The organism is Mesorhizobium sp. M1169 (genome assembly GCF_040318345.1).
Classification (GTDB): Bacteria; Pseudomonadota; Alphaproteobacteria; order Rhizobiales; family Rhizobiaceae; genus Mesorhizobium.
On sequence record NZ_JAMYME010000018.1, the window covers coordinates 57,134 to 109,617 of the forward strand.

Sequence of the window (52,484 nt, forward strand, 5' to 3'; positions counted from 1 at the left end):
GTCCGTCGATATCCTAACGTGACCACACCGTCATTCATACGGATGGCGCGGATTCCTGGCTCGTCGGCTAGACATCCCAGGAAGAGATGGGCGTTCGCTTCAGCAAATGGACATGACGTCACTGCCAGTAGGCTTCCCTCAGTCTGGATTGAAAGATGATCTTGGAGCTATTTGGGCCGTCCGGTGCTGGTAAGACGACGTTAGCGTCCGAGCTGGTGCACGTTTTGCGAGATCAGGGCTACTCTGTTGTTTTGCAGACCGGTGACCGCCGACATCCGGTTAGAAGGGCCGCCTTCAAACTGGTCTCCGGCTTGCATTCAAAGTGGATCGGACAGCGTTCTCTCGGTGCAGAAGTGCTTAAGATTCTTCCACCCAAGAATGAGCTGTGGGCGGCTCGCCTGAACTGGCATCTTGAAGCTCTTCTTCAAGCATGGCGCGCGGCAATAGCGTCCAAAGACACGATCTCAATTTTTGACCAAGGTATGGTGCAATTCGTATGTTCACTGGTTTTGTTCAGCGGCATAACGGATCGTGAAAGGGTGTCGCGCGCGCTCGAGCTTCTGCCCAAACCAGATCTGCTTGTCCGATTGCAGGCGCCAAGGGAAATTCTAGAGGTCCGTCTGAAGGAACGCCGGCGTAACCTCGGTATCATTCAGAAGTTCCTCGAAGTCGATCTGCAGAGCAGTCTTGATCATATCGATCACGTCAATCTTATTGAGGAACAACTTGGATCGTTCCCGGTACCGACGACTTGCGTTGAAAGTTTAGATTCGAACGGACTCACAGCCGCCACAGAAATGATAGCGCGTGGAGTAATCGACAAGTTCGGCGAAACGCGGGCGAAATTTAAAAGAGTTGAAGCTTAGAAAGATGCGGTTTTGAAAGCGTCGACAAGTCGACAAGAAGATATCCAATAATATGGAAAATCGAATTATTGAAAAGGAACCGCGCGAGTTGACATGACATGCGTTTTTCTCGCTACCAGACTGCCTTGGCGTTGACGTTAGCTGCTGTCAGCGCGATATCCATAGTTATCCACGGGGCGGTGAGTGGAGAGGACGTCGCATCGACAAAGTTCGTCGCGCCGGTAGCCATGGACCTGCCGGATTACCTGCACGCGACGAAGGATGCGGCTTTTGGCACAGCTTTCACGCGAATAACCAAACCCGGAATCCTCGGCGCCGGCGTCGCATGCGGGAGCAAATATTGCAGCCACCGCTATTCGAGCGCCCAGGCCTGGAATTCGGATCAGAGCCTTCTTGTCATCAGCAACGGCTGCGGTGGTTTGTGCTTCCTGGATGGGCGAACCTATGTTCCGCTTTTTCGCCGTGATCGATCGACCGAATGCGAATGGCATCCTCACGATCCCGATCTGATGATCTGCGTTGGAGGTCGGAAAATCTCGACCTGGGCGCCACGCACCAATCACGAGGAGGTCCTGTTTGTTTCGACCGAGAACAGCGATCTCCAGTTCGGACCATACAAGGGCAATCCAAGCCGCGACGGCAACCGTATTGCCGTACGTTCGGTTCGCCGGGACGGCAAGATGGTCGTCTTTGCCTACGATCTCAAACAGCGGCGGAAATTTCCGGAAATCAATCTCGCACAGCTTGTCGGGACCAACAACACCTGCACAATCTCGCCGCTGGGCGTCAACATCTTGTGCATTCAGGAGCTTAAAGACGACATTGAACAGACGTTCATCTTTTCTGTTGACGGCGTTCTGCGCCAGAAATGGACTGAGCATCATAGACCTGGCCATGGTGACATGACAGTCGATGCCGATGGCAGCGAAATCTATGTGGGGATCAGTAAGTCCGATCCGGACATATTTCAGGTGATCAAGCGAAGGCTGTCAGATGGGAAAGTCACCTCGCTGATGAGATATGGCGAAGCACAGCATGCATCGCTCAGGTCGCTGGACAGGCCCGGTTGGGTGTTCCTTACCTATTCGGGCAATCCGGACGAAGTATCAAAATATCCGGCTTGGGCGCCGTATGCGCGGGAAGTCATCGCGTTGCGCATCGACGGCAGCGGAGAGGTCCGGCGCATTGTGCAGACGAAGAACGTTCCATTCGACTACTGGAGTGAGACCCACGCGTCGCCGTCCCCGGACGGTTCACAGGTGATCTGGTCAAGCAATTGGGGAGTACCCGGCGGCCCGGTTTACGATTTCGTCGCCCGTATTGACTGGCCGGAAGGATCAGACACTGGCTCGAGAGCATTAGCCGCGAGCGGTCTTCAATAACGAAACCTCCGGTCGCCTATGGCGATATCGCCGATCGTGCTTGCTCCATTCACGCTTTTAACGCCTCATGTTCAACTTCGCGCCATAGGGCTCCGTCGATGTCGATTCATTCAAACGGACGACGACAGTGGCCAAGCCTGCACCTAGCGTGATTGTGCAGTTTGCAAGGCTTATGACACTTGCCGGAATCCTACGAATTACAGCGATGACGTCGGGTGACGGCTTGTATCGCCAAGGGCGCTCGCGCCGGAGCTCACTGTTGATGTCACGGCCGAGAAAGGAATAGCAGATGGATACGGATAAGCGAGCCGAAGAGAATGCCTCTTTCAACCCTGAGTTGTTAGAATGGTTGGTATGCCCAATGACCAAGGGCTCACTTGCCTGGGATTCGGATCGCGATGAACTCGTTTCGAAGAGCGCAGGACTTGCCTATCCGGTTCGCGACGGCATTCCAATCCTGCTAGCCTCGGAGGCACGGACGATCACCTCCCGCGTGGTCAAACTTCGCGCATCCAGACAATGATGGGAGCCGCGCTAAAGTAGGCTTTCTGACGACAGCCAGCAATGACAGGAAAGTGTGCTGCGGAGCGCGAGCCGGTTGTCTGCGGATCACTCTGCGCTCGGCACCCCGGCAGTGCCGACCTCTTTGACGCAACGCGCGGCGACCTGAACCGGCTGGGTACGGCGGCCCGCTGCCAGGACAGGGTTTGTGTCATTTAAACAGACGAGGACAGTGGCAAGACCTGCCCCTACCGTGACCTTGGGCGAGATGGTTAGCGAAACCAACACCATGAAAGCAAATTCAAGGGCCGGCCACTTCGCGCGATCGGGCTACAGCGAACGGTCAGGAGACGCAGGATGAATCCGCATCTGGTGTGTGTCGGAGGCGAGGATCATGCCCTGCGAATTCCGTTCTTGATGTCGCTGCGAGAGAAGGGATTCCGTGTTACTGCGGTGTCGAGCGGCGGTGAAGCCGCATTCCTGCGGCATGGCATTCCGCATCGCAGCTACGGTTTCGACCGATTTTCCAGCAGCAGCGGAGAATGGGCCGCCATCAGAACCATTCGAAAGCTGATGGCGGAACTCCGGCCGGACATTATCCAAAGCTTCGACACCAAGCCCAACCTGGTGACGCCACTTGCAGTGCGCGGAAGCGTTCCAGTCGTGCGCACTATTAACGGTCTGGGCTGGACGTTCTCGTCCCTGGAACCGCGCGCCCTTGCCCTGCGCCCAATCTTTTGCGGACTGCAATGGCTTTCGTCGTTATGGACGGCGGCTACGGTGTTCCAGAATCGGGACGATCAGGCATTCTTTGAACGCTACCGACTGATCGGACGCGGCAGCGGACGAGTGATCCGCAGTTCTGGAATCGACGTCGATGCGTTCGCCATGGCAAGGCATCTTGCCCCGTCGGCGATGAAAATGCGCGAAGAGCTTGGGCTCCAATCCGCCGAGATCGTAATTTTTGTCGGCCGGCTAACGCGCCAGAAAGGCATCCCGACACTCCTCAAGGCAGTCCCTCGCATCTTGTCGGAAAGGCCCAATGCCCGTTTCGTGCTTGTCGGCCCATTGGAATCCGAGGGCCCATTTGCAGTGGACAAGGCTGAGATCGATCGACATGTGCCGCATGTCATCGCCTTGGGTCCACGACGCGACGTACCTGCCCTTCTTGGCATGGCCGATCTGTTCGCCTTTCCAACACAATACCGAGAAGGGATTCCGCGCGTCCTGCTGGAGGCAGGGCTCGCGGGATTGCCTATCGTCGCCTCGATGATGCCTGGTTGCAGTGAGGTGGTCGAGGACGGATGGAACGGCCATCTCGTCCCCCCGCACGATGCGAACGGCCTTGCCTCTCGAATTATGGAGGTCCTGTCCGACCGCCGGAAAGGACGGACCATGGGCGCTCGCTCTGTAGAGCTCGTCCGGACGCAGTTCTCGCTGCCCTGGGTGGTCGAGCAATATTGCGATCTCTACGACAATGTCCTTAGTGCCAAATCCCAGGGCAGCTTCGCTCGACCGGCATCGCCGGTGTTGCTTGAAGAGCCTGCTGCAAACCGCGGATCAGGTGGAGCGGGCCGATGATCCGGGACGCGATCCTGGCCTGCGGCGTAGCCATGTCGTATGCGGCGCAGCTCTCAGTTCCGGGCTTGCCCTACGGCTATGGCGAATCGTTTCTCGCGCTTTGGATCATGCTGTCGATCGGGCGGGTGCTCGCCGGCGGTCACTTGGTAGTCAGGCCCGCCCTGATCCGTGTTGCGGGCTTTTGGCTGATCATCACGCTCGCTCTGGGTATTGGCACCATCGTTGGCTACCTAACCACGGTACTGTATCTGTCGGTGGTGATGCACGATGTGGTAGCCTACCTGCTGCTGATCTGCGTCACCTGCCTGGCCGCCGCGGAGCCCGACGCGGATCGCCGTCTGCGCAGTGCTGCCTGGTGGGTGGTCGCGATTGCGAATGCATGCTTTATTGTTCAGCTGGCACTTGGATGGGGTTGGATCCACCAATCCGGCGTCGATCCCTGGTACTGGGATCGCTTCCGTGGCTGGTCCGAGAACCCCAACCAGCTCGCGCTCTATTGCGCACTCCTTGGTCCGCTCGCCTTGCATCTTGCGACTACTACAAGCAAGTCGTGGGCGAGGTTGGCCGGGCTCAGCAGCCTTATCCTGACCATCTATGTCGGAAGGCTGACGAAAAGTGATACCTATCTTTATACGACGGTCCTGGTCGGCCTGATATTTCTTGGGCTGCGGGTTCGGACATGGCTCGCAGCCGGTGATGGCAAGGTCAGCCTGTCCCGGCAAGTTACCCTCCTGCTGATGATTGGCTTCCTTCCGTTGGCCATGTCGATGACGCCTTACATCGTCACGGAGGTGGGCAGCGTCGAACAGTTCGCCTTGAGTCTTACCAAGGACAAGGGCGGCGATGCGACCGCCGAAACCGCTGCACTTCGAATCCATCTCTGGGGAGACGCATTGGGCAAGGGCCTAACGTCAGGATCCCTGGGCCTTGGTCCTGGCCCGCATCTGGAGCGCCCGCCCATTTCCTACAGCCAATTTCTGCCCCGGCCCTTCGAGGCTCACAACACGATTCTCGATCTGTATACTCAAGGTGGTTTGGTTGCGGTCCTAGCCCTGGCCTGGATTGTCGGCGCGGCGGCCTTATGCGCATGGCGTGCGAAGCTCGATGCCCTGTTCGTGCTGGTGGTGTCGATCGTTATCTTCGGAATGCCACATCTGATCATCCGCCATCCAATCGTGTGGTTTGCGCTTACTATTTGCCTTGTTGCCGGAACGCCGCGAACGATTTCGGCAACCTCTAGCGACCTGAGGTGATGGCATGTGTGGGATTACCGGAATTCTCCTTGCACCCGATGCCGCCAATATCAAGCCGCTCAGGGCGATTGGCCAGATGACGACGGCCCTTCGTCATCGTGGGCCTGATGGCGAAGGCTTCTGGATCAATCGCGAAGCCGGCATTGCCTTCGGCCACAGGCGTTTGGCTATAGTCGACCTATCGGAAGCAGGACGCCAGCCGATGCATTCGGCAAGTGGCCGATATGCCATTACCTTCAACGGCGAGATCTACAATTTCCGCGATCTGCGCCGCGAGCTTGAAGACGCTGGCCATCGGTTCCGTGGCGCCAGCGATACCGAAGTGATGCTGTGCGCAATCGAGAGCTGGGGTCTCGACACCGCACTCACCCGCCTCGCTGGCATGTTCGCATTTGGATTGTGGGATCTAAAGACCAGGACCCTCCATCTCGCCCGCGACCGAATGGGCAAGAAGCCGCTCTATGTTGCTGCAACGCGCGATGCGCTCGTTTTTGCCTCCGAGTTGAAGGCAATCCATCGTTTTCCAGGTTTCTGTCAGGAGCTCGATCTCGACGCGGCCGCGACAATGCTTTCGAAGGGATGGGTACCGGGTAACTGTTGCATCTGGCGAGGCGTGTTCAAGCTACCTCCGGGCTCGGTCCTGTCTGTGACGGCGGCGGATTTTGCCGAGGCGCGCAGCGCCGCATCACTTTCGCAACGCGCCCGACACTGGTGGTCGCTGCCTGAAGTCGCCGCGAACGGTCGACAGAATCTAATCGCCGGTACCGACGAAGAACTGACCGATGGACTCGACGACCTGCTTCGACTTGCCGTCCGGGAACGCATGATAGCCGATGTGCCGCTGGGTGCCTTTCTGTCTGGTGGCCTCGACAGCTCCACGGTTGTGGCGCTGATGCAGGCCCAATCGCCAAAACCGGTGCGCACATTCACGATCGCTTTCGGAGAAGGCGGGTTTGATGAGGCTCCCCACGCGGCGGAGGTCGCGCGGCACCTGGGCACCGATCATACTGAACTCCACCTTTCAGCAGCCGCTGCGCGTGAAGTCATTCCGGAACTGCCGCGGATCTGGGATGAGCCGTTCGCCGATGAATCGCAGATACCGACTTTGCTCGTGGCGCGGCTCGCTCGCCAGCACGTTACGGTGGCCCTATCAGGCGACGGTGGCGATGAATGCTTCGCCGGTTACGCCCGTCATTTCATGGCTGCGCGGTTGAAACGACAGCATGCGCTGCCGTCGCCGCTGCGTCACGCGCTTGCTGCAGGGGTCGGATTGCTGGCCCGTGCAGCGCGTCACGATTTCGTCGGCAAGCTGCCGCTTTCGGCGAGTGGACGGCACGCGCTGCGGAGCGACCGGCTGCATCGCCTCGCTCGGCTGCTCGCTGCGCCAGATGAGGACGAATTGCATCGACGGCTGACCGGAGCATCGACCGGGAGCCTCGCACTCCACACGCCGCCCACATCAATTCAAGGGTCCCCCCGGCTTGATGGCCTGCTGTCCCGTCTCTTGTACGACGACATGGCCGGTTACCTGCCCGACGATATATTGGTGAAGTTGGACCGCGCCAGCATGGCCAATAGCCTCGAAGGCCGGTGCCCGCTTCTCGACCATCGGGTTGTCGAATTCGCCTGGCGGCTGCCGGCACATGCGAAGGTCCGCAATGGCAAAGGCAAGTGGCTTCTTCGTCAGCTGCTTAGCCGCTATGTTCCGCAACGGCTGATCGACCGGCCGAAGCAGGGTTTCGATGTTCCCATAGCAGTCTGGCTGAGCGGCCCGTTGCGCATCTGGGCCAGCGATCTAGTCGCCGATATACGCCTCTCCGGAGATGGGATCTTCGACTTTGCGAAGGTCGAAACCTGCTGGCGCGACCATCTTGACGGAAGACAGGATCATTCTCGCGATTTGTGGCCCGCGTTGATGTTCCAGGCTTGGCGCAACGAGGCCGGGCGGTCCGCCGGGCCGGCAACGGGCATGTCCACAGCGCTCGAACTGACAGGAGTATGAGATGGAAGGTTCCATAGTCAGCCGAATTCACCTTCCGCACGCCACTGAAATGCACGTGCCGACGCGCGAGATCAATCCGCGCATGAGGCCATTCCTGCGCGAACAGGTCGACGCGCAGACCCCCTTCCATCAACTCCTCATTACCATCGCGAGGAGAAAATGGTTCCTGCTTGCAATGGTGATTTTGGGCGGAGTGTTGGCTGGGCTTGCGGGTTTTCTGCGTCCTGTCCTGTTCGAGGCGACCGCACAGGTGATTGTCGATGCTCCTGGCAGGAACGCGGCTCCCGGAGGTGCGGATTCTGCTCAGGAGATGCTGGATGCGAGCATTGATGACCACTTAACCATGCTCTCTTCGCAAGGGCATCTGCGTCGCCTGGTCGCAGCCCTACGCGAGACAAAGATCGGCAACATTGCTGAGCAAGGTGATGTCGGAAATTCCCGCGCCGCCCCGGTAGGCGGCAACCTGCAGAACATACGCACCTTCGCAGCTGGTCTGCTAGAAAGGATTTGGCCGCAGGGCGGGCCGGAGGCGGCCGATGCAGCCGAACTCAAGGCATTGCGTAAGGGCATGAGGGTTGGACAGGAACTGAGATCAAGGGTGATCACCGTCGGCTTCACCGACGACGATCCGGCGCGAGCCGCCCTGGTGGCCAATACGTTCGTCCAAGTATACATCAACGATCTCGCACAGAAGCGCAGGGCGTCAGACCGGCTGGAACTCGCCTCGATCGTCGCCAGCCTGCCGGTCGTACAAAGCGACCTGGCGAAAGCGACCGACCGCCTGGAAAAGTATCGACTGAGCCATGGCGCGGTCGATCAAGGTGCGGCGGATAACGCTGCCAAGGAGACAGCCGAACTTAGTCAGCAGATATCCTTGTCGAAAGCGGATCTCTCAGCGACGGAATCTCGCCTTCAGCACATCGAGGCTTTGCGAGAGGAAGGAGCATCGGTGGCGGCGCTCGCCGAAGCGATCGGGTCTCCGGTATTGGCCGACATGGCGGCCCGCCAAGCCAACGACAATGCGGATGCGGGCCTTAGCACTGCGATCAACGGCGAGATCGAACAAGGCACTGCTCGCATTGCGGCGGAGGGGAACATCTACCGTGCCCAGATCGCTGCTCTGGAGGGCCGTAAGAATGTGCTCGATGCGGTGGTGGCCGACACAGCCGGCCGGCTTTCCGGCTTGCGTGCGCTCGAGCCGCAGGTCAGCATCCTGACGCAGCGATACAACCAGCTTCTCACCCAACAACAGGATCTGGTGCAGCGCATCGCAACTCCCTTGCCCGGGGTCTCGATCCTTTCAGCGGCATGGCCGCCAACGAATCCAAAAACCCTGCCGCCCATCTTTCTTATTCCGCCCGGCATGATCGTGTTTGGCCTCATTGGCGGGGTCTTCGTCTTGGTCCGCAGCCGTCTCAATCAGACCTTGCGCGGCGGGGCCGAAGCTGAAGCCGCGCTCGGGGTTCCGTGCCTGGGGCTGATACCGGAAGCGCCCACGATACACGCGAAACGACTACAGCAGCTGGTTCTCGGCCAGCAAAACTGCAGCTACAGCCGAGCCGTCACTTCTCTTCTTGTCACCGTGGCTCTCAACAAAGCGAGAGGCCGTGCGTCGCACGTCATCCTCGTCACGTCCAGCGTCCGGCATGATGGCAAGACCGAGCTCGCATGGAGCCTCGCCTTGGCAGCTACCCGACTTGGGGGACGAGTGCTTTTTCTCGATCTTGACGGCACGGGCCCCCGCCTCACGAACGAGTTTCTGAACGAATCCGGTGCGTTCAAGCCACATAAATCCTTTGGAGACTATATGAGCGACCGTTGTCCGCTGCACGACGCGGTCACGGGAATGCCTGAAATTGGAATCGACTTCATGGCACTCGCACCATCAGAGGATCTGCTGCCGCAACTGTCCATGATCGACGGGTCCCTGGTCACAGATGAGCTGCGCTCGATGTACAGCATCGTCATCATAAATGGACCGCTGGGACTTGGAGGACCTGAGGCCAGGCTACTGACGGGCTGGGCTGACGCGGTTCTTTTCGCTGTTCGCTGGGCCAGGACGCGTCGCAGCATCGCGCGTGCTGTTCTGCAGTTGCTGACAGAGGACGAGACGGCTCAGGTCCCCGTAGGCAGCGTTCTCACGCAGGTCAATCTTAGGAAACACGCCGGCTACCGGTTTGGGGACAGCGCGGATCTCTTGCTCGAGAGAACATCATGAATGTCACATGCGGGATTCCGCGTAACGACCGCCACGGCATTCGACCTGTCGAGCGGAAGATAATATCGACGATCTCGCAGTCCGGAGCAGGGTCCGCGGCCAAAGGCGATCAAGGCGATGAAATGCGCGACGCCGGCGCAAAAGACATCGACGATTTCAGCGATCCGAAGCTCGCCCGCTTCCCTGCGGCCTCCGTTGCTCCAACGAATATGGTTTTGCCGCACAAGGAGGACACGGGCCGGGGTCTCGGCTATGCCAGCATCTTCGCTCTTTTGGTCTATATCGGGGGTGCGGGCTTGACCAGCTTGGCGCAGTTATTGATTGCGCGCATCGTTGGCTCCACCAGCTATGGCATCTACTCCTATGTTCTGGCCTGGACCTCGGTGCTTGCCTATCTTGCAACGCTTGGTTTCCATGTATCCTTGTTGCGTTTCGTCTCCGCCTACAGTGCCAAAGGGCGGCTTGACCTGGTACACGGCGTAATCAGGTTTGCTCTGCAGAGGTCGCTGGCGGCGGCGACACTATTCGGCATCGTTGGCGCCGCCTTGATCTTTTTCTTTTCAGATCCTTCTCACAAGGAGCTTCAAATCAGCCAGCTGCTAGGCATGGCAGCAGTGCCTTTGGTCACCGCCTACGCTTTGGGCGCAACACTTGTTCGTGCTTTCGGCGGCGGTGTCTCGGCCCTCCTGCCGGAACGCATAGTGCGCGACGGCCTCTTGTTGACGTTGCTGGGAATGGCGGGCTTATCCGGATCATGGACCCCCAATGCACCCTTGGTGATGCAGGCGGTGCTGGCAAGTTCAGCCATCACGGTCGGCCTGGTGTTCGTCATGGCGACAAAATTTCAGCCGCCTGGCTTGCGGCAGGTTCAGCCAGGCGACGAGTCGCGGGAATGGTGGTCCGCGGTTCCGCCAATGATGCTCATGGCTGGGCTCGATGTTTTCATCAGCCGGGCCGGAGTCATGGTGCTGGGCTGGACGCATCACATTCGCGAAGCAGGCATTTTCGCATTGGGATTGAACGTCGCCTTGCTTGTGAGCCTTTCCCTGGTTGCCGTCTCTACGATGTTTGCGCCGACAGCGGCTGCCCTTCATGCCCGAGGCGATCGGCTGGCTCTGCAGCAGCTGTTTTCACGGGCCGCCCTACTTTCCTCTGGTGGGGCTCTAACGATGGCCATCCCGATGCTTGCGATTATTGAACCTCTGTTGAGCTGGTTCGGCGGGGATTTCAGTACCGCGGCACCAGTCGCGCGGATACTCATTCTCGGATATGTCTTTGTCGCGCTGTGCGGACCCCAGATGCTCCTCTTGATGATGACCGGAAACGAATGGGCGGCAGCCGCAACCATGATCGTCGGCGCTGCGGCCAGTATCATAGGCTGTGCCACAGGAATTGCGCTCTACGGCGCGCCGGGCGCCGCAGTGGGCCTCGCGCTTGCGTTGGCGATTTGGAATGTGGCGATGTCGATCTACATCAGCAAACGGCTGAAAATTATCCCTGGGCTGATCTTTGCGCTAACATCGTTCAGAACGCACGCAGTCGAAGGCCAGCGGCGACATTGGTTCCTGCGCTGATTTGAGACCGTCGCGCCCCGACACGCGACGGCATCAGCGTTCAGGAATTTCGAGTCCAGGGTTGTGTCGGATAGAGACTGGCGAGAGCGGCTTTGTGGCCGACGCGTTACGCGCCGAGTGGCAGATCATCGCCCGACAGGGCCCGCGGCCTACACGGTGGCCTCATTCACCAACGTCTGTTGCCGTATGCTGGCCGCGGCATCCGTTCCATGAAAGTCCCGGTACCATTCGACAAAGCGTCGCACTCCGTCCTCTAGCGGTGTTGCCGGGGCGAAGCCGACGGCCTGGCGAAGATCGCTGACGTCGGCACGCGTCTCCAGAACGTCGCCAGGCGGCAACGGCACATCCACGCGAACTGCCCGGCTGCCAAGAGCGGTCTCGATGATCGAAATCAGCCGGTTGATCTCCTCGGGCCGGTCGTTGCCGATATTGTAGACGCGATACGGCGCGGAACTTGTGGCAGGGTCGGCGGTGCAAGGGTCCCAATTCGGATCCGGCTGCGGCGGTGTAGCAAGTGCTCGAACCACGCCCTCAGCGATATCGTCGATATAGGTGAAATCTCGCCACACGCGGCCGGCATTGGCTACTTCAATTGGTTTGCTCTCGACGATCGCGCGCGTGAACAAGTAGACGGCCATGTCGGGCCTGCCCCAAGGGCCATAAACGGTGAAGAAGCGCAGTCCGGTCACGGGCAAGCCGAACAAATGGCTGTATGAATGCGCCATGAATTCATTCGAACGCTTGGTGGCGGCGTAGAAGCTGACGGGATGATCGGCGCCGTGGTTTTCGGAAAACGGTATGGTTCGATTCAAGCCGTAGACGGAGCTCGAAGAGGCGTAGACGAGATGACTGACGCCATGATGCCGGCAGCCCTCAAGGACGTTGAGAAACGCCACTATATTCGATTGCACATAGGCGTGCGGGTCAACAAGTGAATGACGCACGCCGGCCTGAGCCGCGAGATGGACAAGATGTGAGGGGCAAACGTTTGAAAACAGCAACTGAACGCGCGCGGCATCCGCCAGATCCATTCGTACCGGCGTGAATTTCGCCTCGCTACAGAGGCGTGCAAACCGCGCTTCCTTGAGCCGCAGATCGTAATAGGGCGTGAAATTGTCGACGCCCACGACTTTGACACCAAGACGCAAAAGCCGTGAGGCCACGTGAAAACCAATGAAGCCCGCGGCGCCGGTGACGACGATCGGTCCTGTCCGTGCAAGTTTCTTCACCGCGCGGTCCGAACGGGATCGAGCGATTTCCATCTTCTCCGCTGCGGCAAGGACAGAATCGCTGCATAGATCGTTGTCCACTTGTCGCCTTTCGAATCCGTTCGACAGTACCGAATAGCCGGTCCGGGATTGCGGCTTTCGATATTTACGCTGGCGCATCGAACCTAGTGGAGTGCGCAATGCGGTGCACGACCTGCCAAGTCATGACACGCCAACTTGCGTAGTTTGAATCCCGGGCGGATGCCGACGTCCGGCGATTGGATCTAAGTGGCCGGCCTTACGGCAGGACCGAAATACGCCCAAGAAGAGCCACCAGTTCCGCCTGGCGTTTTGTTTCGGTCTTGGCGAACAGCGAGGCAAGCTGGGAACGGATCGTGGTGCGGCTGAGACGCCAGCTGCGAGCGATCTCCAAAGGTGCGTCGCCCTGGGCCAAGCGCAAGGCGAGGTGCGTTTCTGCGCTCGTCAAGCCAAACATTCTTTGCAGCGTCCGAGGATTTGGCCCCGACCTGTTGTCGCGATCCAGCAGCGCCACAATGCTCGTTCCGTCGGGAGCGATAACGCCGTTCTCGTTCAGTATCACCGGTCGGTCGCCCCTGCTGCGGATCACCACCCAAGACAACGAGCCCGGCAGGAATTGGCCCGGAACATTCGCGATCAGCCGCCTTAGGGCGGCCGTAAGTCCGCTCGCCGTGTCGGCCGCTTCGCCCTGGCGCTCAAGCGTGGTTTGGGCGGCTGCGTTCCACTCGACTACTTTTCTTTCGCGATTCAGCACGAGATAGCCACAGCCAATGCGATCAAGCACGCCGGTTATGGATTCCAGACTGCGGCCTTTTGGTTCGCCGAACCTTGCGTCCAATGGATCCGATGCGCGATCGGGAAGGTGACCAGAAGAGGGCCGCGTATTCCGCGCTTCAAAATCATACTTGGTCCTCGTAACAATGTACCGATTGCTCGAAGCATCGACCTGTCTATCGATCAGATTCATTTTCTACCCCTAACCCAAAGTTTCACACGCCCGAAATAAATATTCGGGATTCATGTAGTCTTCTATGTGTAGCTGGATTCTAGTCTTCTATGCGCTGACGGATAATACGTTCATCACCACCTTGAAAACTTAATATGATCCGACAGTTCTAAGGCAGCTCTTAGGCCCCGCTGCGTCCGATAAAATGCGCGCTATGATAGCGGTATGGCAATCCGGCAGTGGTACTAAGCTGTACGTTTTTTGCTCTAGTCTCGACGGGCTAGTCAGAAGGTTGTAGTCTGTGTCCATGAGCTCGCAGTCGCGCAGGTCGAATTCGAACCCGTCGGGCAGATTGCTAACTCATATTGCCTCTGCATCGGTGTTAGCTGCCACACTAATATTTGAAATAAAATCGTCAGCCTATATTGGGCAAGGCGCCAGTTTTCTGGAATTTATTCCGGCTATTATTATTATCGCCTATCTCGAAGACCGTGTACCGGCGCTCGCTGCGACCATTCTGATGGTGGCTGTCGGGCTGTGGGCACGAGGACACGATCAGATTTCAAGTGGAGATTGGGCACGCGCAATCCTGCTTCTGGTTTCGGGTGGCGTGATTGCCATGACCTTCCATCGTCTGCGGCAGGACTTGCGTGAGTTGCTGGAAGTCGCGGAGGCCAGGCTCGCTGCCGTCGAGGCGACCGAAAGCCGCTATCGTTGGGCCTTCGAACGTGCTGCCATGGGATTCGCGAACACCAACAAGAAAGGTGAGTTGCTGCAGTCCAACAGACGCCTTTGTGAGATGACCGGGTACAAGGAGGAGGAGCTTGCCCAATTGCAGCTCGATACGCTCGCCCATCCGAACGACCGGGATACCTTGGCGCAATTGCTGGCGAGGTTGGGCAATGACATTTCTTCGTTCGTTTCGGAGGTGCGTCTGTCACGAAAGGACGGTACGGCATTCTGGGCCAGGCTAACGCTTTCTTCGTCCGTGCCCGAGGGTGGCCTCTCGGAGAGCATCTTCGTGGTGGTCGACGATATTTCGGAACGACGCGCTGTTCACGAAGCGCTTCGGGCCCAGAAGGAATGGCTGGACCTCGCTCTGTCTGCTGGACGCTTGGCCACGTGGCGCATAGACCTTAAAGACGGGATAGTCACGGGCTCGGACACGTTCTGGGACATTCTCGGCCTGGCCCAGGCCAATAGCCGCAGTTTGGAGGAGCTATCAGCTGTCGTTCATCCGGCGGACTGGCCAAAGCTGGCGGCATCGAGAAAGGCCGCGCCCTCGGTCACGAATTACGATGTTGAGATACGCGTCCGCCGACCGGACGGACATATCCGCTGGGTTGCGCTGCGCGGAAGGGAGGAAAGACATGATGATGGTGGACAGCGGCTTGGAGTGGCTGCCGACCTGAGCGAGAGACGACAAACCACGCTGCTGCGCGCCGCGGCAAAGAAGCGGGAGCGCATCATGCTCGAACAGCGTCACAGATTCGGCAACGTTTTCGCGGTGATCACGGCGCTCGTGAAAATGGTCGATGTTCCCGGAAACAACGTCGCCAAATACAAGGAAATGCTGATCGACCGGATACGCGCGCTCGAGGCAACCCATCTGCTTCTTTCACGCAACGGCAGCGTATCGGGGGCGATAAACGATCTCGTTGCGCAAGAATTGCACCCATATATTGGAACACGTGCGATATCGGTCAGCGGTCCTTCCGTGGCGATGTCGGGAGGCGCCGCCGAGAGTTTTGCAATGATCGTTCACGAGCTTGCCACCAATTCCACGAAATACGGAGCGCTTGCCGATCCAAAAGGCCGGATCGACGTAAGCTGGACGTTCGCACCTGAAGAAACAGGCAGCGATATCGTGTTCGAGTGGGTGGAATCGGGGCGGCGTAGGACCTCAAGCGTAGTCCGTCATGGCTTCGGTTCCATGATAATCGGAGTGGATGGAGCGCCGCTTGTCGGTCACTCTCCCAGGCTGGAAATATCGGACCAAGGGTTGCGGTATTCGCTGCGGCTGTCACGCAAGGAAGTCGGATTTTAGTGCAGTGCTCCAATCGGAAAGCAGATATCTAAAGGCGGGTCGCGCTGAGCGGCCTTTGAGATGCGCAGGGTTCCTTCCAAGAATGTCGTCGGCCCAAAGCTGCGCCGCGGCTTTGGGATATGCAGTAAAATGCATGAGGAGTCTTGGGACGCCGTTTGCACGTCCAAAAGGACGCGCGGCGCTCTAGCTGGCATGTCTCGAAAGCCAAGTCTTCAGCATAACGGCAGCCTCGGTCCGATTGCGTACCCCCAATTCACGCAGAACCGCAGCAGCGTGGATTTTCGTGGTCGCCTCTGCGATTTCCAGATCGCGCGCAATTTCCTTGTTTGAATAGCCTTCCGCCATCAGCTTGAGGACTTCCTTTTGCCTCGAAGTCAGCCTGCCAAGGTTGACGCCAGCGGTACGCCTCTGTGGGCCTTTGTCGTCGGAATGGGTATGCGCGTGGGTTGTTTGCGTCGCTCCCGGGCGTGACAGAAGTGCAGGAACATAGATGCGGCCGGAGAGGATTTCATTGACGGCCAAAACAACCTCTTCGTCCGTCTGCGATTTTACGATGTAGCCGTGAAGCCCGATCGACAGAGCCGTGAGTATTTCCGAGCGTGAATCGTTTCCGGAAACGATCGCAAATCGCGTGTCCGGATAGGCAGACAGGATCCCGCCGAGCACTTCTTGATTGAACAGGCCCGGCATATTCAGATCCAGGATCGCAAGATCCACGAACGACTGCTCTGCCAGCAAACTGAGCACCGCGTCGAAACAGGACGCTTCAAATATCTCCACACCTGGAATGCCTGCGGTCAGTGCCAATCGCAAGCCGCGACGATACAAGCCGTGATCGTCGGCGATGACGATTCGATACATTGAACTACCCCAACGCCTATCTGAATGGATTGAACGGTAATGGCCTGAAAGTCGTGGCCATCCACTCGTCGATTCATCCAGCCGACGCTGCGGCACCCCCAACACCGCAAACGCCAGATTTCTAATATAATCTTAAATGACGGGAAACGCTCCTCTTTTTTTGCCCCTTGTGAGCGAAACCCGCCGAACGTCGTCGAACATACGTTCTGACCTTTTGGACAGCTGACAGACCGGCCGGTCGTTCAGCAGTGCTATAGGTCTAAAGATATAGAACAGCAAAACGGCTGAATTGTTACCATTCGAATGCACGACGACATCCACCCTGACGGCCACATACCATCCAGATGCAATGTCCGGATCAGGGGACAGTGGAGAAATCTCACCGGTCTTCTACGGGAAATCTCACCGGTTCTTCTGAGGGGACAAGAACGCGTTTCCCGGGTGCTAACCAGGGCAGGATAGCCGGCCCGTGACGATAGCGTTCAGGCCGAATGAACAAGGGAGGACCAGGATGAAAGCGGTTATTCAATGTGGAGGAATGGGAACACGCCTCCGCCCCTTCACTTCGGTCTTGCCGAAGCCGCTCATGCCGATCGGCGCACGGCCGGTTCTCGAGATGCTTCTGAAATGGTTGCGACGCAACGGCATTCAGGAAGTTTATATTACAACCGGGTATCTCGGCCACTTGATCCGCACCGTGTGTGGAGATGGCTCGCAGTGGAACCTGAAAATTCGATATACGCAGGAGATGGAGCCGCTTGGCACCATCGGGCCACTGTCTTTGATCAGGGATGAACTGACGGAGCCATTCATCGTTCTCAATGGCGATGTCCTCACGGATCTAAGCCTCAGTCGATTTGTAGCAGCGCACCGTAAGCACACCGATCCAGTGACGATCGCAACAGCCTGTCGCCTGATCAAGATGGATTTCGGCGTCATCGACGAAGTCGACAATACCGTGCAGGTCTTTCGCGAGAAGCCGACGCTTTCGCATCTGGTCAGCATGGGAATTTACTGCATGAACCCGGATGTTCTGCAGTTTATCCCATCCGGCATACCCTTTGGGTTCGACGACCTGATGCTGCAGATGATGCAGAACGGCACAACCGTGCACGTGTACAAACATGAGGGTCTCTGGCTCGATATCGGGCGCGTCGACGATTTTCAGAACGCACAGACCATTTCCTGGGAAGACCAGTCGGCCTCGATCGAGGTCACTGCGACGGCTGCATGATGAAGTCACGAGCCCGGTTCCCACAGTTATCAGTCTAGGAGGTTGTGATGCTCTTGGTCAGTGCCCCGATCTTGGGTGTGCCGGAGAAGACTGCTTTGACCAAGGTCATCGACAGCGGCTGGCTGACCATGGGGGAGCAGGTACGAGCCTTCGAACAAGCTTTTGCCGACGTTCATGATGCGGAGGATTGCGTCGCGGTCAGTTCTTGCACCGCAGCGCTTCATCTCATTTTGCACGCACTTGGCATCGGACCGGGCGACGAGGTGCTGGTGCCATCCTTGACGTTCGTGGCGACCGCAAATGCGGTCCTCTATGTCGGTGCGACGCCGGTTTTCGTCGACATCGAATCAGCCGACGTGCCGCTGATGTCGATCGTGGAAGCCGAAGCGAAATGCACGGCCCGCACCAAGGCAATCATTCTCGTTCATTTCGCCGGCTACCTCGCCGATCGGGAACAATGGCAGAGGCTCGCCCGTGCCCGGGGGCTGCACATCGTCGAGGACGCGGCGCATGCGCCGGGCTTGAAGGAGGTGGGGACATTTGGTGCCGCAGCCGCCTTCAGCTTCTACGGCAACAAGAACATGACCACGGCGGAAGGCGGGGCTGTGATCGCCAGGGATGCCGGTCTGCTCGAGACAATCCGCCAGGCGCGTGGACATGGGATGACCACCGGGACGCGTCAAAGGCTGAACAGCCGCACCCCTCAGTATGATGTCACCATGCTCGGATTCAACTATCGCATGGATGAATTGCGGGCTGCGATCGGACTGGTCCAGCTGCAAAATCTGCAGGAGTGGAATGAGATCAGGCGTATCCTGGTCATGCTGTATCGCCGTCTCATAGCGAAGCATTGCCCGGCCGTGACCATCCCGTTCCACGAGCCGCGGACGTCGGCCTACCACATCATGCCTATCCTTTTGCCACGTTACGCCGACAGGCAAGACGTCATCGACGCACTGCGCGGGCAAGGGATACAAACCACTATCCACTACCCGCCGGTGCACCAGATGACGCTCTATCGTGAGCTCATTCCCGGTACTCACTTACCGCGCACTGAAGATTTCGCGCAGCGCGAACTGACTGTACCGCTGCATCCGCAGATCACCGCGCCATTGGTCGAATCGGTAGTCGTCGCTCTTGCCGCGGCGGTCAATAATTGCGCTCAGACAGGAACAGCCGCATGAATGCCCTGGACCTAGCCATTCACCGGTCTAACGTCTCGAGCGCCGCCCATGGGTCTGCGAGACGAGCAATCGATCTCGTCATTGCTGCAGCCGCGGCGATCGTCTTCGCCCCGCTGATGCTGCTGATTGCCGTGGCGCTGCTGCTGGAAGGCGGGCGGCCCATCTTCTTCACACAGACCCGCGTCGGGGCCGGTGCTCGCCCATTCCGCATGTACAAGTTCCGCAAGTTCAGCGTGCAATGCGACCCCGGTGGCTTGGCTCTGACCATGGCCGATGACAGCCGCATGACGCCAATAGGACGGTTCCTCGCCGTCACCAAGTTCGACGAACTGCCACAGCTTTGGAACGTCTTCAGAGGCGAGATGGCAATCATCGGGCCACGCCCGGAGAGCCTTGCCTTCGCCGATTGTTTTCGCGGGGGCTTCGAAGACGTTTTACAATACAAGCCAGGCTTGCTGGGTCCAGCCCAGGTTCTCTTCCGGCATGAAGCCCGTTTCTATCCGCGATCGGTGGACCCGCTACTGTTCTATCGCCAGGTTCTGTTTCCTGCCAAAGCCAGGCTCGACCTTTCCTATTATCCGCAGCGCACGATCGGCTCCGATGTTGTGTGGATGGTGCGCGGCTTGCTGGCGGTGCTTGGCGTGGTTTCGCCGCCGCCGATTGGACCTTGAGAGCAGGGGGGACATCCGCGCTCTCGTGGATTTGCAAAGTCAGTGCCTCACGTCATAGGGGGAACGCTTGGGTCATGGCATACAAGGGCAGGAAAGTTCTGGTTACGGGTGCCGACGGGTTCATCGGTTCTCATCTCACCGAAGCACTCGTCCGCAGCGGCGCCGACGTCACCGCGCTGGCACTCTACAATTCCTTCGACAGCCACGGCTGGCTGGACGATTTGCCTGACACCATACGACGCCAGTTGAATCTCGTCCGCGGCGATGTCCGCGACAGCGCGTTCCTTAACCGGATCGTGCGTGGCCAGGCGGTCGTGTTTCATCTCGCCGCACTGATAGCTATCCCGTATTCGTATGCCGCTGCTCAGTCCTATGTGGAGACCAACATCCTGGGCACGGTCAACGTTCTCGAAGCGGCGCGCCAATGGGAGACGGAGCGTGTAGTGCACACTTCGACAAGCGAGGTTTACGGCACCGCGCTGACAATGCCTATCAGCGAATCCCACCCGTTGCAGGGACAGTCACCATATTCGGCATCCAAGATCGGCGCGGACATGATGGCGGAGTCCTACGCCAGATCGTTCGACATCCCCGTGGTCATCATGCGGCCCTTCAATACGTACGGCCCGCGCCAGAGTGAGCGGGCCATCGTACCGACCATTATACGCCAGGCTCTCGACAAAAAATGCCCCGCGATCATGGTGGGAGACACAAGCCCGATCCGCGATCTTACTTTCGTGGAAGACACCGCGGCGGCGTTTTTGACCGCAGGTTCCGCCGAGCTCGAATTTGGCCATGCCTACAATGCCGGTAGCCAGCGCGCTGTGACGATCTCGGACATATTGGATCTGGTGATCGAGTTGAGTGGCTGCAAGAAACCAATCCACCGCGACGAGCGCCGCCTGCGGCCGCAGAATTCCGAGGTGCGTGCCTTGCTGGCCGATTCTTCGCTCCTCGAAAGCAAGACTGGATGGCGTGCCCAGACCAGCCTGCGCGAAGGCTTGGAGCGGACCATCGGATGGTGGCAAGGGCGCCTCAGCGAAGGCCGGGTGCGACACGAAATGGGTTACATGACATGAGCTTTCGCCCAGGAGGATTGGCTCCGCTGTTGATTGCGGCCGCGGTATCGCCGGATTCGAGCCAGAAGGAGATTGTCGCCCATGGTCCTCGTTGATCGAATCCTTATTGTCGTGCTCGGCATGCTGGCTGCCATGGATATGGCTGCTGCAGCGGAACCGCGGGTCGCCTATCGACTTTCTGCCGGCGACACCGTCGAGATTGGAATTGCCTCCATCCCGGAGCGAACGCAACGTGCGGTGGTCCAGATGGACGGCACGATCGCGCTTCCCGAAGTCGGTATGGTTTCGGTGGGCGGCTTAACTCCGGCTGAACTGCAAACGCGCATGCAGACGATCTTGCCGACCAAGATATTCCACCAGCGTCTGCCTGATGGGCGGGAGCAAATGATCGTCATCAAGCCGACAGACGTGACCGCCGTGGTTGCGGAGTACAGGCCGATCTATGTGACCGGCGACGTGCTCACTCCCGGACAGCAGGCCTACCGCCCGCTGATGACCGTGCGGCAGGCGATTGCCGTGTCAGGCGGTTTCAGCCTTTTGCGGTCCCGGGCAAACCAGGTTGGCCCAGATCCGGTGGATCTGCGGCGCGATTACGAGTCGCTTTGGGGGGAATATACGAGAGATTATTTTCATAGCGCCCGCATCCGCGCCGAACTTCAGGACAAACCGACTTTCGACATGCAGCCACCACAAGGATCTCCCTTGCCGGCAAGTTTTGCGTCGGCGATCGCGCAGGCTGAAGCGGAAGGGCTGAAGCTCTCGTTGGACAACTTCCAGCAAGAGCAGGGCTTTCTGGATAAAAGCGGCAAGGATGCCGCCGCACAAACCGAGACCTTGCTCAAACGCGAGCAGGCCGAAGCGGATGGGGTGAAGGCGGACGAAGACGATCTGGCGCGCGTAAGGAAAGCGTTTGAGTCCGGAAATCTCACCAACAACCGGCTCGCCGACGTTCGGCGCGCTTTGGTTCTCTCTTCCAGCCGGGCACTCGAAACGTCGGTTGAGCTTATGAGAGCACGACGTCAGCAGGACGATTTTGCCAGACAGCACGAACGCAATGACAACCAAAGGCGGATGGGTCTGCTGATCGAGTTGAAGGATACCAACGTGCGCCTTGCCGACGTCAGCGCAAGGCTTCGCGCCGCCAGGCAAAAGTTGCAGCCCACGGGAGCTGCCGCACTGCCGTTGCCGGTTGCCGGCGAGAAGGTCCAGGCCGAGGTCACGATCATTCGCAAGGTCGGCGAAGAATGGCGAAAACAGCTTGTCCAAGAAGACACCGAGGTCATGCCGGGAGACACGATCGAGGTCAGATTCAGCAGCGCTCTCGAAAATGCGGCGACCCGATAGATCGGGCCGCGTTTCGCAACCGCTTTACTGCCTGAAGGCCCTGGAAAACTGGTCGGTAAGGGGCTTCATCAAGTAGGACCAGACACTGCGCTCGTCGGTTCTTATGTGGACTTCGGCGGGCATCCCCGGTTTGAGTATTTTCTCTCCTGTCAGGCACGTCGCTTCATTCTCGACGTCGATGCGCGCCGAAAAAAAGGAAAGCTGGCGTTGCTGATCCTTGATCAGATCCGCTGAGACGCGCTTGACCGAGCCTTCGCAAGCAGGTGTGGTGCCGGCGTCGAACGCTGGAAAGCGGATCGACACCTGCTGTCCGGGATGAATCTCATCGATACGCGACGGAGGAATGGAAGCGTCGACGACAAGGTTGTCGGAATCGGGCACAATCATCATGAGCACCTCTCCTGCGCCAATCACGCCTCCTACGGTATGGACCGAGGATTCTTGTACTGTGCCCGATTGCGGGGCACGAATGTCTGTCCTGCTGAGTTCGTCTTCGGCCACCACCTTGCGCTCACTGAGCTCGGTCTGCTTGGCTTCCGTTTCGCGAAGTTCGTTGGTCACGTCGCTCCGCATTTGTTCGTCGAGCTGAAGCACCTGCAGGTCCGTTTCACTGATGTGAGCTTGTACCTCTGCTATCGCTGCGACAAGGCGTCCCGATTCGCCGCGAGCCCGGGTCTTGTCCAGGCTGACATTGCTCAACCTCTCCTTGGACACCAACTTCTTTGCGTAGAGAGATTCGACATCCGCAAGGTTCTTGGTCAGCAGATCCAGAGACTCGTCCGTTGCAGACTGCTGCGATTTGAGGCCATCGATCTGACGTTCCAGCTGCTTCGCGCGGCTTTGTAATTGTGCCTTCTGGCCAGCCAGCGCCGCAGCACGGCTTTCAAACAAGGCACGCTCGCCACTGACAAGTGCCACCACTTGCGGGTCGCCCATTTGAGCGCGAAGGTCGGGCGGGATCTGCATTTCCGGCAGACCCTGGCGCTCGGCCTCCAGTCGGGCCAGACGAATGGTGGCGCGATTGAGGTCCTCGGTGATTATCTGCAGGTTTGCTCGGGTCAATGTGTTGTCCAGCCTGACCAACACATCGCCGGCCTTCACATGATCGCCGTCCTGCGCGAAGATTCCGCCGATGGTGCCGCCGGTTTGATGCTGGACCTTTTTAATGTTGCTTTCGACCACCACGGTTGCGGGCGCAATCACCGCGCCGGCAATCTTGGTCAATCCCAACCAGAGCCCTCCGCCAAAGATCAACAGCAAGCTGGTTGCCAGGCCCAAGAGCAGATTGGCCCGGATGCCATCCGGCTCTGGCTTCGTCTCCAACGAACGGCTTTCGCCATCGGCTGCGACGTATGACGACACGGCAACAGCAGAGCGATACCTCGCATATGCCCGGCTGCACCTTTGTGCGGCGGAACGACAATGTGCTGCTAGGCTCCGGACCAGAGTACCCCAGGGTAGATTGGCTCGAATCCCATCCGGCTCCGGCTTCTCCCCGGTCGGCTGGCCTTCGCCGCCAACCGCAGCATATGACGACATGGTCACGTTAGACACTAAGCAATACCTCACGCATGCCCGCTTGCACCGTGCTGCAGCGGAACGACAATGTTTGGCTTGTCCGGGCGCGGGAAGGGCCGGATCACATTTGCCAGAACGTCTTCGCGCGAGCCGAACGAATGGAGCATCCCGTTCGACAGGACGAGTACCTGATCGATGTTGACGAGAGCGGAGGGGCGATGCGCAACGACGATCACGATACCGCCGCGCTGACGCACTGCCAGGATTGCGCCGGCCAAAGCAGCATCACCGTCTGCATCCAGATTGGAATTTGGTTCGTCAAGAACGACGAGGAATGGATCGCCGTAAAGTGCCCTGGCAAGCCCGACGAGCTGCCTCTGCCCAGCCGAAAGGGCCGCGCCGCCTTCTCCGATGCGTGTTTGAAAACCCTGCGGAAGACGCATGATCATCTTGTCCACGCCCGCAGCCTTGGCAGCTGCCAGCACGCCTTTTGCGTCGCGCTTGCCGCCGAACCTCGAAATATTGTCGGCGATCGTCCCGTCGAACAGCTCAACGTCCTGCGGAAGGTAGCCAATATGAATGCCGAGCAGTTCTGAATTCCACTGATCGAGCGAGGCGCCGTCCAATCTTACCGTGCCACGAAGCGGCTTCCATGCCCCGACCAAAGCGCGCACGAGCGTGGTCTTGCCGGAGCCGCTCGGGCCGACGACCGCCAACCCTGCGCCTCTCGCCAAGCGGAAGCTTACATTGAAGATGGTGGGCTTCTGCAGGCTTGGTGGCGCGACGGTCAATTCCTCGACCGCAAGCTCAGCCTTCGGGCCGGGCAGTTCCATTGGCTCTTGCTGGCTATCAAAAGCATCCAGGGCTGCCGACAGCTCGGTATAGCTTTTGCGGGTTGCCAGAAACCCTCTCCAGTTTGCGATCGCCACATCGACCGGCGCCAGCGAGCGGCCCAGCAATATGGACGATGCAATGATCACGCCAGGCGAGGCCTCGCCGCCGATCACAAGGTAGGCACCAAGCCCTAGCACACATGATTGCAGGGCCATTCGGAGCGTCTTCGACAGTGAGCTTGCTGCGCCGACGACGTCGGAGAGCCGTTCCTGGTTCTTCAGATAAAGATGACTGACCTCGTTCCAGCGCCGGCTAAGCGGGGCGGAAAGGCCCATCGCCTGAACAACCTCTGCGTTGCGGCGGCCGGAGTCGGCCAGAAGCCGCTGCGCTACGAGTGTCTCAGATGCACGAGCCGCAGGTTTGCGGCCGATGATCTCGGCAACCACCGTCAAAAACACAACGGCACATGCGCCGAGCGTTGCCAGCACGCCAAGCGCGGGGTGCAGCAGATAGATGACCACCATATAAAATGGTATCCAGGGAGCGTCGAATAAGACTGTCGGCCCGAGCCCGGAAAGAAAGCCACGTAGCTGGTCCAGATCACGAAGCGGGTGTACCCGGTTCGCATCCGGCCCGGCGACGAGGGGCAGGGAAAGCGAGGCTGCGAACGCTTTTTGCTGCAGATTTCTATGCAGGCGGCTGCCGATGCGGACCAACAGGCGAAGCCTCACAAAATCGAGGAGCCCATAGGCCGCGTAAAGTCCCAGCATCCCGACTGTAAATCCGACAAGAGTCGGCACGCTCTGCGAAGGCAGCACGCGGTCATAGACCTGGAGCATGTAGACGGAGCCGGTCAAGGCGAGGATATTTATCAATGCCGAGAAAACGCCTACGCCGACGAGGCCGTGCACACAGCCGAACATTGCGGAGCGGAGATCGAGCGAGCGCCCTTTGGTCGACTTCATGATGTGCGCTCGTTGACGCGAAATTGCCGCGCAATCTCGTCGATTCTTTCGATGAGGGACAAACTTTAACCTTCCGGGAAGCAGCAGCCCCGCCCCGCTGCTGGAAACATTACGAATTGCTTACATACGTGCCTTCTTTGATTAAAATGTAGCAAAATCGTGACGCCAGGCTGAGAATTCGGCAACCGGCTCGCTAGGCTGGGGATAACCGGGTCGAGTAAGGAGATATTCCTAATCATGACACGGCGCAGAAGCTTATGGTCATCTTTGTAGCATCAAGGCTTCAAAGCGTCTGGGGAGGGATCGGTTTTGATTTTGTCGATCGAGAGTTAAACGGTTTTGAGATACACTTCATCGGTACGCAATTGTCGGCCACCAACGCCGGCTAAATCGGGGAGGCGAGTGTCGTGAGCGAAGAGATCAATGTTGCCGATGCCTACGGCAGGGGGCGCAGCACCTTCATGGGATTGCAGTTGCTGGTCTCGCCCGGTGCGCTTGTTCCTCGGCCGGAAACGGAACTGCTTGGCAAGGCCGCTCTCGATGTCCTGAGCCAACTGAACCTGCCGGTGCCTCGCGTTGTCGACATGTGCTGTGGGGCGGGCAATCTGGCGTGCGCCATCGCGCACCACGCTCCCACCGCGCGCGTGTGGGCAAGCGATCTTACCGACGGATGCGTGGAGGTCGCGCGCCGCAACGTCACCCATCTTGAAATCGAGGACCGGGTAACGGTGCTTCAGGGCGACTTGTTCAGCGCCTTCTCAGGGTTGGAGCTCGACGGCACGATCGACGTGATCGTTTGCAACCCGCCCTACATTTCGGAAAAACGGCTCGAGGGCGACCGTTCGCATCTGGTCGAGCTCGAGCCGCGTGAAGCATTCGCAGCCGGCCCCTACGGCCTGAGCATCCACATGCGGGTGCTCAAGGAGGCGCCGCGCTATTTGCGGCGCGGAGGCATCCTGCTTTTCGAGGTGGGGCTTGGCCAGGACCGGCAGGTCATGAGTTTGCTCGAGCGTTCCAAGGTCTATGAGAGTATCCGGGCAGTCACCAACCAGGCCGGTGAGGGCAGGGTGGTTGTGGGACATACGAGGGCGCAGGCGTAAGCATCGCAGCCGCGGCAGGTAGACGCGCTGTCGCGGCTAGAAACGGCCGGGAAGTTGAAAACAGAGTTGCGCGAGATTTCGGGAATCAGTTTCTCTTGCGTCAGTTTCTCTTGCGCATGACGTATTGCGCAATTCCCTCGATGGAATCGAGATTCTCCGGCAGCAGCTCGCTGTCTTCGACCGTGATGCCGAAGGTCTCCTCGATGAAGCCGATAACCTCGAGCACACCCGTCGAGTCCACGATGCCCTGGTCGAGGAGCGAGGTGTCGCTCTCCAGGCTCTCGGGATCGGCTATATAGAAATTCGAGGCCAGGAAAGCGCGAATTTGTTCGCTGCAGGTATCGGTTCTATCCTTGGTAGATAACATTTATTTCGCCTCCGGTACAAAAGATGAATGCTGATCAACTTCGCCCTGGTACCGACTCATGACAGGGCCGTTTTTTTGAGCTTACCCGTGTCGGTCATCGGCAGACTGGGTACGATGACGATGGACTTCGGAACCATGAAGTTTTCCAGCCGTCTCTGGCACTCTTTCTGCAACTGCTTTTCACCGATCATGCTTCCCTGCTCCATCACGACAAATGCCTTCACTGCTTGCCCGAGCAGTTCGTCCGGAACGCCGATGACCGCGGCTTCCCGTACGCCCGCAATGTTCATCAACACGTTTTCCACCTCCTTCGGCGCTATCTTCTCTCCGCGCGATTTTATGATCTCGTCGCCGCGACCGACGAAGTAGAGGTAGCCCTCGGCGTCCATCCGGCAGTAGTCGCCGGTGTATAGGACCTGCTCACCCGGCAGCGGGCCGGGCTTGAGCTTCCTGGCTGTCGCCTCCGGTTTGCCCCAATAGCCCTTCATCACCGTCGCTCCGCGGATGACGAGCTGACCAACGATGCCGGGGCCGACCCGCCTGTCATGCTCGTCGACAATCCACATTTCCGTATTGGGGATGGCGATCCCGACGCTCGACGGCTTTCGCTCCAGATCCTCCGGCGGCAGGTAGGTGCAGCGCTTGCATTCGGTAAGGCCGTACATCGAATAGATGCGGGCGCCAGAAAACAGTTCCTGCAGCAGGAGAATGTGCTTGAGCGGCAGGGCGGCCGCAGTGTTCGTGACGTAGCGAATACTCGAAAAATCCTGATCCCTGAGAGACCTGAGCTCCCCGAGTGCGGCGAAGATGGTCGGTACGCCGGGAAAACCCGTCACCCTTTCTTGCTTGATCAGCCCAAGGATCTGCGCCGGGAAGGCGAATGAGCGCTCAAGCACCAGCCGGGCGCCCGCGCCGAATGCCATGATCATCTGGTAAAGACCGTAGTCGAAGGCGAGCGGCAGGACATTGAGGATCACCTCGTCTTCGGCAAGCGCCAGGTATGAGGAAATCGAGGCGCACGCGGCGATCATGTTTCGATGCGTCAACATCACGCCCTTGGGCTCGCCCGTCGAGCCGGACGTATAAATGATCGCAGCGAGATCGATGTCGATGCAGCGGCGCCAGGGCGGCGTGCTGCGGGCTGCCGCGACCGCGGCGTCCCAGCGCACAGCATGCGGCAATTCTTGCAGGTCGCTGTGTTCGATCGGCCCGGAGACGATCATGCGGCGCAACGATGGGCAATTCCGCGCGGGCTCCCTGAAAATCGAGTGCAGGTGTTTGTCGGTGATCAGTGCCGTCGGGCGGCAATCGTTGAGCAGATAATCAAGCTTGTCGCTTTTGGTGAGCGGATTGACGATGCACACCACGGCGTTGGCCTTGAGCACCGCCCAGAACGCAATGACGGCCTCGACAGTGTTGTCGGCGAAGACCACCACGCGATCGCCACGCGCAATTCCGGCATCGGTCAAATGGTGCGCTATGGCGTTCGAACGCATATCGAGATCGCCATAAGTGACGCGTTGATTGCCGCACACTAGGGCCACCTTGTCGCCGAGCCGGCTGGCAGAGTGGGTGAGATAGTCGTGCAGGAGCGGTACGGCGCCATGCATCATGCGAGCACCTCTTCGCGGTGTTCGCGGTCGATATCGATGCTGAGCTTGAGCGTGCGGGCCCCACTTGGACGGCTCGCGATAAATTGCCGATGGAGAAGCTGCGTCGACAGCACTCCGACCAGCGCCATATTGTCGGAGTTGGACAGGTCGCCGCCGCCGGCGCTGGCCTGGCACTTGCTCAGCAGCCGGGTAACCGACTTGGGATCGAAGACGTTCGCTTCGCGCAGCGCCGCCTCCGAAAGTGCTTCGCGAATGTAGGCCGGAGCGCCATCTGCGACAAAGCAAAGCGCGTTGGGAGCCCGGTAGGGCTGCTTCTTGCGGGTGACGATTTCCGACGGCACGATCGGTTGCGCTACGCGCTTCAGCACATGCTTTTCATCGAGCACGCGCAGCTTGTAGGCGGCCGGAAGCGAATTCGCGAGTCTCACGAGTTCATGATCGAGGAACGGGAAGCGCCCCTCGACGGAATGAGCCATCAGCATTCTGTCCCCTTGTGAGGAAAGCAGGTATCCCGACATCAGCGTCTGAATCTCTATGTACTGGTCCTGCGCAAGAGAGCCCCATCGCGAAAACTCTGGCGGCAGGCGGGCAAGCAGCTCGGACACGGCGTTGCGGCGCTCCGTTTGGGCGCGCATGTCTGCCGAAAACAGCCGCTTGATGGCGCTTGTGGTACGCCAGCGCGTGCCATGCGCAAAACCAGGCGCGTCACAGGCGTGAATGTCGCGCCCGAAGAACTGGCGTGCCATTGCCCGCTGCTGCACCGGCGAGCGGCTGAGATAGGGATAGAGGCGCTCCAGCAGCCGCGAGCGTCGCGTCGAGGCGGGCTGGCGTCCCCAGAAGCGGCGGACCTTGCCCTCGCGGAACAAATCGTAGCCGGCGAACATTTCGTCGGCCCCTTCGCCGGTCAGCACGACCTTGATGCCGTGCTGGCGCACCAGTCTCGAGAGCAGGAACAGCGGCGCCGGCGCGGTCCTGAGGATTGGCCGCTCGGTGTGGTAGATCACCTCAGGGAAGATGCCAGCGATATCGCTGCGCGAAACAACCACCTCATGATGGTCACTGCCGGCCATGCCGGCAACCAGGCGCTGGAAATGCGTCTCATCATACTCGGCGTCGGCAAAACGCAGCGAGAAAGTCTGGAAGCGCTCGCCCGCGAAGCGTCTCCCTAGCGTGGCGACCAGCGAGCTGTCGAGCCCGCCGGACAAATAGCAGCCGACCGGCACGTCGGCGCGTACTATCCTGAGCGCCGTCGCGGCTTCCAGGGCGCTGCGCACTTCCTCCACCGCGTCATCAAGCGAGCCGGTGAATTCATCATCGCCGGGTCCGTCAACCTCTGGATAGTCAGGCTTCCAAAAAGCCCGCTCCCGGACGACGCCGCTGTCATAAATGCGGATATGCCCCGGCGTGAGTTCGCTTACTCCTCCAAACACGCCCTGTGGCGGCGCGACAGTCCAGAGTGTGAAAGTCTGATCGATGCCGGCTGGATCGAAGGCGCGGGGTATATCCGCATCGGCCGCGAAAATGGCCTTCACCTCGCTGGCGAAGTAAAGCCGCCCGCCATGCTCGCAAAAGTGCAGCGGGCAAATGCCGAACCGATCCCGAGACAAGACGAGACGAGCTGCCACGGAGTCCCAGATGGCGACTGCCCACTGCCCATTCATTCGCTCGAAGGCGGCCTCGCCCCACGCATGATAGGCATGGACGATGACCTCGGTGTCGCTGCGTGTGCGGAAGCAATAACCGAGCGCAACCAGATCTTGTCGCAGCTCGACGTAATTGAAGATTTCGCCGTTGAAGACGATCCACATTGTGTCGCCCGCGCCGGCGAGTGGCTGCTGGCCGCTTGCGAGATCGATGACGGACAGGCGGGCATGCGCCAATCCCGCACGTCTGTCCCGGTAAAGGCCGCGTTCGTCCGGGCCGCGATGCGCCAGCGCCCCCGCCATGCGTATCAGCGCATCCCGGGAAGGGGGCGCCGCTGCGGCGCTCAGCGACACAATTCCGGCGATGCCGCACATCGCCTAGCCCTCGCCCATTGAAGAGGACACCAACGGCCGCGCGTGAAGATAACGTGCGGCGCGCCGCTTGCTGTCGATATCCTTGAAAACCTTCTGGACCTGCATCACCGTGAGGCTGGTTGCCTCAGCGACGTCTTCGTCGGCGATCCCATGGTTCAAGCCGTAGAGGCACAGATCCATCAGATAATAAGGAAGCGCGAAGTAGAACTCCTCCTGACTCTGCGCCATCGAGAAGGTGTCCGTGGTGGGCGGTCTGCGCCGGACCTCTTCGTCCACCCCAAGATATTCGGCCAATTGGTAGACCTGGGTCTTGTAGAGGTGGACGATTGGCATCAGGTCGGCAATTCCGTCGCCCTGCTTGACGAAGAAGCCCTGGTCGTACTCCAGGCGGTTCGGCGTGCCCGCTACCGCGTAGTTGAGGCGGTCGGCGTGGTAGTATTCGGTCATCTTGCGCAGGCGCTGCTTGTAGTTGGTTGCAGCGACGATCTGCAGATAGGCTGCCGACGGCAGGCGCACTGTGTCGGTCCTGCCCTCGGGGTCCTGAACCGTGAGGCGCGTGATGTTGAGACCGTTGCTCTCGAGAACCGAGGCGAGCACCAGCTTGCATTTCCAGCCGTCCCCATATTCGGGAACGACGGTCTGGATTGCTTCGGTCTGCCGTCTATAGGCGCCGGTCGCTTCCAGGGCCGGCGTTATATCCTCCAGGATCGTTTCGATACCAAGGTGTGCGGCGACAATGCGGCCGAGCCTCAGTGAGTCGCCGGAGGAATGGCGCTCCGGCATGAATATCCCGAGGACCTTGCCTTTCCCAAAGGCGCGAACACACAACGCCGCAACGACGGAGCTGTCGATGCCGCCTGAGAGGCCGACAACCACGCCTCGACGTCGCAGCGTGCCAAGGACCTGCTGGCGCAAGATCTGGACGATGCGATCGACTTCCGCGCCAGCGTCGAGCACCAGGGCGTCTTTGCCGAATGATGAGATCAGGTCGATGGCTTGTACTCCAGTTTGCGAGACTCGATTGGCGAATAGGTTTTCGCCACCGCTTTCTCGATAAGGGGACGATTGGTGGTAAGGTGAGGCTCTACAACCAGATCGATGTGGCTGCCGACGATCGGAATCACGTCCAGATGGGCGAAGACGTTATCCCAGCCGATTGCCAGAGGCATTCCGGGTCGAGCACAGCGGAACAGGGTGCCTGTGATCGGCAGAGCCGGCTTTGGCTCGGCCACCCACTGGAAGAAGGCTTGCGCGCGCAAAACCTCTTGCAGTTCTAGTTTGGTTCTAAAGCTCGTCGCGTTGAACTGTCCTTGAGCGAAGCGGTCGAGAAACTGGACCAGTTGTGCCTCGCGCTTCATTGCCACGGCAACTTTCGCGAGGGCGCGGCAAGCCATCCGGTAAGCGGACACGCGGTTGGTTCGGATTCGATTGACTGTGCGCGTAAACGTCTCCCAGCGGGCGCTTCGCTCCCCGACGAGGCTGGTGTCGAGGATGCCGAGGAACTTTACGGTTCGCCCCGCTGCCAGCAGCCGCGCCGCAACTTCGAAGGCAACAGCGCCGCCGAGCGAATGGCCGAGAAGTCGTACATGGCCCGAGGGTTGGGCGCGGCGGATCTGGTCGACGGCGGCGTCGGCCATATCGGCGAGGCTGTCTTGTCCGCGCAGTATCATAGCCAGGGCCGGATACCTGATCGGGGCAACACGGGTCACCTTGCCCATCGCTGCTGCAAAGGCAGCAAGGCTCGGGCCATAGCCGACGGACCCGGGGAACAGAAAAAGAATGGGAGGGTCGTGCTTCTGGGCGCGCGCGCTTTGATCGCCTGCCTGGGCGGACACGACCGCCTTGATCATTTGCTCCAGGCTCATCCCGACGGTGAAGGCCTCAAGGCCGAGTTCCTGCCCGATGGCGCTTTCGATTTCCATGACGCAGTGCAGCAGCTTTAGCGAATCTCCTCCGGCGTCATCCCAGCGTCCTGCCGCTACGCGCGTATTGAGAATGCTGGTCCATGCCCGCTGGACGACCTGCTGCGCGGTCAGCTTGCCTTGTGGCTCGAGCGGACGCGCGGTCGCCGCTGTCTCTCTGGCTGAAAGATCCATCTCTGCAAGTGTCGTGATGTCGACTTTGCCGCTCGGCAGACGCGGAATCTCGGCGATCGTGTGCAACCGCAAGGGACGCAGCGGCGGCGGCAGATTGGTCCTGACAAGCTGGCGAAGCTCGTCCGAAAAGGTCGCTTCGGCCGAGCGCCGAGGAACAGCAAAGGCGACAAGCTCATTCGCGGCCGTCACGATTGCCACGGCATCCGCGACAGAGGGTGCACAACGCAGCACCCGTTCGAGTTCGGCTGGCTCGACGCGTCGACCGTTGATTTTTACCTGGCGCCCCTTGCGACCGACGATGTGCAGTAGGCCTTGATCATCAAGTCGAACGAGGTCACCTGTCGCGAAAATCCGAAGGCCTGGATCGTGCGGGTCTGATGTTGCCGGCACAACCGCCCCCTCCTCCCAATGGCCAAGCAGGACATACGGGCTCCTGATCAGAAGCTCTCCGCTGCGGCCCGGTTGAACGCGGCGGCCCGCTTCGTCGACAATTGCGAAGGCGATTCCAGGCAGCAGCCAGCCAACTGGAACCGAATCTCCATGCTCTGGCCAGTCTCGCGGCAGGAACCATTGCGAGCCGGTGGTCTCGGTTGACGAATAACCGATCTGGATAAGGCACGTATCGGAGACGGCCTTGCGCAGCAGGGCGATGTCGGTCCAGGGCACCTTCTCGCCACCGATCCGGGCGACTCTGAGTGAATGGAACGCTTCTGCAGGTCCGTCTGCCATAAGCGCGCGAAGCAGTGCCGGCACCAGATAGGTGATTGTCACGTCTTCGGATCGCACCAGGCGTTGAACGGCGCGCAAGCCGACCGCTTCGACTTCGACCAGATGCAAGGTGGCGCCGGTGAGAAGAGCAGCAAGAATCTCCCGGCACCCGGCGATTGTGGCGGGTCCGGTCAATGGCAGGAAAACATCATCCGAGTTGATGTGGCACGCATCGACATATTGCTGGACCCGGCACAGCAAGCTGCGCTGGCTGTTAACGATGCCTTTGGGCCGGCCCGTACTCCCTGACGTATAAAGCACGATGGCGGGCGCATCGACCGAGACGGAATAAGAACGAGGCACTTGCCCAGCCTGCGAGGCCGCACTGGTCGACACATCGATCCAATTGACCAGGTGAGGCAAACCATCGGGTCGGACATTGCCCTCGCCCAGGACAGCCGAGAGCCGCGCCCCGGCCACGATTTCAAGGATACGCGAGCTAGGATCTCGCGCGTTGAGTGGCACCGAAGGCCGCCCAGCCGTCATGCTTGCCAGCATGGCAATGGGATACCAGGCCGAGTTGGCCTGAAGAATCCCTATCGCCTGTCCGTCTGGGACGGCCGCCGCGATCTGGTGGGACAGCGTCTCGACTGACCGGAGGAGCTGGGAATAGGTCAGACGATTGGCGCCGTCGCTGATTGCAAGCTTGTCGGGGTACTGGCGGACGACATTTCTCAGGTGATCGAAGGCCGCAATGTTGGTAAAATCGACGCCCAATCTTTGAAATGGGCGCAGTACGGGACCACCCTGATCCAGTGCGTATTGTGGGACACTTGACCAATTATCCGAGGTCGTTGTCTGACAATCCACCGCTAGATCCTGATCCGCGACTTCTGATCCCAAATATGCCGAAGACATGAGTTGCCTACGCTAAGATTAGGGTCACTTATCGCCCCCCGCCCCAATCTTTTCATCGATCATTCTGATGATGCCCCGATCTTCGCTCAATGACGCTTGGTTAGTCACTTCGCCTGTTTCGCAAGCCGCCGGCAGAGCCAATCATGCCGGGCTCGCTGGCTGTTGTGGTGCGCATGACACGGACACATGCCAAGGCGGGCTCGAAGACCAAGGTGGGGTCGAAGATGGAATTGCCGCTATTCAGGCATATTGCCTATTCGGTGGTTCTTCCGGACGATACCGCCGATGCTTCGGTGTCGGAATAGCTGCCGGGGACGAAACAATAGGCATAGATCTGTCCCCGATTTTCGTCGGTCACGCGGATCCAATCCTTTTCCCACGTTCGGAAGGTAATACGCCCGCCCGTCATCATAGCTGCGGCTCTGAACGGACTCGGCGCGTTGACAACGCGCACCGAGATAACATCGTCGCCGTCCATACGCTCGACGAGATACGTCTGCATGAAAGCCTCCCCATGCCCCGCTAGATCACCCGCACTTTAACGCCGGCTAATGAATTCGGTTGCAACTGCTTGGCGAAACTTTGGGTCCGATACTTTCCGTACCCACCGGCAACTTGGTCCTCCGTATCCGTCAGGTTTTTCAGCGACGGGATGCCAGTTCAGGGGAAGGCAGGCTGATTGCGGCCATGCCGGCGACATGCCAATCTGCGCCGCAACGTTAGGCCTCCGCCTCCGCGGGCAATGGAAAAGGCGCTCGAATGGGCTCCTTTATGCTGTACGTGATCTGGCATTCTGCCCGTGATTTGGCCTCATCGGACGACCCTGCAGGCCTTTGCGAGACATCCACATAGCGTGGCGTCGCCATCACCGAGGCATAGCAATGTGCGTCGGCGGAGAAATGGGACGGTTCGAGGTTTTCTGAACCTGCCTCACGACGACTGCGTCGTGTCGACGATCCGTTGGAACAGATGGCCTGGTGCTGGAACGTCAATCGTATTTGGCCAGGAAGCGCCCGACGACGCTGAGGCAGTCGTGCTTTTCCTCCACATGCGGCATGTGGCTGGAATTCGGGAAGACCAGGCCTTCAACGTGCGGAATAAGATCCAGAAAGGGCTGGACGCAGGCCTCGGTCGCTTCGTCGTAGAAGCCGCGGAAAACCAGGGTCGGCGCCTCGATCCGATGCAGGCGGTCGACGATGGTCCAGTTCCGCATCGTGCCGATGACGTGGAACTCATTGGGACCGTTCATGGTGTGATAGACGGTCGGATCTTCCTCGATTGCCGCAAATGTCCGGGCGACCTCTGGCGGCATCGGAACGACGCGACAGACATGACGGTCGTAGAAAGCCTTCGTCGCCGCAACATATTCGGGGTGATCGGTGGTTCCCGCCGCTTCGTGTCGGTCGAGCGCACTTTGCACATCGGCTGGCAACTCGGCGCGCAATTGCCGGGCTCCTTCCACCCACAGCGCCATCGAGGCTAGCGAATTGGCCAAGATCAATGCCTTCAGCCCCTCAGGGCGGCGCACGGCGTGCTCGGCCGAGAGTATGCCGCCCCAGGACTGGCCGAGCAGGGCATAATGGCCGGCAATGCTGAGATGGGCGAGCAACGCATCGAGTTCGCCCAGGAAGAAATCGACGGTCCAGAAGTCGCCGCCCTTGTCCGGCAGATGGGTCGATTTACCGTTGCCGATCTGATCGTAGTGGATGACGGCTCGCCCGGTTCCGGCAAGCTCCTTGAATGAGTCCACATAGTCGTGGGTGCAGCCCGGTCCACCATGAGCGACGACCAGGGGCAGCGTGCCCGAACCGAGGTCCCCGGTCACACGGTACCAGGTGCGATAGCCCTTGTAGTCGCTAAATCCTTCGGTGATCGCATATGCCGTCACAGTCCAAGCTCCGCATCATGGCGCGGCAGGAGCCACTTTGGTGCACCCCTCCCAAGCCTTGTTTGCGGCCGACGGTACTAAGCGGCCCAGCGCATTTACAGCTAGCACTATTTATAGGTTCGCCGGTTATGGGTTCGCCCGAGGCAAGGCCGATCGCCCGCAGGTCGCGAGCCTCAATGCTCCGGTTCGAGCAGCCGGTAATGGGCGGCGAGCGCGATGGCATGGAAGCGGTTGCGCGCACCAAGCTTTCGCGTCGCCGCGTTGAGGTGCAGCGTTGCGGTAGGCACCGCGCGGCCAATCTCACGCGCGACCTGCTTGGCCGTCAGTCCGGCAGCGGCCAGGCGCAGGCACTGACGTTCGCGCGACGTCAGATGGACATGTTGGCAGGTGCGGATTCCGGCGTCGAAACCGGCGTAGGCGGAGTCATGCAGCAGATGACCCAGATCTCCGATCTCGGCGATCAAGGGTCTGGCTTCGAGCTCGAACCCGGCCTCCGGATCGGCACGGATCGCGGTAAAGGTGGCGAGATCGCCGCCGGCAAGGCGAATGGGAACGGTGACGCCGCAGGTCATCCTGGTGTCAAGCAAATAGCTGACCACAGGATCGTGCTTGGACTGGAGCACGCGCTGCATGACGGTGCTCTGAACGCCGCTGTGCGACCAGAGAAACGGTCTGGATACGGTGAGCGCGGCCTCCTGCACCGGGTCAAGCTGATAATATCCGCCCTTGCACCAGAGATCCTGCATATCGCGCGGCACGTTGCGCAGAGCCATCAACGAGGGCGTGATAAGCTCGCCCTTGTGACTGACCGGCACGGGCGTATAGTCGTAGATGAATGCGGTGAAACCGATGGGCTCCAGCACCTCCGTTGCCACCGCCATGGCAGCGTCGATGCTCATTCCGGTTTGGAACCGGCTCTCTAGATCGCCTGGAAGGCTTTGCATCGGGCAAGCTTACCCGCTGATGGTTGCTTGTCAAATAGCCATGTCGGCCGGCTGCTCAACAAATAGGCGGGGATAAGCCCGTCCGACCCTATCTATCTTAATAGCTATCCCGTCCGGCTTCGCTCGCCGTAGTCTTTTGCGATTGGGCCAAGTAGCGGACACCGTTCGCAAACCCATACTGTTTCAGCCGCGCAATGGTCGATTGACCGGGTTCAGCGCGGCAAAAGCCGACACGCCTCCATGAGGGAACAAATATGCGACCCCAAAAAGCATTTGCAGCGTTGATGCCCTGCCTGGCTCTGCTCGGCGTGTCCATGATGTCGCCGGCAAACAGTGCCTTGGCCACCGAGGGCAAGCCAGGCGGCACACTCCGACTGCTGGCCAATGCCGCGGCAGGCACCGCCGATCCGCACATCAACTACACGCTGCAGTATTTCCAGATCAATTATGTCCTCTACGATGGCTTGGTGACCTACAAGAAGGCCGGGGACAAGACCGGCTTCGAAGTCGTCGCGGACCTGGCGGAAAGCCTCCCGCAGGTCGAGAACGGCGGCAAGACCTACGTCTTCAAGCTGCGCAAGGGCATCAAATTCGCGGATGGCTCGGATGTCACCACGAAGGACGTGGTGGCTTCGTTCCAACGCATCTTCAAGATCAGCGGGCCGACGGCCGGGACCTTCTACAAAGGCATCGTCGGCGCGGATGCGTGCTTGAAGACGCCTGCGACGTGTACCCTCGAAGGTGGCCTGTCAGTCGACGACGCCGCCGGAAACATTACCTTCAATCTGGTCCAGCCGGATGCCGAGTTCCTGCAGAAGCTGGCTGTTCCGCACGCGTCGATCCTGCCGGCGAGCGCGCCGCTGAAGGACGCCGGCACCGATCCGATCCCGGGCACCGGACCCTACATGATCGCCAGCTACGATCCCAACAAGCTGATGAAGATTGTGCGCAACCCTCATTTCAAGGAATGGAGCAAGGAAGCGCAGCCGGCCGGATATCCGGACGAGATCGACTACCAATTCGGCCTAACCGACGAGGCGGCGGTGACCGCTGTCGAGAACGGCCAGGCGGACTGGATGTTCGACCCGCCGCCGTCCGACCGTCTCGCCGAACTCGGCACCAAATATGCCACGCAGGTCACGGTTCATCCGCTGACAGCGATGTGGTACGCGCCGATGAACACCAATCTGGCGCCGTTCAACGACATCCGCGTTCGCCAGGCAGTGAACTTCGCGATCGACCGCGCCGCGATAGTCAAGCTGTTCGGCGGCAGCAATCTGGCGCAGCCGGCCTGCCAGATCCTGCCACCGGGCTTCCCGTCATTTGCGGCCTATTGCCCGTTCACCGCCAATCCGGGCGAGAAGTGGTCAGCACCGGATATGGACAAGGCCAAGCAATTGGTCGCTGAATCGGGAACCGCAGGTCAGGAGGTGACGATCATCACCGAGGACACCACGGTCTCCAAAGCGATCGGCGTCTACCTGCAGGATGTGCTCAACCAGCTTGGCTACAAGACGTCGGTCAAGCCGATCTCGCAGAACATACAGTTCACCTACATCCAGAACACCAATAACAAGGTGCAGATTTCGATCTCGCAATGGTTCCAGGATTACCCGGCGCCATCGAATTTCCTGCAGGTCTTGTTCAGCTGTGCCTCGTTTACGCCGGGCTCCGACGCCTCGGTCAATATTTCGGGGTTCTGCGACAAGTCGATCGACGCATCGATGGATGAGGCAGAGGCAGCCACCATCGCCGATCCGGGCAAGGGCGCGACACTCTGGACCGCCATCGACAAGGCTGTGACGGACAAGGCTCCGGTCGCTGTCCTGTTCACGCCAAAGCGCGTCGATGTGATCTCTTCCAGGCTGAAGAACTTCACCTTCAGCCCGCAATTCTACTGGATTGTCAGCCAGTCCTGGGTGGAATAGCCGACCAGAGCCAATGCGACGGAGTGCCGCTGGCTCTCCGTCGCATTTCCTTTTCCGGCGGATCAGCGCATCTTCCAGGCCGCGATTTTTCCCAGGCAATCCTGTTCATGGTCAATGTCATTGCGGATCAGCCTGCCGTCCCGGTTCGCCGGGCCACCGATGGCCCGTGGCGCACCGCTTGGCGCAGGCTGAAAGGCGATCGTTCGGCAATATCTGCCTTCGCCGTGCTCGTCGTCATCGTGATCGCCTCGCTCGCGGCGCCGCTTTATGCGCGATACGTCTCCGGCACCGATCCATTTGTGACCAATCTCAATGGCGAGATCGTCGTCGATGGGGTGACCCAGCCGGTGCTGCAGCCCTCCACCGAAGGCCTTGGCCTCGGCATGACGCCGGTCGGGCCGACCTGGCGCATCGGACCCTATATGCTGGGTGCCGACAACCAGGGCCGTGACGTCGCGGCGCGGCTGCTTTACGGCGGACGGGATTCGCTGTTGATCTCGGGTGCTGCAGCCGTGCTGTGCCTTGTCCTCGCGACATTCCTGGGGGTCGTTTCCGGCTTCTTCGGCGGCATCGTCGACATCGGCCTGTCGCGCATTCTCGACGTACTCTGGGCTTTTCCGATTTTCCTGTTGGCGATTTCATTGTCGATCGTGCTGATTGCGCAGAGTATCCAGATCGGTCCGTTCGAAATCCGCTCCGGCAGCCTGTGGCTACCGGTCTTCATTATCGGCATCGTCTATGTGCCCTATGTGGCGCGGCCGATCCGCGGCCATGTCCTGACCTTAATGCATGCCGAATTCGTCACCGCTGCGATCGGCCTTGGCGCATCGCCCTGGCGCATCCTTTTGCGCGACATCATGCCCAATGTGGTGACCCGCATCATCGTTTTCGTGCCGCTGATCCTGGCGCTCAACATGATGACGGAATCCTCGCTGTCGTTCCTGTCGATCGGCGTGCAGCCGCCGGATGCCAGCTGGGGCACGATCATCCAGGACGGCCAGGGCCTGCTCTATTCGCGGCCGGTCGTGGCACTGGTGCCGGGGCTAGCCATTGTGATCACGGTGCTAGCCCTAAACATTCTGGGCGACGGCGTGCGCGACGCGCTCGATCCGAAATCCTCGCCGAGGGGCGTCTAGTGGTTGCCGCGCTCGGCTTCCGGCTTGGCCAGATGGTGCTGGTTATGTTCGGTATCAGCGTCGTCGCTTTCCTGATCTTCTTTGCGACGCCTGGCGCTGATCCATCGGCGCGCATTGCCGGCCGCAATGCTTCGCAAGAGACGCTGATCCAGGTGCGCCACGATTTCGGTCTCGACCGCCCATTGCCGGTGCAATATGGGCTGATGATGAACCGGCTTTTCGTCAGCCGCGATCTCACCTCCTTCGTCAATCGCGGGCAGCGTGTCATTCCGACCGTGATAAGCGCCATTCCCGTGACGCTGTCGCTGGTCGGCGGCGCGGCAGTGCTGTGGGTGCTCGGCGGATTGATCGTCGGTGTGATCGCAGGCGCAACGCGCGGTACATTCATTGATCGCGCGCTGATGATCCTGAGCCTGGTAGGCGTGTCGATCCCGGTCTTCTGGCTGGGCGAGGTCGCCAACCTGCTGACGCAAAGCCGCTGGCACGACAACTGGCTGTTTTCCTGGGTTCCTCCGCTCGGCTACATCCCCCTGACCGAGAATCCCTGGGGCTGGTTCAAGGCGCTCGTCATTCCGTGGTTCACGCTGGCAACCCTTTATGTCGGCCTCTACGGCCGGGTGCTGCGGGCAAGCCTGATCGAAATGATGCAGGAGGATTTCATCCGCACCGCCCGGGCCAAGGGGATCGGCGAACGCCGGGTGCTGCTGCATCATGGCCTCAGGACCTCTTTGGTCGCATTCGTCACCATGTTCGGCCTCGATTTCGGTGCCTTGGTCGGCGGCGGCGCGCTGTTGACCGAAGTGGTCTTCGGATTGCAGGGTGTCGGAAAACTGACGTATGAGGCGCTGCAGACCCTCGATCTGCCGATGATCCTGGCCACGGTGATTTACGCCGCCTTCTTCGTGGTGATGGCAAGCTTCGTCGTCGACGTCGTCTTCGTCATAATCGACCCGAGGGCGCGCAATGTCGGCTGATGCTCCCCTTCTGGTGGTCAAGGACCTCACTGTCTCCTTCCGCAGCGACGAAGGCCTGGTGCGGGCGGTGGGAGGTGTTTCGTTCTCCGTCGAGCAGCGCGAGATCGTCGGTGTGGTCGGCGAATCCGGTTCGGGCAAAAGCCAGACCTTGCTCGCCATTATGGGGTTGATCGACAGCCCCAACGCTATCGTCTCCGGTTCCATCCGTTTCATGGGACAGGAGCTGATCGGGCTCAAGCGGCGTGCGCTCGATGCCATCCGCGGCCGCCAAATCGCGATGATCTTCCAGGATCCGATGTCTGCGCTCACCCCGGTGCATACGATCGGCAACCAGATCGGCGAGCAGGTCCGCGCGCATGAAAAGGTGTCGGCGAAAGCGGCACGGGCGAGGGCCGTGCAATTGCTTGATGCGGTCGGCATCGCAAATCCGGATCGGGTCATCGACAGCTGTCCGCACCAGCTTTCCGGCGGTATGCGCCAGCGCGCGGTGATTGCCATGGCGCTCTCGTGCAATCCGGCGCTGCTCGTCGCGGATGAACCGACTACAGCCCTCGATGTTACCGTGCAGGCGCAGATCCTCGAACTGATCGGACGATTGCGCGACCAGTTCGGTTCCGCTGTGATCCTGGTCACGCACGATCTTGGCGTCGTCGCCGAAGTCGCGGACCGGGTACTGGTGATGTATGGCGGACGCTTTGTCGAGGAGGGCGGCAAGAGCAGCGTGTTCCGGGCGCCGCTGCATCCCTACACATGGGGCTTGTTCGGCTCGATCCCGCCGATGGAGGGACCACGTCCAGCCCGGCTCGCTGCCATTCCGGGAATTCCGCCATCGCTCTCCAACCTGCCGAAAGGCTGCGCCTTCAGCCCCCGCTGTGCCTTTCGCCACGACGCCTGTCTGGTTCAACTGCCGATCATGCAAGGCGAGAGCCATCGCGCCGCGTGCCTGTTGCCGGAGCCTACGCGCAGACAATTCGCTGCCCAGAGGCCTGGCGGCGTGGTGGAGATGCAACGATGAATGCCAGGCCACTCGAACGTCCGCTGCTTCGTGCCGGCGACCTGTCGAAGCGCTATAGCGTCGGCCGCTCGATCTTCCCGGCGCAGCGCCGGACCGTGCATGCGGTTGATAGGGTGTCGCTCGACATCTGGCCCGGGGAGACCCTCGGCATCGTCGGCGAGTCCGGTTGCGGCAAATCCACGCTTGGCCGGTGTCTGGTGCGTCTGACCGAAATCAGCTCGGGGTCGCTGGAATTCGAGGGCCGCGACATCAGCGACGCCTCCCAGCGCCAGCTTCGTCCGTTGCGGCGGCAGATGCAGATGGTCTTTCAGGATCCCAGCGCTTCGCTCAATCCGCGCCGGCGGGTCGGCGATCTGCTGGCCGATCCGTTCCGCATCCATGAACGCCTCTCGGCATCGGAAATGGCGGACCGCGTGGCCGAGCTCCTGCGCCGGGTCGACTTGTCGCCCCAGCACGCATCGCGCTACCCGCACGAATTCTCCGGCGGCCAGCGCCAGCGTATCGGCATCGCCCGCGCGCTGGCGCTGCGGCCACGGCTGATCGTGGCCGACGAGCCGGTCTCGGCGCTCGACGTGTCGATCCAGGCGCAGATCGTCAATCTGCTCGCCGACCTGCGCGAGGAGTTCAACTTGACCTATGTGTTCATCGCCCACGATCTTTCCGTGGTGCGTCAAATCTCGAGCCGTGTGGCGGTGATGTATCTGGGGTCAATCGTGGAGAGCGGGCCGACCGACGAGGTCTTTGCGGCGCCCAGACATCATTACACCGCGGCGCTGCGTTCCGCCGTGCCGATACCCAGCATCGACCGGGCGCGGCGCGGCCGGCTGGTGCTCAAGGGTGATCTGCCCAGCCCGATGAACCCACCCTCGGGGTGCCGGTTCCACACCCGTTGCCCAGCTGCCACCCCGATCTGCCGCAGCGAGCGCCCGCTTCTCCAAAGCATTGGCGAGGGCCGCCTGGTTGCTTGCCATCATCCAGCCGGCGGTTGACGAGGGAATTCTCGTTCAACGATATCCGGACCGTCAGCCGTAATCATTGCTTCGGCGAGAATAGAGGCCGATCTGGACGCCGCACGATCCGGCGCTATGTTGCGCTTCGGCGGCCGGGCATCGCGGATGCCTAATACTAAAGTAACTGTTCTCGCGTTGCCGAGCGATGCTACGATTTGAAGGACGGCGGCCGTACAGCGCTGCGTGATTTTGCGCCGGCGAGGACGGAATGTGGGAGGCCACTCTTCGTGCTGCAGCAGGCTGCCGCCGACATGTTGCTCGGTTGTCGACCATAAGGGAGGAAGTCACCAATGAAGATATCGTACCTGGTCTCGGCCGCGCTTCTTGCAGCGACCGCGATGCCTGCCGCAGCCGCCGAGATTTCCGACGGCAAGATCAAGATCGGCATTCTCAACGACCAGTCGGGCGTCTATGCCGATTTCGGCGGCAAGTGGTCGGTCGAGGCCGCCAAGATGGCGGTCGAGGATTTCGGCGGCAAGGTACAAGGCTCGCCGATCGAGGTCGTCAGCGCCGACCACCAGAACAAGCCGGACATCGCCTCCAACATTGCGCGGCAGTGGTATGACACCGAACAGGTCGATTCCATCATGGAACTGACCACCTCCTCGGTGGCGCTCGCCGTCCAGGGAATTTCCAAGGAAAAGAAAAAAATTGACATCGTCACCGGCGCCGCGACCACCGAGCTAACCGGTAAACAGTGCTCGCCCTATGGCTTCCACTGGGCCTACGACACGCATTCGCAGGCAGTGGGGACTGGTGGCGCTCTCGTCCAGCAAGGCGGCGACAGCTGGTTCTTCGTCACAGTCGATTATGCATTCGGCTATTCGCTGAAGGAGCAGACCGCAAAGTTCGTCGAGAGCCATGGCGGCAAGGTGGCTGGCGAGGTGCGTTACCCGCTCGGCTCGACCGACTATTCATCCTTCCTGCTGCAGGCGCAATCGTCGGGCGCCAAGGTTATCGGCCTGGCGAATGCCGGCCTCGACACCTCCAATTCGATCAAGCAAGCGGCCGAATTCGGTATCGTGCAGGGCGGTCAGAGGCTTGCAGCACTTCTGTTCACGCTGGCCGAGGTGCATGGGCTCGGTCTCGAGGCGGCGCAAGGCGTGGTGCTGACCGAAGGTTTCTACTGGGATCGCGACGACAAGAGTCGCGAGTTCGCCCAGCGCTTCTTCAAGCGCACCAACCGCATGCCGAATATGATCCAGGCCGCCACCTATTCAGCGGTGACCCAGTATTTGAAGGCGATCGACAAAGCCGGCACCGATGGAACCGAGGCGGTCGCAAAGGAATTGCATGCGATGCCGGTGAACGATGTCTTTACGGCAAACGGCAAAGTGCAGGCCGACGGCAACATGGTTCATGACATGTATCTTTATCAGGTCAAGTCGCCGAGCGAGAGCACCAAGGAGTGGGACTATTACAAACCGCTCGCTACGATCCCCGGTAACGAGGCGTTTCTGAGCCCCAAGGAGAGCGGCTGTCCCACGGCAGGCGAGTGATTGGCGGACCGATGGCGCCGCCTGAACTGGATGGGCCGCCGGTAGTGCTTTCCGCCCGCGGTTTGCGGCGTGACTTCGCCGGCTTTGTTGCGGTCAGGAATGTCGATCTCGACCTCTACCACGGCAACATCCACGCGCTGATCGGACCCAACGGCGCTGGCAAGACCACCGTCTTCAACCTGCTCACCAAGTTCCTGCCGCCGACCGGCGGCAGGATCGAACTGCTCGGCCACGACATCACCCGCACCTCGCCGGCCAAGGTCGCGCGGATGGGCCTGGTGCGCTCGTTCCAGATCTCGGCGGTGTTTCCGCATCTCAGCGTGCTCGACAATGTGCGCGTTGCATTGCAGCGACCGGCCGGACTCAGCGTTCAGTTCTGGCGCTCGCTGTCTGTGCTCGATCGGTTGACGCCGCGCGCCGAGGAGCTTTTACGGTCTGTCGGCCTCGACGATGCCAAGAACAGGCCCGCCGCCGATCTCTCCTATGGCAGGAAACGCGTGCTCGAGATCGCCACGACGCTGGCGCTCGACCCGAAAGTACTGCTGCTCGACGAGCCGATGGCCGGCATGGGGCATGAGGATGTGCGCACGGTTTCCGACATCATCCGCTCGGTCGCCAGGGAGCGTGCGGTGCTGATGGTCGAGCACAATCTGACTGTTGTAGCCGATCTTTGCGACTGGATAACCGTCATGCAGCGCGGCGAAATCCTTGCCGCCGGCGACTACTCCACGGTCAGCCGCGACGAGCGGGTGAGGATCGCCTATATGGGCACCGCCGATGAGTGACGCCGCGCCGCTTCTCGCAGTCCGCGGCCTCAACGCCTGGTATGGCGAGAGCCATGCGCTGCACGGCGTCGATCTTGAGGTCTTTCCAGGTGAAACTGTGACGTTGCTGGGCCGCAACGGCGTCGGCAAGACTACGACATTGCGCGCCATTATCGGGCTGATCCGCCAGCGGACCGGCCAGATTTTTTTCGACGGCAAGGATCTGATGCGCCTGCCATTGCACCGGACCGCGCATCAAGGCATCGGCCTGGTGCCAGAGGAACGCGGCATCTTTGCGACGCTGACCGTGGACGAGAATCTGGTTCTGCCGCCGATCGTCGCCGAGGGCGGCATGAGCGTGCAGGAAATATTCGATCTTTTCCCCAATCTGAAGGAGCGCCGCAACAGCCCGGGCACCAGGCTGTCGGGCGGCGAGCAGCAGATGCTGGCGATCGCGCGCATGCTCAGAACCGGCGTGAAAATGCTGCTTCTCGATGAGCCGACCGAGGGCCTGGCTCCGGTCATTGTGCAGCGCATCGGCGATCTGCTGGCGACGATGAAAAAGCGCGGCATGACGATCCTGCTGGTCGAGCAGAATTTCCGCTTTGCCAGCCGCGTCACCGACCGTTTCTACCTGATGGAGCACGGCAAGGTCGTGGCGGGCTTTCCGGTCGGCGAACTGCCGGATCGCATGACGCTGCTGCATGAAGTGCTGGGTGTATGATGGCGCCATGACGATGATCTTCGGGATACCCGTTCAGGCATTCCTCGGCCAATTGCTGGTCGGCCTCATCAACGGCTCGTTCTACGCAATGTTGAGCCTGGGCCTGGCTGTCATATTCGGCCTGTTGCGCGTCATCAATTTTGCCCACGGCGCGCTCTATATGCTCGGCGCCTTCGTCGGGTACCTGCTTCTCACCCGCTTCGGCATCGGCTACTGGCCGGCTCTGATCCTGTCGCCGCTGATCGTCGGCGGCTTCGGCGTCGTGGTCGAGCGCCTGGCGCTGTCGAGGCTTTACGACATCGACCCGCTTTACGGGCTGCTTTTCACCTTTGGCCTCGCGCTCGTGCTCGAAGGGGTGTTCCGTTACTACTATGGCGTATCGGGAAGTCCTTATTCCGTGCCGCCGCTGCTCTCCGGGGGAACCAATCTCGGCTTCATGTTCCTGCCCAATTATCGCGGCTGGGTGGTGGTCGCCTCGATGGTCGTCTGTTTCGGCACCTGGGCGCTGATCGAGAAGACCAGGCTGGGCTCCTATCTGCGCGCGGCGACGGAGAACCCCGGCCTGGTGCAGGCTTTCGGCGTCAACGTGCCGTTGCTGCTGACCCTCACCTACGGCCTCGGCGCCGCTCTTGCCGGACTTGCAGGGGTTCTCGCCGCGCCGATCTATCAGGTGAGCCCGCTGATGGGATCTGACCTCATCATCGTCGTCTTCGCCGTCGTCGTGGTCGGCGGCATGGGATCGATCCTCGGGGCGATCGTCACCGGTTACATGCTTGGCCTCGCCGAAGGCCTGACCAAGGTCTTCTATCCCGAAGCCTCCAATCTGGTGGTCTTCGTCATCATGGCAATCGTGCTTCTGGTCCGGCCAGCCGGCCTGTTCGGAAGGGATGCCTGAGATGGCCGAACTGACACTTCGCGAGACGCGTGCCAAGAATTCGGCACGGCTTGAATGGGCGCTGGTCGGGCTCGGCATCCTGGCGCTGCTGGTGGCGCCTTTCTTCGTCTATCCGATCTTCCTGATGAAGATGCTGTGCTTTGCGCTGTTTGCCTGCGCGTTCAACCTTCTGCTCGGCTACACCGGGCTGTTGTCCTTCGGCCATGCGACATTCTTCGGCGGGGCGGCCTATTTCACCGCATACGCGGTCAAGGTCTGGGGCTGGCCACCGGAAGCGGGCATCCTGCTCGGTGTCCTAGGTGCCGCGCTGCTCGGCCTTGTGATGGGCTTCTTTGCCATCCGCCGGCAAGGCATCTATTTCGCCATGATCACGCTGGCGCTGTCGCAGATGTTCTTCTTCTTCTGCGTGCAGGCGCCGTTCACCGGAGGTGAGGACGGCATCCAGGGCGTGCCGCGCGGCAGGCTGCTTGGAATGCTCGACCTGAACGTCTCGATGAACATCTATTATTTCGTGCTGGCGGTCTTCCTGATCGGCGTGTTCGCCATCTGGCGCATCATCAACTCGCCTTTCGGCATGATCCTGCGTTCTATCCGGGAAAACGAGAGCCGGGCCATTTCGCTGGGCTATTCCGTCGCCAACTACAAGCTGGCGGCTTTCGTCATGTCGGCAACATTGGCCGGGCTGGCCGGCGCGCTCAAGGCGATCGTTTTTCAGTTTGCCACGCTCACCGACGTCACCTGGCAGATGTCGGGCGAGGTGATCCTGATGACGCTCCTCGGCGGCATCGGCACCATGGCCGGGCCGATCATCGGCGCCAGTCTGGTCGTCGGCCTGGAAAACATGCTCGCCACCTCGAACTTTCCGGTGACCATCGCCACCGGCCTGACCTTCATGGTCTGCGTGCTGGTTTTCCGGCGCGGTATTGTCGGTGAGGTCTATGCGCGGTTTCTCGGGCCAAAGGGTGACGCGAAAGACTGAACGGCTCAGTTCCGCCTCGCTAGGCGATGCGTAAGCCTTGCGCGTCGAGAAGCACGCAGCCCAGCGGGTCGAAGCAGACATCGACCGCTTCGCCTTCACGCAGCGGCTGGCCGTCGATCAACGTGTTGGCGCGCACCAGCGTGCCGGCGCCGATGTCGATCTCGTAGACCGCATTGCCGCCGAGATAGGAGGTCGAGGCGATCCGTCCCGCCAGCCTGTTGGCAGCACCGGCGGTACCGACGGTAAGCTTCTGCGGGCGAACGACGACGGTGACCACGCTGCCGGTCGCGAGCGCCTTCGGCGCGGCCGCCTTTACGATATGGCCGGTGGCCAGCGCGATCGTCGCCATCTTGCCGTCCATCACGGTCACGCTGCCGGGCAGCATGTTGGCCTTGCCCAGGAAATTGGCGACGAATGCGGTGGCCGGCTGGTCATAGACCTGCGCGGGGGAGCCGATCTGCTCGATCAGGCCGGCGTTCATCACGACGATGTGGTCGGACATCGACAAGGCTTCTTCCTGGTCGTGCGTCACGAAGATAGCAGTGATGCCCGTCTCCCTCTGGATTTTCTTGATCTCGACGCGCATGTCCTCGCGCATATTGGCGTCGAGCGCCGACAAGGGCTCGTCCAGCAGCAGCACTTCCGGCTCGAAGACGATGGCGCGGGCCAGTGCGATGCGTTGCTGCTGGCCGCCCGAGAGCTGTGACGGCAGCTTTGTCTCACTGCCGGGCAGCCGCACCATATCCAGCGCCTTCTTGACCCGGCGCACGATTTCCGGTTTCGGCACGTTTCGGTATTTCAGGCCGAATGCGACGTTGTCGAAGACGTTCTTGTGCGGAAAGAGCGCGTAGTTCTGGAACACCAGACCAATGTTGCGCTTATAGATCGGGATGTCGTCGACCCGCTTTCCGCCGATCGAGATCTGGCCACTGGAGATGTCGACCAGGCCCGCGATCGAGCGCAGGATCGTCGTTTTGCCGCACCCGGACGGCCCCAGCAAGGTGACGAAACTACCTTTGCGGATTGCCAGTGAAAAATCGCGCACAGCGGCGAACTTGCCGTAGAAAATATCGATGTCGCGAAACTCGACCGCAGGCTTTCCTATCGGCTGCCGCTCGCTCTGGGCGAGCGGGTCGCCATCAGCCCCGGCCGAAGCCGGCCGGGGCTGCTGGTCGTGGCTGTTGTCGTCATGCACCTTTCGACACCCTGTCCCATTGCTTGGTCCAGGCGTCTTCGTTCTTCGCCCAGTAGAGCGGATCGGCGAAGGTCAGCGATTTCATCGATCCAGTCGGGTCGAAGGCCGGAAGCGCCGCGATCTTGTCGGTCAGCTTCACCTTGGTGGGGTCAAGCGATGGCGGATAGTTCTGGCCCTCGGCGACGGCGATCGAGGTGGCAGGATCCAGCATGAAGTTGATCAGTTCCTCGCATTCGGCCATCGGCGAACCCTTGAGCACCAGCATGTCCTCCATCCACGCGTATGAGCCGGCAGGGTCGAGATAGCCGATCGGCTGGCCCTGCTGCTGCAGGGCGGCGACACGTCCTGACCAGGCGTCGGTGACGACGATCTCGTTGCGCGACAGGAGGTCCATCAGTTCCGCGCCGGAACTCCAGAATTTCTTGGCCAGATCGCGGGTCTCGCGAACCTTGGCCCAGACGACGTCCATGTCCTGGATGTTGTTGGGGTCCTGTTTCGTCTGCAGCGCCGCATACCAGACGCGCGTCGTCATATCGGCGTAGCCGCCGATCTTGCCGGCATATTTCTTGTCGGTAAGCAGGTTGGCGCCCTTTTCCTTGGCTTCCTCCGGCGAGATGACCTTGTTGTTGTAGGCGATGCCGGTGGTGCCGTAATCATATGGCACTGCCGACAGCTTCGGCGTGATCTTGCGGAACGGCTCGATCATGGCGGTCAGGACATTCGCCATGTTCGGAATGTTTGCCTCGTTGATCTCCGAATTGAAACCGCCATTGACGTATTTGATGTAGTAGTTGACGCCGGAAGAATGGACGATCTGGAAGTCGCCTGGTTTCGACGTCTTGATCTTGGTGATGATCTCGTTCTCGTCGCCAAAGGTGCCCTGGACGACCTTGACCTTGGACTTGGCGGTATAAGGCTGGAACGCGTACTTATCGATCGCCTCCTGCACCACGCCGCCCCATCCGTCGAAGCGCACTTCCGAAACCGCGGCCAGCGCCCGTCCCATCCAAGGCATGGAAAGCCCGGTGGCGGCGGCAGCGGCGGCCGTCAGCGTCAGGAATGATCGCCGGCTGATGTCGCCATTGGCATAGCGTTCGTTGAGCCGTTCCAGTCGTTTGGCGGTTGTCAGTTTCATTTCCATTCTCCCATTTTCATCTTCACTTGCTTGCCTTGAACCAGGTGAGGCTTTGCAGGATGAGCCCGCCTGCCAAGGGAATGCCGACCGTCAAAAGGATCATGACGGTTCCGAGCGCGTTCACCTCAGGGCTGATCGAGATCTTCAGCATCGAAAGGATTTGCGTCGGCATGGTCTCGACGCCCGCCGGCCGCCAGAACAGGCTGGCCGAGGTGTTGTCGAACGAAATGGTGAAAGCGAGCAGAACACTGGCAAGCACTGCGGGAATGAGCAGCGGCAGCGTGATTTCGCGGAATGTCGACACGCGCGGCGCCCCGAGCGAAAGCGCCGCCTCCTCATAGGAACGTTTTATGCCGACCATGCGCGCCTGGACGATCAGCACCACGTAGGGGAGCGTGAGCAGAATGTGGCCGAGCACCAGCAGCGTCATGCTGCGCGGCTGGTCGACGGCTTTGATCATGACCAGCAGGCCGACGCCGAGTATCGTTTCGGGGACCAGCGCGGGAAGAATGACAAGCGTGTTGATCGCCTGCTTGCCACGGAACTCGAAGCGCACCAGCGCCAATGCCGCCATGATGCCGAGCAGCGTCGTCACCGTTGCCGTCACCAGGGCAATCCACATCGATGTCCGGAAGGCGTCGAGAACCGGCTCGTTGGTGAGCAGCTTTTCGTACCATCGCAGGCTGAAGCCGGTGAGGGGAAAGCCGCCGAACATCGACGCATTGAAGGAAAGCACGACCGTGGCGAGGATCGGCGCAAACATGAAGACGTAAACGCACACCGTGATCGCGCCGGTCAGCCGCCACACCCATCTGCCTTCGCGATCGGGATGATCCGCTCTCATGCACTGAGGCCCTTCATGATCTGCGATAGGCCCATATAGCGGCTATAGGCGGCCGCGGCCGCGCCGAGCAGGACGAACAGGACGATGGAAAGCGTGGCGCCCATCGGCCAATTGAGCTGCCCCATGATGGTGTCGTAGATCAAGTTGCCGAACAGCGCATCGCGGCTGCCACCGAGCAGCTGCGGCGTCACATAGGAGCCGGCCGCCAGCACGAAGCAGAGCAGCAGGCCGGCGCCCAGCCCCGGCATCGATAGCGGCAGGGTCACTTCGCGAAACGCCTGTGCGCTGGTACAGCCCATCGAGCGGGCGGCGGCGATCAGCGTGCGGTCGATGCTTTCCAGGCTGACATAGACGTTCAGGATCATATAGGGCAGCAGAAAATGCAGCAGCCCCATGATGACGGCGCCCTCGGTGTAGAGCATCGGCAACGGCTCGTTGACAATCCCCAGCCTGATGAGCACGACGTTGATCAGCCCCTGTTCGCCGAGAATATGGATCCACGAGAATGTCCGGATGGTGAAGCTGATCCAGAACGGCACGATGAGCAGCAGCAACAACAGCCATTTGTGCCTGAAGGTCGTGGCCCAGATGAAATAGGCGGGGAAATAGCCAAGGATCGCGCAGATCACAGCGGTGATGGCGCCGACGCGAACGGTCTTCCAAAGAAAACCGTGATAGTAGCTGTCGGTGAGGAATTCCTTCCAGTTGTCGAAGGTCAGCACCGCCGACTCCACCCCCGCGGTGACGAAGGTGAAAAACGTGTAGACCGTCATCATCGCGATCGGCAGCAGCAGAAGCAGGGTAAGCAGTAAAAGCACAGGCGCGACGAGGACCCAGGCCAGTCGCTGATCGTATAATTTCCACCCTTTGGTCACGACCCGTCCAACCGCTTTATGTGCAAGCCGCCATCACCGGGCTCGGCTCCGGACTAGATTGGGCGATCGGCGTTCAGGTGTCCACTCTGCATATGGCTCCTGCACAAATTCTGTGCAGGGCCCCCGCGCGACCCTCGCCCTGCCGGATTCAACAAATTGCCCGACGTTCCGCCTGCACATTGATTAAATCAGATATCCCGATATACAGGGTAATTTCGGATATGGATTTTACATGGGCCGGGCAATTTCATGAGTCGCAATTTTCTGGTGATTGAACCTGAGGAAGGCATTGCCGTGCTCAAGGGGCTTGCCTCCTCGGCGCGGATCTCGATGCTGAAACTGCTGCATGAGAAGGGGCCGATGAATGTCAACGAAATCGCCGCCGTGCTGTCGCTTCCGCAGTCGACCGTCTCGACCAACATCCAGGTGCTGGAGGATGCGGGGCTGATCCGCACCGAGAACCTGAAAGCGAAGAAAGGCAACCGGAAAATCTGCTATCCGACCGCCGAAAAAGTGCTCGTCGTGTTCAAGAGCGAATATCGTGCGGTCAAG

The 52,484-nt window shown here is 60.1% G+C and carries 43 protein-coding genes; 26 read left to right on the forward strand and 17 right to left on the reverse strand.

Annotation, left to right across the window (positions count from 1 at the left end; translation table 11 throughout):
* Window positions 1–155 precede the first annotated feature (155 nt).
* The 8 genes from NKH41_RS18830 (at window position 156) to NKH41_RS18865 (ending at window position 11,377) form a co-directional block, all read left to right on the forward strand.
* Entirely contained in the window at window positions 156–866 is a 711-nt protein-coding gene (locus NKH41_RS18830) for an AAA family ATPase (RefSeq protein ID WP_352769344.1), read from the forward strand.
* 98 nt (window positions 867–964) lie between these two features.
* A complete protein-coding gene (locus NKH41_RS18835; RefSeq protein WP_352769347.1) occupies window positions 965–2,248 on the forward strand; it encodes a hypothetical protein in 1,284 nt (427 codons plus the stop codon).
* A 289-nt stretch (window positions 2,249–2,537) separates the two neighbouring features.
* Complete coding sequence (locus NKH41_RS18840) at window positions 2,538–2,771, forward strand: Trm112 family protein (RefSeq protein WP_352769350.1); 234 nt, start codon at window positions 2,538–2,540, stop codon at window positions 2,769–2,771.
* 335 nt (window positions 2,772–3,106) lie between these two features.
* Window positions 3,107–4,330: a glycosyltransferase family 4 protein gene (locus NKH41_RS18845; protein WP_352769353.1), complete on the forward strand. Its 1,224-nt coding sequence runs from the start codon at window positions 3,107–3,109 to the stop codon at window positions 4,328–4,330.
* Window positions 4,327–5,583: an O-antigen ligase family protein gene (locus NKH41_RS18850; RefSeq protein ID WP_352769356.1), complete on the forward strand. Its 1,257-nt coding sequence runs from the start codon at window positions 4,327–4,329 to the stop codon at window positions 5,581–5,583. The genes NKH41_RS18845 and NKH41_RS18850 overlap by 4 nt, the downstream gene beginning before the upstream one ends.
* 4 nt (window positions 5,584–5,587) lie before the next feature.
* Window positions 5,588–7,585 carry an asparagine synthase (glutamine-hydrolyzing) gene (gene asnB, locus NKH41_RS18855; RefSeq protein WP_352449682.1) on the forward strand — a complete coding sequence of 666 codons (1,998 nt, stop codon included), beginning with the start codon at window positions 5,588–5,590 and terminating at the stop codon, window positions 7,583–7,585.
* A 1-nt stretch (window position 7,586) separates the two neighbouring features.
* A complete protein-coding gene (locus NKH41_RS18860; protein ID WP_352933303.1) occupies window positions 7,587–9,803 on the forward strand; it encodes a GumC family protein in 2,217 nt (738 codons plus the stop codon).
* Complete coding sequence (locus NKH41_RS18865; protein WP_023675614.1) at window positions 9,800–11,377, forward strand: lipopolysaccharide biosynthesis protein; 1,578 nt, start codon at window positions 9,800–9,802, stop codon at window positions 11,375–11,377. The genes NKH41_RS18860 and NKH41_RS18865 overlap by 4 nt, the downstream gene beginning before the upstream one ends.
* A gap of 149 nt (window positions 11,378–11,526) precedes the next feature.
* Here NKH41_RS18865 and NKH41_RS18870 read toward each other — a convergent pair whose 3' ends face one another.
* Window positions 11,527–12,639, reverse strand: a complete 1,113-nt coding sequence (locus NKH41_RS18870; protein ID WP_352933306.1) for an NAD-dependent epimerase — start codon at window positions 12,637–12,639, stop codon at window positions 11,527–11,529.
* Between the two features lie 244 nt (window positions 12,640–12,883).
* Window positions 12,884–13,591 (reverse strand): helix-turn-helix transcriptional regulator, encoded by a 708-nt coding sequence (locus NKH41_RS18875; protein WP_352449679.1) that lies wholly within the window; start codon window positions 13,589–13,591, stop codon window positions 12,884–12,886.
* Window positions 13,592–13,877: 286 nt separating this feature from the next.
* On the opposite strand from NKH41_RS18875, the gene NKH41_RS18880 reads away from it, so the two are divergent.
* Entirely contained in the window at window positions 13,878–15,617 is a 1,740-nt protein-coding gene (locus NKH41_RS18880; RefSeq protein WP_352769361.1) for a PAS domain S-box protein, read from the forward strand.
* A 183-nt stretch (window positions 15,618–15,800) separates the two neighbouring features.
* Here NKH41_RS18880 and NKH41_RS18885 read toward each other — a convergent pair whose 3' ends face one another.
* Window positions 15,801–16,478 carry a LuxR C-terminal-related transcriptional regulator gene (locus tag NKH41_RS18885; protein WP_023675618.1) on the reverse strand — a complete coding sequence of 226 codons (678 nt, stop codon included), beginning with the start codon at window positions 16,476–16,478 and terminating at the stop codon, window positions 15,801–15,803.
* Window positions 16,479–16,989: 511 nt separating this feature from the next.
* On the opposite strand from NKH41_RS18885, the gene NKH41_RS18890 reads away from it, so the two are divergent.
* The 5 genes from NKH41_RS18890 to NKH41_RS18910 all read left to right on the forward strand — a co-directional run bounded on the left by NKH41_RS18890 (window position 16,990) and on the right by NKH41_RS18910 (window position 21,990).
* Window positions 16,990–17,712: a nucleotidyltransferase family protein gene (locus tag NKH41_RS18890; protein ID WP_023675619.1), complete on the forward strand. Its 723-nt coding sequence runs from the start codon at window positions 16,990–16,992 to the stop codon at window positions 17,710–17,712.
* 47 nt (window positions 17,713–17,759) lie between these two features.
* Window positions 17,760–18,896 (forward strand): DegT/DnrJ/EryC1/StrS family aminotransferase, encoded by a 1,137-nt coding sequence (locus NKH41_RS18895; RefSeq protein WP_023675620.1) that lies wholly within the window; start codon window positions 17,760–17,762, stop codon window positions 18,894–18,896.
* Entirely contained in the window at window positions 18,893–19,567 is a 675-nt protein-coding gene (locus tag NKH41_RS18900; RefSeq protein WP_023675621.1) for a sugar transferase, read from the forward strand. The genes NKH41_RS18895 and NKH41_RS18900 overlap by 4 nt, the downstream gene beginning before the upstream one ends.
* 74 nt (window positions 19,568–19,641) lie before the next feature.
* On the forward strand, window positions 19,642–20,646 hold the full coding sequence (locus NKH41_RS18905) for an SDR family NAD(P)-dependent oxidoreductase (protein WP_023675622.1): 1,005 nt from the start codon (window positions 19,642–19,644) through the stop codon (window positions 20,644–20,646).
* Window positions 20,647–20,727: 81 nt separating this feature from the next.
* Complete coding sequence (locus NKH41_RS18910) at window positions 20,728–21,990, forward strand: polysaccharide biosynthesis/export family protein (protein ID WP_352769364.1); 1,263 nt, start codon at window positions 20,728–20,730, stop codon at window positions 21,988–21,990.
* Window positions 21,991–22,014: 24 nt separating this feature from the next.
* Here the strand turns inward: NKH41_RS18910 and NKH41_RS18915 are convergent, their stop codons facing one another.
* The gene (locus NKH41_RS18915; RefSeq protein ID WP_352449676.1) at window positions 22,015–23,313 is read right to left on the reverse strand and encodes an HlyD family type I secretion periplasmic adaptor subunit; all 1,299 of its coding nucleotides are present in this window, start codon (window positions 23,311–23,313) and stop codon (window positions 22,015–22,017) included.
* A gap of 242 nt (window positions 23,314–23,555) precedes the next feature.
* Window positions 23,556–25,307 carry a type I secretion system permease/ATPase gene (locus NKH41_RS18920; RefSeq protein ID WP_352769367.1) on the reverse strand — a complete coding sequence of 584 codons (1,752 nt, stop codon included), beginning with the start codon at window positions 25,305–25,307 and terminating at the stop codon, window positions 23,556–23,558.
* A gap of 407 nt (window positions 25,308–25,714) precedes the next feature.
* Between NKH41_RS18920 and NKH41_RS18925 the strand changes: the two genes are divergently transcribed.
* Complete coding sequence (locus NKH41_RS18925) at window positions 25,715–26,407, forward strand: N5-glutamine methyltransferase family protein (RefSeq protein ID WP_352769369.1); 693 nt, start codon at window positions 25,715–25,717, stop codon at window positions 26,405–26,407.
* 100 nt (window positions 26,408–26,507) lie between these two features.
* On the opposite strand, the gene NKH41_RS18930 is transcribed toward NKH41_RS18925, so the two are convergent.
* The 8 genes from NKH41_RS18930 to NKH41_RS18965 all read right to left on the reverse strand — a co-directional run bounded on the left by NKH41_RS18930 (window position 26,508) and on the right by NKH41_RS18965 (window position 36,914).
* Window positions 26,508–26,774 carry an acyl carrier protein gene (locus NKH41_RS18930; protein WP_023675628.1) on the reverse strand — a complete coding sequence of 89 codons (267 nt, stop codon included), beginning with the start codon at window positions 26,772–26,774 and terminating at the stop codon, window positions 26,508–26,510.
* A 56-nt stretch (window positions 26,775–26,830) separates the two neighbouring features.
* A complete protein-coding gene (locus tag NKH41_RS18935; protein WP_352769372.1) occupies window positions 26,831–28,387 on the reverse strand; it encodes a class I adenylate-forming enzyme family protein in 1,557 nt (518 codons plus the stop codon).
* Window positions 28,384–30,405, reverse strand: coding sequence for an asparagine synthase (glutamine-hydrolyzing) (gene asnB / locus NKH41_RS18940; RefSeq protein WP_352769374.1), 2,022 nt, complete (start codon window positions 30,403–30,405; stop codon window positions 28,384–28,386). Before asnB (NKH41_RS18940) ends, NKH41_RS18935 begins: the two co-directional genes overlap by 4 nt.
* Before the next feature lie 3 nt (window positions 30,406–30,408).
* On the reverse strand, window positions 30,409–31,392 hold the full coding sequence (gene nadE / locus NKH41_RS18945; protein ID WP_352472523.1) for an NAD(+) synthase: 984 nt from the start codon (window positions 31,390–31,392) through the stop codon (window positions 30,409–30,411).
* Entirely contained in the window at window positions 31,389–34,127 is a 2,739-nt protein-coding gene (locus NKH41_RS18950; protein ID WP_502895677.1) for an AMP-binding protein, read from the reverse strand. The genes nadE and NKH41_RS18950 overlap by 4 nt, the downstream gene beginning before the upstream one ends.
* 253 nt (window positions 34,128–34,380) lie before the next feature.
* Complete coding sequence (locus NKH41_RS18955) at window positions 34,381–34,629, reverse strand: hypothetical protein (RefSeq protein ID WP_352683162.1); 249 nt, start codon at window positions 34,627–34,629, stop codon at window positions 34,381–34,383.
* 486 nt (window positions 34,630–35,115) lie between these two features.
* Entirely contained in the window at window positions 35,116–36,015 is a 900-nt protein-coding gene (locus NKH41_RS18960) for a proline iminopeptidase-family hydrolase (RefSeq protein ID WP_352769379.1), read from the reverse strand.
* Window positions 36,016–36,188: 173 nt separating this feature from the next.
* A complete protein-coding gene (locus NKH41_RS18965) occupies window positions 36,189–36,914 on the reverse strand; it encodes a LuxR family transcriptional regulator (RefSeq protein ID WP_245274646.1) in 726 nt (241 codons plus the stop codon).
* 299 nt (window positions 36,915–37,213) lie between these two features.
* On the opposite strand from NKH41_RS18965, the gene NKH41_RS18970 reads away from it, so the two are divergent.
* The 10 genes from NKH41_RS18970 to NKH41_RS19015 all read left to right on the forward strand — a co-directional run bounded on the left by NKH41_RS18970 (window position 37,214) and on the right by NKH41_RS19015 (window position 47,883).
* Window positions 37,214–38,887, forward strand: coding sequence for an ABC transporter substrate-binding protein (locus NKH41_RS18970; RefSeq protein ID WP_352769382.1), 1,674 nt, complete (start codon window positions 37,214–37,216; stop codon window positions 38,885–38,887).
* 107 nt (window positions 38,888–38,994) lie between these two features.
* Window positions 38,995–40,023, forward strand: a complete 1,029-nt coding sequence (locus tag NKH41_RS18975) for an ABC transporter permease (RefSeq protein WP_352769385.1) — start codon at window positions 38,995–38,997, stop codon at window positions 40,021–40,023.
* Entirely contained in the window at window positions 40,023–40,997 is a 975-nt protein-coding gene (locus NKH41_RS18980) for an ABC transporter permease (protein ID WP_352769388.1), read from the forward strand. Before NKH41_RS18975 ends, NKH41_RS18980 begins: the two co-directional genes overlap by 1 nt.
* Complete coding sequence (locus NKH41_RS18985; protein WP_352769390.1) at window positions 40,987–42,012, forward strand: ABC transporter ATP-binding protein; 1,026 nt, start codon at window positions 40,987–40,989, stop codon at window positions 42,010–42,012. Before NKH41_RS18980 ends, NKH41_RS18985 begins: the two co-directional genes overlap by 11 nt.
* Window positions 42,009–43,001 (forward strand): ABC transporter ATP-binding protein, encoded by a 993-nt coding sequence (locus NKH41_RS18990; protein ID WP_352769392.1) that lies wholly within the window; start codon window positions 42,009–42,011, stop codon window positions 42,999–43,001. Before NKH41_RS18985 ends, NKH41_RS18990 begins: the two co-directional genes overlap by 4 nt.
* 311 nt (window positions 43,002–43,312) lie before the next feature.
* Window positions 43,313–44,521 carry an ABC transporter substrate-binding protein gene (locus NKH41_RS18995; RefSeq protein WP_352769395.1) on the forward strand — a complete coding sequence of 403 codons (1,209 nt, stop codon included), beginning with the start codon at window positions 43,313–43,315 and terminating at the stop codon, window positions 44,519–44,521.
* 11 nt (window positions 44,522–44,532) lie between these two features.
* Window positions 44,533–45,306 (forward strand): ABC transporter ATP-binding protein, encoded by a 774-nt coding sequence (locus NKH41_RS19000; protein ID WP_352769397.1) that lies wholly within the window; start codon window positions 44,533–44,535, stop codon window positions 45,304–45,306.
* Complete coding sequence (locus NKH41_RS19005; protein WP_352472486.1) at window positions 45,299–46,009, forward strand: ABC transporter ATP-binding protein; 711 nt, start codon at window positions 45,299–45,301, stop codon at window positions 46,007–46,009. Before NKH41_RS19000 ends, NKH41_RS19005 begins: the two co-directional genes overlap by 8 nt.
* Before the next feature lie 7 nt (window positions 46,010–46,016).
* On the forward strand, window positions 46,017–46,904 hold the full coding sequence (locus tag NKH41_RS19010; protein WP_352769400.1) for a branched-chain amino acid ABC transporter permease: 888 nt from the start codon (window positions 46,017–46,019) through the stop codon (window positions 46,902–46,904).
* Between the two features lies 1 nt (window position 46,905).
* A complete protein-coding gene (locus tag NKH41_RS19015) occupies window positions 46,906–47,883 on the forward strand; it encodes a branched-chain amino acid ABC transporter permease (RefSeq protein WP_352501368.1) in 978 nt (325 codons plus the stop codon).
* A 19-nt stretch (window positions 47,884–47,902) separates the two neighbouring features.
* Here the strand turns inward: NKH41_RS19015 and NKH41_RS19020 are convergent, their stop codons facing one another.
* Genes NKH41_RS19020 through NKH41_RS19035 form a run of 4 tightly spaced genes read right to left on the reverse strand, consistent with a single transcriptional unit; the run spans window position 47,903 to window position 51,932 of the window.
* Window positions 47,903–49,078 (reverse strand): ABC transporter ATP-binding protein, encoded by a 1,176-nt coding sequence (locus tag NKH41_RS19020; RefSeq protein WP_352769403.1) that lies wholly within the window; start codon window positions 49,076–49,078, stop codon window positions 47,903–47,905.
* The gene (locus tag NKH41_RS19025) at window positions 49,071–50,213 is read right to left on the reverse strand and encodes an extracellular solute-binding protein (protein ID WP_352501366.1); all 1,143 of its coding nucleotides are present in this window, start codon (window positions 50,211–50,213) and stop codon (window positions 49,071–49,073) included. Before NKH41_RS19025 ends, NKH41_RS19020 begins: the two co-directional genes overlap by 8 nt.
* A 22-nt stretch (window positions 50,214–50,235) precedes the next feature.
* The gene (locus tag NKH41_RS19030; protein WP_352472491.1) at window positions 50,236–51,057 is read right to left on the reverse strand and encodes an ABC transporter permease; all 822 of its coding nucleotides are present in this window, start codon (window positions 51,055–51,057) and stop codon (window positions 50,236–50,238) included.
* Window positions 51,054–51,932 carry an ABC transporter permease gene (locus NKH41_RS19035; RefSeq protein WP_352472492.1) on the reverse strand — a complete coding sequence of 293 codons (879 nt, stop codon included), beginning with the start codon at window positions 51,930–51,932 and terminating at the stop codon, window positions 51,054–51,056. The genes NKH41_RS19030 and NKH41_RS19035 overlap by 4 nt, the downstream gene beginning before the upstream one ends.
* Window positions 51,933–52,181: 249 nt before the next feature.
* On the opposite strand from NKH41_RS19035, the gene NKH41_RS19040 reads away from it, so the two are divergent.
* Window positions 52,182–52,484: ArsR/SmtB family transcription factor (locus tag NKH41_RS19040; RefSeq protein WP_352933318.1), on the forward strand; the 303-nt coding region annotated here is incomplete at its 3' end.

What these genes read in the sequence shown, in the direction of transcription:
- NKH41_RS18955 (WP_352683162.1), bottom strand. Translation starts at nt 34,629, where the DNA reads ATGCAGACGTATCTCGTCGAGCGTATGGACGGCGACGATGTTATCTCG.
- NKH41_RS18835 (WP_352769347.1), top strand. Translation starts at nt 965, where the DNA reads ATGCGTTTTTCTCGCTACCAGACTGCCTTGGCGTTGACGTTAGCTGCT.
- NKH41_RS18895 (WP_023675620.1), top strand. Translation starts at nt 17,760, where the DNA reads ATGCTCTTGGTCAGTGCCCCGATCTTGGGTGTGCCGGAGAAGACTGCT.
- NKH41_RS18885 (WP_023675618.1), bottom strand. Translation starts at nt 16,478, where the DNA reads ATGTATCGAATCGTCATCGCCGACGATCACGGCTTGTATCGTCGCGGC.
- NKH41_RS18950 (WP_502895677.1), bottom strand. Translation starts at nt 34,127, where the DNA reads ATGTCTTCGGCATATTTGGGATCAGAAGTCGCGGATCAGGATCTAGCG.
- NKH41_RS18900 (WP_023675621.1), top strand. Translation starts at nt 18,893, where the DNA reads ATGAATGCCCTGGACCTAGCCATTCACCGGTCTAACGTCTCGAGCGCC.
- NKH41_RS19025 (WP_352501366.1), bottom strand. Translation starts at nt 50,213, where the DNA reads ATGAAACTGACAACCGCCAAACGACTGGAACGGCTCAACGAACGCTAT.
- NKH41_RS18860 (WP_352933303.1), top strand. Translation starts at nt 7,587, where the DNA reads ATGGAAGGTTCCATAGTCAGCCGAATTCACCTTCCGCACGCCACTGAA.
- NKH41_RS19015 (WP_352501368.1), top strand. Translation starts at nt 46,906, where the DNA reads ATGGCCGAACTGACACTTCGCGAGACGCGTGCCAAGAATTCGGCACGG.
- NKH41_RS19000 (WP_352769397.1), top strand. Translation starts at nt 44,533, where the DNA reads ATGGCGCCGCCTGAACTGGATGGGCCGCCGGTAGTGCTTTCCGCCCGC.
- NKH41_RS18965 (WP_245274646.1), bottom strand. Translation starts at nt 36,914, where the DNA reads ATGAGCATCGACGCTGCCATGGCGGTGGCAACGGAGGTGCTGGAGCCC.
- NKH41_RS18880 (WP_352769361.1), top strand. Translation starts at nt 13,878, where the DNA reads ATGAGCTCGCAGTCGCGCAGGTCGAATTCGAACCCGTCGGGCAGATTG.
- NKH41_RS18870 (WP_352933306.1), bottom strand. Translation starts at nt 12,639, where the DNA reads ATGGAAATCGCTCGATCCCGTTCGGACCGCGCGGTGAAGAAACTTGCA.
- NKH41_RS18935 (WP_352769372.1), bottom strand. Translation starts at nt 28,387, where the DNA reads ATGATGCATGGCGCCGTACCGCTCCTGCACGACTATCTCACCCACTCT.
- NKH41_RS18865 (WP_023675614.1), top strand. Translation starts at nt 9,800, where the DNA reads ATGAATGTCACATGCGGGATTCCGCGTAACGACCGCCACGGCATTCGA.
- NKH41_RS19030 (WP_352472491.1), bottom strand. Translation starts at nt 51,057, where the DNA reads ATGAGAGCGGATCATCCCGATCGCGAAGGCAGATGGGTGTGGCGGCTG.
- NKH41_RS18990 (WP_352769392.1), top strand. Translation starts at nt 42,009, where the DNA reads ATGAATGCCAGGCCACTCGAACGTCCGCTGCTTCGTGCCGGCGACCTG.
- NKH41_RS18985 (WP_352769390.1), top strand. Translation starts at nt 40,987, where the DNA reads ATGTCGGCTGATGCTCCCCTTCTGGTGGTCAAGGACCTCACTGTCTCC.
- NKH41_RS18830 (WP_352769344.1), top strand. Translation starts at nt 156, where the DNA reads ATGATCTTGGAGCTATTTGGGCCGTCCGGTGCTGGTAAGACGACGTTA.
- NKH41_RS18845 (WP_352769353.1), top strand. Translation starts at nt 3,107, where the DNA reads ATGAATCCGCATCTGGTGTGTGTCGGAGGCGAGGATCATGCCCTGCGA.
- NKH41_RS18930 (WP_023675628.1), bottom strand. Translation starts at nt 26,774, where the DNA reads ATGTTATCTACCAAGGATAGAACCGATACCTGCAGCGAACAAATTCGC.
- NKH41_RS18975 (WP_352769385.1), top strand. Translation starts at nt 38,995, where the DNA reads ATGGTCAATGTCATTGCGGATCAGCCTGCCGTCCCGGTTCGCCGGGCC.
- NKH41_RS18890 (WP_023675619.1), top strand. Translation starts at nt 16,990, where the DNA reads ATGAAAGCGGTTATTCAATGTGGAGGAATGGGAACACGCCTCCGCCCC.
- NKH41_RS18840 (WP_352769350.1), top strand. Translation starts at nt 2,538, where the DNA reads ATGGATACGGATAAGCGAGCCGAAGAGAATGCCTCTTTCAACCCTGAG.
- NKH41_RS18920 (WP_352769367.1), bottom strand. Translation starts at nt 25,307, where the DNA reads ATGAAGTCGACCAAAGGGCGCTCGCTCGATCTCCGCTCCGCAATGTTC.
- asnB (WP_352449682.1), top strand. Translation starts at nt 5,588, where the DNA reads ATGTGTGGGATTACCGGAATTCTCCTTGCACCCGATGCCGCCAATATC.
- NKH41_RS18905 (WP_023675622.1), top strand. Translation starts at nt 19,642, where the DNA reads ATGGCATACAAGGGCAGGAAAGTTCTGGTTACGGGTGCCGACGGGTTC.
- asnB (WP_352769374.1), bottom strand. Translation starts at nt 30,405, where the DNA reads ATGTGCGGCATCGCCGGAATTGTGTCGCTGAGCGCCGCAGCGGCGCCC.
- NKH41_RS18850 (WP_352769356.1), top strand. Translation starts at nt 4,327, where the DNA reads ATGATCCGGGACGCGATCCTGGCCTGCGGCGTAGCCATGTCGTATGCG.
- NKH41_RS18910 (WP_352769364.1), top strand. Translation starts at nt 20,728, where the DNA reads ATGGTCCTCGTTGATCGAATCCTTATTGTCGTGCTCGGCATGCTGGCT.
- NKH41_RS18875 (WP_352449679.1), bottom strand. Translation starts at nt 13,591, where the DNA reads ATGAATCTGATCGATAGACAGGTCGATGCTTCGAGCAATCGGTACATT.
- NKH41_RS18995 (WP_352769395.1), top strand. Translation starts at nt 43,313, where the DNA reads ATGAAGATATCGTACCTGGTCTCGGCCGCGCTTCTTGCAGCGACCGCG.
- NKH41_RS19010 (WP_352769400.1), top strand. Translation starts at nt 46,017, where the DNA reads ATGACGATGATCTTCGGGATACCCGTTCAGGCATTCCTCGGCCAATTG.
- NKH41_RS19005 (WP_352472486.1), top strand. Translation starts at nt 45,299, where the DNA reads ATGAGTGACGCCGCGCCGCTTCTCGCAGTCCGCGGCCTCAACGCCTGG.
- NKH41_RS18970 (WP_352769382.1), top strand. Translation starts at nt 37,214, where the DNA reads ATGCGACCCCAAAAAGCATTTGCAGCGTTGATGCCCTGCCTGGCTCTG.